36 protein-coding genes are annotated in these 43,803 nt (G+C 52.5%); 27 read left to right on the top strand and 9 right to left on the bottom strand.

All coding sequences use genetic code 11. The features are described from left to right. Window positions 1-443, bottom strand: a 443-nt coding sequence (locus JRI95_04620) for a hypothetical protein (protein MBW2060830.1), incomplete at its 3' end; no start/stop codon positions are given. A 418-nt stretch (window positions 444-861) separates the two neighbouring features. Between JRI95_04620 and JRI95_04615 the strand changes: the two genes are divergently transcribed. The 4 genes from JRI95_04615 (at window position 862) to JRI95_04600 (ending at window position 4,985) form a co-directional block, all read left to right on the top strand. Further along, entirely contained in the window at window positions 862-1,311 is a 450-nt protein-coding gene (locus tag JRI95_04615; protein ID MBW2060829.1) for a universal stress protein, read from the top strand. Between the two features lie 328 nt (window positions 1,312-1,639). Then, entirely contained in the window at window positions 1,640-1,864 is a 225-nt protein-coding gene (locus tag JRI95_04610; protein ID MBW2060828.1) for a cation transporter, read from the top strand. Further along, window positions 1,865-3,607 (top strand): PAS domain S-box protein, encoded by a 1,743-nt coding sequence (locus JRI95_04605; GenBank protein MBW2060827.1) that lies wholly within the window; start codon window positions 1,865-1,867, stop codon window positions 3,605-3,607. A 22-nt stretch (window positions 3,608-3,629) separates the two neighbouring features. Beyond that, entirely contained in the window at window positions 3,630-4,985 is a 1,356-nt protein-coding gene (locus JRI95_04600) for a sigma-54-dependent Fis family transcriptional regulator (GenBank protein MBW2060826.1), read from the top strand. Window positions 4,986-5,005: 20 nt separating this feature from the next. Here JRI95_04600 and JRI95_04595 read toward each other — a convergent pair whose 3' ends face one another. From JRI95_04595 to JRI95_04580, 4 genes are all read right to left on the bottom strand, one after another. Next, window positions 5,006-5,914: a hypothetical protein gene (locus tag JRI95_04595; GenBank protein MBW2060825.1), complete on the bottom strand. Its 909-nt coding sequence runs from the start codon at window positions 5,912-5,914 to the stop codon at window positions 5,006-5,008. Between the two features lie 116 nt (window positions 5,915-6,030). Then, window positions 6,031-7,179, bottom strand: a complete 1,149-nt coding sequence (locus tag JRI95_04590; GenBank protein ID MBW2060824.1) for an acyl-CoA dehydrogenase — start codon at window positions 7,177-7,179, stop codon at window positions 6,031-6,033. Between the two features lie 62 nt (window positions 7,180-7,241). Then, on the bottom strand, window positions 7,242-8,030 hold the full coding sequence (locus tag JRI95_04585; protein MBW2060823.1) for an enoyl-CoA hydratase/isomerase family protein: 789 nt from the start codon (window positions 8,028-8,030) through the stop codon (window positions 7,242-7,244). Window positions 8,031-8,040: 10 nt separating this feature from the next. Continuing rightward, window positions 8,041-9,219: an acetyl-CoA C-acetyltransferase gene (locus tag JRI95_04580; GenBank protein ID MBW2060822.1), complete on the bottom strand. Its 1,179-nt coding sequence runs from the start codon at window positions 9,217-9,219 to the stop codon at window positions 8,041-8,043. Between the two features lie 447 nt (window positions 9,220-9,666). On the opposite strand from JRI95_04580, the gene JRI95_04575 reads away from it, so the two are divergent. The 8 genes from JRI95_04575 to cysC all read left to right on the top strand — a co-directional run bounded on the left by JRI95_04575 (window position 9,667) and on the right by cysC (window position 19,982). Continuing rightward, window positions 9,667-10,446, top strand: coding sequence for an SAM-dependent chlorinase/fluorinase (locus JRI95_04575; GenBank protein ID MBW2060821.1), 780 nt, complete (start codon window positions 9,667-9,669; stop codon window positions 10,444-10,446). Between the two features lie 182 nt (window positions 10,447-10,628). After that, complete coding sequence (mfd, locus tag JRI95_04570) at window positions 10,629-14,114, top strand: transcription-repair coupling factor (GenBank protein ID MBW2060820.1); 3,486 nt, start codon at window positions 10,629-10,631, stop codon at window positions 14,112-14,114. Window positions 14,115-14,205: 91 nt separating this feature from the next. After that, entirely contained in the window at window positions 14,206-15,138 is a 933-nt protein-coding gene (locus JRI95_04565; protein MBW2060819.1) for a peptidylprolyl isomerase, read from the top strand. Between the two features lie 34 nt (window positions 15,139-15,172). Then, complete coding sequence (locus tag JRI95_04560) at window positions 15,173-16,132, top strand: SurA N-terminal domain-containing protein (protein MBW2060818.1); 960 nt, start codon at window positions 15,173-15,175, stop codon at window positions 16,130-16,132. A 13-nt stretch (window positions 16,133-16,145) separates the two neighbouring features. After that, the gene (asnS, locus tag JRI95_04555) at window positions 16,146-17,447 is read left to right on the top strand and encodes an asparagine--tRNA ligase (protein MBW2060817.1); all 1,302 of its coding nucleotides are present in this window, start codon (window positions 16,146-16,148) and stop codon (window positions 17,445-17,447) included. Between the two features lie 19 nt (window positions 17,448-17,466). Beyond that, on the top strand, window positions 17,467-18,390 hold the full coding sequence (locus tag JRI95_04550; GenBank protein ID MBW2060816.1) for a DUF4115 domain-containing protein: 924 nt from the start codon (window positions 17,467-17,469) through the stop codon (window positions 18,388-18,390). A gap of 173 nt (window positions 18,391-18,563) precedes the next feature. After that, window positions 18,564-19,349, top strand: coding sequence for a DNA repair protein RecO (gene recO / locus JRI95_04545; GenBank protein ID MBW2060815.1), 786 nt, complete (start codon window positions 18,564-18,566; stop codon window positions 19,347-19,349). A 30-nt stretch (window positions 19,350-19,379) separates the two neighbouring features. Further along, window positions 19,380-19,982, top strand: coding sequence for an adenylyl-sulfate kinase (cysC, locus tag JRI95_04540; GenBank protein MBW2060814.1), 603 nt, complete (start codon window positions 19,380-19,382; stop codon window positions 19,980-19,982). A 32-nt stretch (window positions 19,983-20,014) separates the two neighbouring features. On the opposite strand, the gene JRI95_04535 is transcribed toward cysC, so the two are convergent. The 4 genes from JRI95_04535 to JRI95_04520 form a co-directional block, all read right to left on the bottom strand. Next, entirely contained in the window at window positions 20,015-21,304 is a 1,290-nt protein-coding gene (locus tag JRI95_04535) for an IMP cyclohydrolase (protein MBW2060813.1), read from the bottom strand. A gap of 101 nt (window positions 21,305-21,405) precedes the next feature. Continuing rightward, window positions 21,406-22,176 carry a GTP cyclohydrolase I FolE2 gene (locus JRI95_04530; GenBank protein ID MBW2060812.1) on the bottom strand — a complete coding sequence of 257 codons (771 nt, stop codon included), beginning with the start codon at window positions 22,174-22,176 and terminating at the stop codon, window positions 21,406-21,408. 66 nt (window positions 22,177-22,242) lie between these two features. Beyond that, window positions 22,243-23,643 carry an NADPH-dependent glutamate synthase gene (gltA, locus tag JRI95_04525; protein MBW2060811.1) on the bottom strand — a complete coding sequence of 467 codons (1,401 nt, stop codon included), beginning with the start codon at window positions 23,641-23,643 and terminating at the stop codon, window positions 22,243-22,245. Window positions 23,644-23,674: 31 nt separating this feature from the next. Next, on the bottom strand, window positions 23,675-24,526 hold the full coding sequence (locus JRI95_04520; protein ID MBW2060810.1) for a sulfide/dihydroorotate dehydrogenase-like FAD/NAD-binding protein: 852 nt from the start codon (window positions 24,524-24,526) through the stop codon (window positions 23,675-23,677). 696 nt (window positions 24,527-25,222) lie between these two features. Between JRI95_04520 and JRI95_04515 the strand changes: the two genes are divergently transcribed. From JRI95_04515 to JRI95_04445, 15 genes are all read left to right on the top strand, one after another. Further along, a complete protein-coding gene (locus JRI95_04515) occupies window positions 25,223-26,989 on the top strand; it encodes a formate--tetrahydrofolate ligase (protein MBW2060809.1) in 1,767 nt (588 codons plus the stop codon). Between the two features lie 206 nt (window positions 26,990-27,195). Then, the gene (locus tag JRI95_04510; GenBank protein ID MBW2060808.1) at window positions 27,196-31,635 is read left to right on the top strand and encodes an FAD-dependent oxidoreductase; all 4,440 of its coding nucleotides are present in this window, start codon (window positions 27,196-27,198) and stop codon (window positions 31,633-31,635) included. A 24-nt stretch (window positions 31,636-31,659) separates the two neighbouring features. Further along, on the top strand, window positions 31,660-32,088 hold the full coding sequence (locus JRI95_04505) for a hydrogenase iron-sulfur subunit (protein MBW2060807.1): 429 nt from the start codon (window positions 31,660-31,662) through the stop codon (window positions 32,086-32,088). Between the two features lie 22 nt (window positions 32,089-32,110). Further along, window positions 32,111-32,779, top strand: coding sequence for a methylenetetrahydrofolate reductase C-terminal domain-containing protein (locus JRI95_04500; GenBank protein ID MBW2060806.1), 669 nt, complete (start codon window positions 32,111-32,113; stop codon window positions 32,777-32,779). Beyond that, entirely contained in the window at window positions 32,776-33,705 is a 930-nt protein-coding gene (locus JRI95_04495; protein MBW2060805.1) for a methylenetetrahydrofolate reductase, read from the top strand. Before JRI95_04500 ends, JRI95_04495 begins: the two co-directional genes overlap by 4 nt. Before the next feature lie 279 nt (window positions 33,706-33,984). Further along, a complete protein-coding gene (locus tag JRI95_04490) occupies window positions 33,985-34,791 on the top strand; it encodes a class I SAM-dependent methyltransferase (protein MBW2060804.1) in 807 nt (268 codons plus the stop codon). 42 nt (window positions 34,792-34,833) lie between these two features. Further along, window positions 34,834-35,049, top strand: coding sequence for a hypothetical protein (locus tag JRI95_04485; GenBank protein MBW2060803.1), 216 nt, complete (start codon window positions 34,834-34,836; stop codon window positions 35,047-35,049). Between the two features lie 13 nt (window positions 35,050-35,062). Continuing rightward, window positions 35,063-36,364: a glycosyltransferase family 4 protein gene (locus JRI95_04480; protein MBW2060802.1), complete on the top strand. Its 1,302-nt coding sequence runs from the start codon at window positions 35,063-35,065 to the stop codon at window positions 36,362-36,364. Next, entirely contained in the window at window positions 36,340-37,602 is a 1,263-nt protein-coding gene (locus JRI95_04475) for a glycosyltransferase family 4 protein (GenBank protein ID MBW2060801.1), read from the top strand. The genes JRI95_04480 and JRI95_04475 overlap by 25 nt, the downstream gene beginning before the upstream one ends. Next, on the top strand, window positions 37,589-38,290 hold the full coding sequence (locus JRI95_04470; GenBank protein ID MBW2060800.1) for a class I SAM-dependent methyltransferase: 702 nt from the start codon (window positions 37,589-37,591) through the stop codon (window positions 38,288-38,290). The genes JRI95_04475 and JRI95_04470 overlap by 14 nt, the downstream gene beginning before the upstream one ends. A 129-nt stretch (window positions 38,291-38,419) precedes the next feature. Then, window positions 38,420-38,917, top strand: coding sequence for an NAD(P)H-dependent oxidoreductase subunit E (locus JRI95_04465; GenBank protein ID MBW2060799.1), 498 nt, complete (start codon window positions 38,420-38,422; stop codon window positions 38,915-38,917). Between the two features lie 466 nt (window positions 38,918-39,383). After that, on the top strand, window positions 39,384-39,794 hold the full coding sequence (locus tag JRI95_04460) for a (2Fe-2S) ferredoxin domain-containing protein (protein ID MBW2060798.1): 411 nt from the start codon (window positions 39,384-39,386) through the stop codon (window positions 39,792-39,794). Then, entirely contained in the window at window positions 39,794-42,844 is a 3,051-nt protein-coding gene (locus JRI95_04455; protein MBW2060797.1) for an FAD-dependent oxidoreductase, read from the top strand. The genes JRI95_04460 and JRI95_04455 overlap by 1 nt, the downstream gene beginning before the upstream one ends. Before the next feature lie 197 nt (window positions 42,845-43,041). Continuing rightward, complete coding sequence (locus JRI95_04450; protein MBW2060796.1) at window positions 43,042-43,245, top strand: molybdopterin-dependent oxidoreductase; 204 nt, start codon at window positions 43,042-43,044, stop codon at window positions 43,243-43,245. Window positions 43,246-43,251: 6 nt separating this feature from the next. Continuing rightward, the coding region (locus tag JRI95_04445) for a hypothetical protein (protein ID MBW2060795.1) at window positions 43,252-43,803 on the top strand (552 nt) is incomplete at its 3' end.

Genomic DNA, 43,803 nt, shown 5'->3' with positions numbered 1-43,803 from the left:
TCGCTGGTTTGGCCGCCGCTCTTGATAAAAAAAACCGCTCCCGCGTCTTCAGGAGAGTCTTCAATCGCCACAAACAGATTCCTTCCCTGGTCCATCCTCCCGGTATTAAAGGTCACGGTATCCCCGCCTTCGAGGTCTATTTCGCCGGTTATCTCGCCTGCAGCGGTTATTAAGAGGGCTCCGCCTTCAAAATCTATAGGGAGGTCTTCTTCCGGGACGGTAACACTACCGCTTAGAATATTTCCCGATTCGTCAAGAGTTACACTCCCATAAACCCTACCATCAGAAAACTGCCAGATTCCCTGAAGATCGGGTTGGCTAAAACCGGTGGACCCCTTGATATTGTAAAGAAAAGCCCCTTGAGCATTGGCGAGTGAAGGCAAAACAAAAAATGCCATAAGGATTACACAAACAACACCCAACCTCATTATTAATTTATGCATACCTGTTCATCTCCTTTCAAAAAGATATAAAATTACTTAATTGTTTAATGGCAATCAGGCTTATTCATCCCCTTAATGTCCATGAAGCCTCTTTCTAACTGCTTCGAGGATCTCTATTTTAAAAACCAATGTTGTATCTGTCAATAATAATCGGGTGGTTTGGTAAATTGAAATTAATTCTTGTTATGGCAATTTTTTTTGTTAAAATATCAAGATAGTCTTATAATGCAAGATTAATTCAAGGAAACAGCAAGGCCTTTCGTATCCATCTCAGACTCCAGTACCGCCAGAAAGGCCAAACCTTAACTGACGTGATCTTGACCAATGACAGGGGTATGTCTCCATAGTTTAAGCTGCCAGTGTAATGCTTTGATTAATCAACGTTTTTCTGCCTTGTTCTGTCCGGGAGGTGCCAACTATGTTTAAAAGAATCCTTTTCCCAGTGGATTTTTCTGAGGTCCAGGAAGGCATGATAGAATATGTTCTTACGACCGCAGAAAAATTCCAATCCGAAATCTTCATCCTCTATGTTGCTCGCGACCTCACCTATTTCACCGAATTGGATGTGCCGCACCCTTCCATTTACAGCTTTCATCAGGACATTCAAAAGGGCGCGGAAAAGAAGATGAAGGAATTTTGTGACAAAAATTTTATGGAAAAGAGCTATTCCAGCCATATACTCGTGGGTGACCCAGCCACAGAGGTCGTTACTTTCATTGAGGAAAATGGCATAGACCTGGTAATAATGGGCACGCATGGCCGACAGGGGTTGAACCGGATTGTCTTTGGCAGCATGGCCGAGAAGATAGCTCGCCATAGCCCGGTTCCAATTTTAATCATCAAACCCCCCAGGCAGGCTTCGCCCTGACGATATCTTTACCTTCTTGATTCGCTTTCAGGGCAGCCTGGGCAGTGGTTTCAAGGCCCCGCGTCTAATTTTTTTACATTCTCCCTTCAGGTGTAAAAAAATCATCCAAGCAGCTCATATCCATAATCCAAATTTTCCTTACATCCCAGATAGTTAAATGCTGTTTTTTCAATATGTTAGACAGGCAAACCGACCTGCTGACTGGTTGTGGTCCACATTTTGCCTTATATTAAATAGACCCTGGGTGATCTAAATCTTGTTTCCCCTCTGGCCAAGTTTAGGATATTCTTTTATAATTACTATTCAACAGCCACCAAAGGCAGAGAATATGGGAATTTTTAGCAGAAGCGAAAAGATCGAGCTTAAAGTCACCGGGATGACCTGCGGCCATTGTGAAGCCCGTGTGAAGGAGGCCCTTCTCAATGTTGAGGGTGTTAAAAAGGCCATCGCTGATCACCAGGCTCAAAAGGCAGTTGTTAACCTAGAAAAAGACAAGGTTAATCGCGAGGATCTGGTGGCCGCGGTCAAGGCAGCCGGATATGAGGCCAGTTGATTGCCTCGGTTTGCTGCCAAGACCCTCTTTCTGCCGGTAATTGGCCTTCTGGCCGCCGCGATGGTGCTTTTAGCGGTCCTGGCCGTTACGACCTATCTCAATCTGGATCGGGCGGGAAAGCAAGCCGAGCGCATCCTGGCCGCTCAAGGCACAGCCGTTGTCTCCGGTCTGGCCGCCGGTCTCAGGACCGGGTGGCGCTTCTGGACCTGGCGGCCGGAATCCCTGCAGGGACTTATCCATGAGATGTCCCAGAGCAGTGATGTGGCCTTTATCACCCTCCTCAATAATCGGGGAGTCGTTCTGGCTCACTCCAACCCTGAGCTTACCGGGCGGGTTCTCGAAAATTATCATCAAATTACCAGTCCGCTCAGGACCGATCGCATCGTGAGCTGGTTTCAGGATGGGAACCTTTATCTTTCCGGACGGCGCCTCAAGCCGCTTGAGTTCAGAAGGCCGGGGATGACGCACAGGCCGGGGATGAGGGAGCATAAACCGGGCATCATGAGGAATCGGCCTGAAGGGCTGTTTGAGTTTTTGGAGCCTCGGGTTATTCTGATTGGCCTAAAAACCGACGCCTATATCTCGAGCCGGCAAGATCAGTTTCACCGCGCCTTGATCATGGGCGGACTGCTTTTTTTAGTTGGCTTCGGGGCTATTTATTTAATTTTTATTCTTCAGAACTATCGCACCATTGACCGGACACTGTCCAATCTGAGCACCTATACGGCCGGTATCGTGGATAACATGCCCAACGGTCTGATAACTTTTAACCCCCACGAAGAACTGGTCATGATCAATCGAGCTGCCCGCGAAATTTTTGCCTGGGGAGATGCAGATGAAAAGCGCTTGGCCGATCAGCCGGTGATTAAGGCCCTGGCCGAGGAGTTTCTGCCTCGCCTGGCCCAGGGCAGGTCAGTGCTCGACCAGGAGTTTGAAGTCTCCACTAAAGACGGCCGGTCCATACCTCTGGCTGTCAGTGTCGCGGCGGTGCCTTCGGGAGCTGAGGGTCGGCAAGGCTCGGGCGCTGTCTTCATTCTGCGTGATCTCAGCCAGATCAAAGACCTGGAGGAGCAGGTGCGTCAGAGCGAGAAACTGGCCGCGATGGGCCGTCTGGCCGCAGGCATGGCTCATGAGGTCCGGAATCCTTTGAGTTCCATGCGCGGGCTGGCTCGGTTTCTGGCCCGGGACCTGGACGAAACCAGCCGGGAGGCTGAATACCTCAAGGTGATGGTCTTTGAGATTGACCGGCTTAACCGGGTCATGAACAGTCTGCTCGATTTCGCGCGGCCTCGCGAACCTGACCTCAAGCCCACAGACCTCAACGAAGTGGTGAAATACACCCTGGGCCTGGTAAGCGACGATGCGAGACATCAAGGGGTGAGTATAGTAGAGAACCTGACTCAGGATCCTTTAATCGCTAATGCCGACCGGGATCAGGTTATTCAGGCCGTTCTCAATATACTGCTCAACGGGATCGAGGCCATGCCTCACGGCGGCCTGCTCAAGGTCACCAGCTATTTTGAAACAGGCTTTGCGCTAGTCAAGATTGAAGATACCGGGCCTGGCATTGACCTCGACGACCGCTCCCGGCTTTTTGATCCCTTTTACACTACCAAGGACCAGGGAACAGGGCTGGGCCTGGCTCAGGTGGCCCGAATCATGGAAATTCATGGCGGGCGGGTGGTCGTGGGCGGCCAGGCCGGTCATGGGGCCGTTTTTTCACTGCACTTTCCCCGGCCTTAAAAAAGAGAAGCATGGAGAAAGCATGAATCAAAAGCGTATCATGGTGGTGGATGACGAGCCAGCTCATCGGCTCATGCTCAAAGCCCACTTGGAGGAGGCTGGTTTTGCAATCCTTGAAGCAGGCACGGGCGAGGAGGCCCTGGATTTGGTTGCCTCCGAAGCCCTGGACCTGATCCTTCTTGATCTCCGAATGCCGGGCATGGATGGGCTAGAGGTGCTCGAAAACCTGTCCGATTCCGGTCTCCCCGCTCCGGTGATCATTATGACGGCCTACGGGTCCATTAATTCTGCGGTTAAGGCGCTCAAGATGGGGGCTGAGGACTACCTGACCAAGCCTCTGGACACGGATGAACTTTTGCTCAAAATCGAGAAGGTCCTCAAGCTTAAGGACCTGGATGAGATTCGGACGCGCCAGGAGGAAGATCTGGCCCGCAAGTATGACTTTGACGATCTCAAGGGTCGCAGCCCCCCAATGCTGGCTCTGAAGGAAACGCTGGCTCTGGTGGCCCCATCTGAGATAACAGTGCTTATTTTAGGAGAAAGCGGCTCAGGCAAGGAAGTGGTGGCCCGGGCGGTGCACAGAAACAGCCCTCGCCGAAACAAATCCTTTGTTGCCATCAACTGTGCCGCGGTGCCCGAAACACTGCTGGAAAGCGAACTCTTCGGACATGAGAAAGGGGCCTTCACCGGGGCGCATCAGCGCAAGATCGGTCGGTTCGAACTGGCTCATCAGGGTGTCCTTTTACTGGACGAGGTCGGCGAATTATCTCTGACCACCCAGGCCAAACTGCTCAGAATCCTGGAAGAAAAGACCTTTGAACGGCTGGGCGGGACAAAGACCCTCAAAGTGGACGTGCGCCTCCTGACCGCCTCTAACCGGGACCTGGAAGAGGAGATCGAAAAAGGCCGGTTTCGGGAAGACCTTTATTATCGTCTTAACGTGGTGCAAATTATTGTGCCGAGCCTCAGGGAGCGAGGCCCTGGCGAAGTCGGCTTTTTAGCGGAACATTTTCTCGTTGAGTCCGCGTCTCGAAACAGGAAATCCATTAAAGGCTTCCGGCCTCGGGCCCTCAAGGCCCTTATCTCCCACACCTGGCCGGGTAATGTGCGCGAACTGATTAATGCTATCGAACGGGCCGTGGTCCTGGCCCGGGGGGATTATATCGAATTCGAGGATCTGCCTCTGGCTATTCAGTCCGGACCTGACCGGGACAAGTCCGGCCGCAGCCTGACCGCTGGCATGACCCTTAAGGAGGTCGAGGCGGAACTGATTCAGAGAACGCTCGAAGAAACCGGCGGCAACCGGACTAAATCCGCGGCCATGCTGGGTATCACGCGTCAGACCCTTCTCAACAAGATCAAGGAGTATAATCTGTAAGGCTTAATTATCTGTTATAATTAATCATCAGCGCTGGGGACCAGGACCTTAAGCGCATCGGGCTTAATATCGCAGGTAACCGGCAGAAACCCCCCGACTTCGCCATCTATCTGCATGGGAACAGGTGTGGGGGCGGAAGTCATCCGCAGACTGCTCTTGACTGGCACGGACAGGTCCGCGGCGCGGGTGAGATCCGAACTTAAGCCCCGGACGAGGAAATTGTACAGGTCTTTGGGCTGGGGTTTGCGAAAGAGATAGGCCTGGAATCCAGCGCTGGGTCTTAGTTTAAAGAAAACGGCATATACCTGCACCGCACTGAGGATAACCTGGGCGTACCGGCCCTCAAGCAGCCGGTTATCCACTTCGACTTCAATCTCTGGCCAGTCGTAATGCCAGAAGGAGTTCCAAAACGCCTTAAGGTAATCCCCCATCCAGACACCGCCAACTCGAGCTTCACTGACCCGGGTTATTATGTCCGCGTCAAAGCCGGCGCCCAAGGTATAAACCACCGGCCGCTCCCGAACCCAGGCCAGGTCTAAAGTTCTGACGCACCCGCGCGCCACTACATCCACGGCAGCGTCCACATCCAGAGGCAGACCAAGTGACCGTGCCAGGCAGTTCCCAAAACCTAACGGAATCAGGCCCAGAGGCCAGTCCCCACCCGCAGACAGAATCGCCTTGGCCGCCAGGTTGGCCGTACCGTCTCCGCCCACAGCCACAACAGCCGACATCTCCCGGGCCTGTGTTTCAACGGCCTTGAGGGCCATGTCCGGATCGGAAAGAAGGACCATCTTAGCTTTCACCCCACAACGCTGGAAGGCGCGCTCCACATCACCCATGTTCATGTGTAACTGTCCGCGACCGGCAACTGGGTTGACCAGGACAAGCACGTTCTCAATGGGCTGCATGGTCATAGCGCACTCCTTCAACGATCCTAGCTCCTAAGTAAGGCCTCCCCGGAAGAAATTTTTTTAAAATCCTTTTCCACAATCTGATTGCCTGCGGAGCAGGCTTTTAATGACATCGGTCTAGATGTCTTCCGGGTTTATTTTCCTTTCAAGAGATTATTGGCAATGACCACACGCATGATCTCATTGGTGCCTTCATAAATCTGGCAGATTTTCGCGTCTCGCATATGCCGCTCCATGGGATATTCCTTGATATATCCATAACCGCCCAGAATCTGAACGCCCTCAATCGCGGAACGCATGGCCACGTCCGCGGCAAAACACTTGGCCATGGCCGCCTCCTTCTCAAAGGGAAGATTATTATCTTCATTATAAGCGGCTCTCAGGGTCAAGAGTTCGGCTGCGTCCAGCTCCATGGCCATATCGGCCAGCTTGAACTGGATGGCCTGAAGCTTGGAGATGGGTCTGCCGAACTGTTCCCGCTCCCTGGCATAATCCACAGCCTCCTCCAGAACGGCCCGTCCGATGCCCACGGCCTGGGCGGCGATACCGATGCGGCCGCTGTCCAGAGTGGTCAGCATTTGCTTGAAGCCTTCGCCCTCATTGCCCAGCAGGGCGTCGCCTGGCAAGCGGGCGTCCTCAAAGACCAGTTCGGCCGTGCCGCTGGCCAGGATGCCCAGTTTCTCTTCGATCACGCCCACGGAAAAGCCCGGGGTTTCCTTCAAATTAACCACAAAGGTGGAGATGCCTTTATAGCCCATATCCTTTTGCGTTTTCGCCGCCAGGACGCAGTAGTCAGCCACATTGCCATTGGTGATGAACTTTTTTTCACCGTTGAGAATCCAGTCGTCGCCATCCCGCACGGCGGTGCTTCTGACGGCGGCCGCATCCGAACCAGCCCCGGCTTCGGTCAGGCCGTAGCAGCCCAAATGTTCACCCGAAGCCACCGGCGTGAGGTATTTCTTTTTCTGCTCTTCAGTGCCAAAGGCCATGACCGGGTAGCAATAAAGCGAGCTGTTAGCGGCCATGATAACTCCAACCGAGGCGCATGCCTTGCAAATCTCTATCATAGCCAGGGCGTAAGAAAGGTTATCCATGCCGCCGCCCCCGTATTCTTCAGGCACAGCAATCCCCATGAGTCTAAGCTCGGCCATCTCCTCGATAATCTCGGCCGGATGCCTGTGAGTCCGATCCAGTTCGGCAGCTAAAGGTTTAATTCTCTCCGTGGCAAACCGCCGGGCCATGTCCCTGACCATCTGGTGTTCTTCTGAAAGCTGAAAGTCCATGTCTAACTCCTTCGGTTCGACCCGGGGCATTGAGCACACCCCTGGTCCTTAATCTTGTTGTATTAACTTTCGTATGTTCCCGTGAATTCTGGCTGACGCTTTTCGAGAAAGGCGGTTAATCCTTCTTTGGCGTCAGAACTGCTAAAAACCGCGGCAAAGGTCTCCACCTCCAGAGCGCAGGCGGCACGAAGGTCAATTTGAGTGCCGCGGTCAACAAGCTGTTTGACCGCGCGGACCGAAGACCGGCCGTGGGAGGCGATCAGTCTGGCCGTTTTCATGGTCTCTTCCATTAATTTATCCGGAGGAAAAATCTTATTGGCCAGCCCCACGGCCAGGGCGGTCTGCCCTCTAAGGAATTCACCGGTGAGGCAAAGTTCTTTTGCCAGGCCTTTGCCAACCAGGCGGGGAAGACGCTGCGTGCCGCCGAAACCAGGAATGATACCCAGCTTGATTTCAGGCTGGCCGAAACGGGCCTTTTCCGAGGCATAGACGAAGTCACAGGCCATGGCGATCTCATTGCCTCCGCCCAGGCAAAAACCATTGACCGCAGCAATGACCGGTTGGAGGAGACTCTCGATCTTAAAAAGGATCTCGTGGCCCCTGGCGAGGTAATTACGAATCTGCAGCGGGGTGAACTCACTCATGGCCTTGATATCCGCCCCGGAGACAAAGGCCTTGCCAGCCCCGGTCAGGACAACCACGGCGATACTTTCATGCGCGGCTATCTCGTCCAGTATATCCCCGAACTCCTGCATCAGTTCCGGATTCAAGGCATTAAGCGTCTCTGGCCGGTTGAACGTCACCAGAGCGATATCATCCTTAACCTCGAAAATCATATGTTGATAAGACATAAGCCCTCCTTTACATCCGTTCGACAATCATTGCAAAACCTTGGCCGCCTCCGATGCAGAGCGTAGCCAAGCCATACTTCGACTCCCTCTTCATCATTTCAAAAATCAGGGTAATCAGAATCCGGCAGCCGCTCGCGCCGATGGGATGCCCCAAAGCGATGGCCCCGCCGTTGACATTGACCTTTTCCATATCCCATCCAAAGTGGCGATTTACAGCAATGGCCTGGGAGGCAAAAGCCTCGTTGGCCTCAATAAGATCCAGATCGTCAACCGTCATACCGGCTCGGGCCAGGGCCTTTTCCGTGGCCGGGATAGGGCCGGTACCCATTATAGATGGGTCCACACCGGCAGCCGCGTATGAGACAATTCTGGCTAAAGGTTTAATACCTCGCTTGGCCGCCGTCTCCTTGGACATAACCACAACACAGGCCCCGCTGTCGTTAATACCTGAGGCGTTACCCGCGGTGACGGTCCCGCCTTTCTTGAAAGCAGGAGACAGTTTCGACAAGGCCTCAACCGAGGTGGAACGCGGGTGTTCTTCTGTGTCAAAAACACTGGGCTCCCCTTTTCTTTGCGGGACCATGACCGGTACGGTCTCATCCTTAAACTGGCCGGATTTTATAGCCGCCAGGGCCTTCTCCTGGCTGGAAAAGGCCAAGGCATCCTGGTCGGCGCGGCTGATCCCGAACTGCTCTGCGACATTCTCCGCAGTTATGCCCATATGATAGCGGTTGAAAATATCCATCAGTCCATCGTAAAGCATGCCGTCAATCATCTGGACATCACCCATACGGACTCCCCAGCGCGCCTTGTTTACATAAAACGGGGCCTGGCTCATACTCTCAATGCCTCCGGCCAGGATTATGTCCGCATCATCCGCGTTGATGGACTGAGCAGCCATGGCGACCGATTTGAGCCCTGAAGCGCAAACCTTATTGATCGTCGCAGCGATGGTGGTCACAGGGCACCCGCCTTTTAAAGCTACCTGCCGGGCGGGATTCTGGCCTTGAGCGGCCTGCAGGACATTACCCAAGACGACCTCGTCCACCTCTTCAGGCTTTACATCGGCCCTTATCAGAGCTTCTTTCATGGCTACCACTCCAAGTTCCACGGCAGTAATATCCCTCAAAGCGCCGCCAAAGCGTCCGGTTGGTGTTCGAGCTCCGCTGGCAATAACAATATCTTTCATGTATTCCTCCTATGATGGTTTGTCTACTCCAAACTTTTTGTGTAATTTAGTAAGTATCTGTTTTTAAAGGAATCGTGTTCAAGTATCCTTTTCCGTCGGAGCCACCCGTCGCTTCTTTGCCTTGCCTAATCACAGCCTGGCTGATCTTACGTCAAGCCGACTCAGCCATACCTCTTATCTTTAGGAATCCACGTCTGGAAGCAGCCTGAAGCGGCGTCATCAGAACCCTCTGCGGCCTCAAGCAATGCATATATTTCATCAAGAAAGGGTTGTCAAACATTTTCCTCTCGTTTGTAAGGCTTTCAAACTAACCCTGTAAAGGAATCGCCAGGCATAAAAATGATCAGAGTATCCTTACGCCCTGTTTAGGCAGGCAGAGTGATTATTTTTTTGGTATGATCTCAAGGCTGTATATTTTATATTTGGGTTTAAAAGGAGATTAAAGGGGTGTCGGTAATTACTTTAACCACAGACTTCGGCCTGCAGGACCATTTTGTCGGGGTTATGAAAGGAGTTATCTTCAGAATCAATCCTTCCGTGAAGCTGGTGGACCTGGTTCACGAACTCCCACCACAGGGCCTGACTCAGGCTGCCTTTATTCTCTTGAGCGCCTTTCCCTATTTCCCAGCGGGAACTATTCATCTCGGGGTGGTTGATCCAGGTGTGGGCACGAATCGAGCTGTCATCGCTATTCAGGCCGAAAACCAAACCTTTGTCGGCCCTGACAATGGCCTGTTTAGCTACGTCCTGGATGAGGCCGCTTCCTTTGAAGCCCGTTACATTGAAAACCCGGTTCTGACCCTTCCTGAGATCAGCCGAACCTTCCACGGCAGGGATTATATGGCCCCGGCCGCTGCTCACCTCTCCCTGGGGTTCGCCTTTAAAGAGGTTGGACCCCTGGCAACCGGCCCGGTTAGATTGGCGCCCCTTAAGCCTGAAATCAAACCGGATTTCATCGAGGGCCGGGTGGTTTATATTGATCGTTTTGGCAACCTCATCACCAATATTCCAGTAAAAGAATGCAATGGTTGGAATCTGGACATTTCCGCCGGATCGGTGACTCTCAAGGGATTGGCCCCCTCCTACCGCGCGGTCAAGCCGGGAGAATACATGGCCATTGCTGGCAGCAGCGGTTTTTTGGAGATTGCCAGGAGCATGGGCTCAGCAGAAAATTCTCCTGATTTAACTCTAGAAACGCCGGTTCTTATCAGACGGTCACCAAAGTAAGGAGCATTTATGAGGCGGTCACTATTGCCCCTGAAAATTCCACAATCTTGTTAGCAGATATCTTGAGTTCAATATTCATCGGAACGGACATGCAACCAGGGCTTGCCTTCTTAAAGGATTTGAGTATAATCAATTAGTTAATGATGTAAAGGGTCTGTTGGCCCTTAGTGTGAGGCTGCGAGATGAAACCGCTTTCTCAAGATGCGGCCGAACTGATACCTGCCTCGGGGCAGCAGGTGGAATTTACCGGACTCAGTTCTTCCGCCACGGCCTTTATTTTAGCCGAGATGCTTAATCGTCAGGCCGGGACTTACCTGGTTTTTCTGCCAACTCCTCTCGAGGCCGAAGATTTTGTGCGTGACATGGAATTCTTCTGGCCTGAAGGTGCGGCGGATGAAGCAATCCTCCTGTTGCCTTCCAATGACGTCAAGCCTTTTACCGGCCAATCGCCAGCGCCGGAGTTGGTTTTCGAACGGCTGTGGGCTCTTTACGCTCTGATAACCGGCCGGCGTCCGTTGGTAGTAGTGACGTCTGCCTCAGCTGCCCTTCAATTTTCCCTGCCCGGGTCGGTTCTTTCTAACTCGGTGGATTTTTTAGAAACCAACCAGGAAGTGGATCGGGAGAACCTTTTAGCCAGCCTGGTCCGCACTGGATACTACTCCAGCCCCATGGTTCAGGGGCCGGGCGACTTTTCGGTTCGGGGCGGCATCCTGGACCTATATCCTCCTGGAGTCAGGCGGCCGGTGCGAGCCGAATTTTTCGGGGACTACATCGAGTCTCTCCGAACCTTCAGAACCCTTGACCAGCGCACAGTAAAGGAGATCGAAGAACTGGTGCTCCTCCCGGCCAATGAGATTATTTTCGAGCCGGACCGGGCTGAACAGGCCCTGGCGGCTTTCAGAACGATGGCTGACGAAGCGGGCTGGCCGGGAGCCATATGCGCTCCCCTGGAAGAAAAAATATCTCAGGCTGAATACTTTCCCGGCCTGGAGTCTTTCCTGCCTCTGTTTTATGACCGGCTTTACGCGCCAAATGACTATGCCGACCCGCAGACCATCCGGCTGATCCTCGATCCGGAACGCTTTATCCAGGTCGGCGCCGAACATCTTGACCGACTCGAAGCTCATCTGGAGCGGCTGCAGCAGGAAAACCAGCCTCACCTGAAATTGGAGCGGCTGTACCAGACCCCTGAACGGTTTACAGAGTCCCTTGAGGGAAAGCCAGTCATCCGGATCAAGGAATTAAGTGTCCTGGATCGTTCTGCCTCATCCCCTTCTTTCCACTTCCGCATCGAAACGAACCAGGACCTCAGGACTCAGATGGAGCGACCTGACATATCGGGCGGGCTTCTGGCTCCCCTGGTGGCCCGGGTCAGGGCCTGGCTTGATCGAGGCCTGGAGGTTGTCCTGGTCTGCCATACCGAGGAACAAGCCCGGCGCATGGCCGGGCTGCTGGAGGGTTACAGCCTATATCCAGCCTTAGACTTCGGGAGCCGAAAAGACCTGACCAAGTCCACGGCCCAATTTCGATTGAAGGTAGGTTTTTTATCAGCCGGTTTCGTTTTGGATTCGTTCGCCCGTGCTTTTGTCTCCGAAGAGGAACTCTTTGGCCCGAAGCGCCGGGTTGTCAGGCGGGCGATCGAGGAGATTAAAGGGGTCCATCTTTCCAGTTTTCAAGACCTGTCTCTTGGAGATTTCGTGGTCCATGTAGATCATGGGGTCGGCCAGTACCAGGGCCTGGTAAAACTGGATGTGGGCGGGCTGTCCAACGATTATCTCCATCTCGTTTACCGGGACGGTGACAGGCTTTATGTGCCTGTGGACCGCTTTAGCGCCGTTCAAAAATATATTGGGGCAGATGGCAGCCCACCGCGCCTGGATAAACTGGGAAGTGAATCCTGGGAGAGAGTTAAGAGTAAAATCAAGACCTCCATCCGGGAAATGGCTGAAGACCTCATTCGCCTTTACGCCGCCCGGGAAGCCAGAAAAGGTCATGCTTTCTCACCCACGGATGGATACTACCGGGAGTTCGAAGCTGCTTTCGAGTATGAGGAGACGCCCGATCAGCTGGCGGCCATTACTGAGGTCGTATCCGATATGGAGTCGGAAAAACCCATGGATCGGCTGGTCTGCGGCGATGTGGGCTTTGGCAAGACGGAAGTGGCCATGCGCGCCGCCTTCAGGGCCGTCCTGGACGGTAAGCAGGCGGCTGTTCTTGTTCCGACCACCGTTCTGGCGGAACAGCATTACCAGACCTTTAAAGAACGGCTTCAAAAATACCCGGTCGAGATAGAAGTTTTATCCCGTTTCAAGGGACGCAGCCAGCAGCGTGAGATCCTTTCCCGGCTGGCCGCTGGCCAGGTGGATGTCATTATCGGAACCCATCGCCTCCTTCAACGTGATGTCGCTTTCAAGGACCTGGGATTGCTCGTCGTTGACGAGGAACACCGTTTTGGAGTCAAACAGAAGGAGAAACTGAAAAAGCTCAAGCTCATGGTAGACGTGCTGGCCTTGAGCGCCACCCCGATTCCCCGCACCTTACAGATGTCACTGACAAGTATCAGGGATCTTTCGACCATTGAAACGCCGCCTCAAGACCGGCAGGCCATCAAGACCTACTTTCTCAGATACGATGAGACGACTGTCTGCGAGGCCATCGCCCAGGAACTGAATCGAGGAGGGCAGGTCTTTTTTGTGCACAATCGAGTCAAGGATATCGAGGTTCTGGCCTTCCGGCTCAGGAAGCTCATGCCTCTGGTTCGTTTCGGTGTGGCTCATGGCCAACAGAAGGAAAGAGACCTGGAGAGGGTCATGCTCAAATTCCTTCGCCGGGAAATAGATGTTATGGTGACCACAACCATCATCGAATCAGGCCTGGACATCCCGACCGCCAACACCATTATCATCAATAACGCCGATCATTTCGGCATGGCCCAGATTTATCAGCTTCGCGGCCGGGTCGGCCGTTCTGACGTTCAGGCTTACGCCTATCTTCTGGTGACCAGTGAAGACAACCTGACCAGGGTGGCCCGCAAAAGGCTGAAGGCGCTGATGGACTTTTCCGAGCTCGGGGCGGGTTTCAAGATTGCCTTGCACGATCTTCAAAATCGTGGTGCGGGAAACCTCCTCGGAGTGGCTCAGTCCGGGCATATTGCTGCTGTGGGCTATGAGATGTACGTTCAACTCATGGAACAGACCATTCGGGAACTCAAGGGTGAACAACCAGTCCAAGAGGTGGACCCGGAGATGGTCCTGAATCTATCGGCCTTTATTCCTGAAATCTATGTCCCGGATACAGAACAGCGTTTGATTCACTACCGCCGATTTTCCTCGCTTAAGAATGCGGATGAGCTGACCGATCTTTGTGATGAGCTGATTGACCGTTACGGTCCACTGCCTCCCGAAGTGCGGCGCCTCGTAAAAGTGATAGAATTAAAGCAATTGCTTGTAAAAGCCGGTATTAAAAAAATGGAGATGGGCCAGGGAGGGTTGACCTTGTCTTTCATCGAAAATGGCCGGACCGACCCGGAAAAGGTCCTGGACTTGATCAACAACTATCCTGAGCAGGCCCGGCTCTACCCGGACGGTCGTCTTTATTTGGCTTTGGGTGGCCTTTCCGACCTTAAAGGCCTCAAAAAGGCAAGAAACATCTTGCAAGAGATCACTTGAAGGACTACATTCGGGAATCAAAGGCCTCTCTTTTTTACTCAACCCTTTGGGGTTCAAGGAGGGAAACTCAGGTTAGTCCGGAGGAGCACAAATGACTAGGCGCGGCCGTCTGAAAATCCTCCTGATAGCAGTTTCTTCTGTCATCTGTTTAACTGGATGCGCAACGGACGTGGGGGAGGACGTGGCGGCTCTGGTGAACGGCCGCCCTATTAAAATGGAGCACCTGAGCCATGCCCTTCATTCATCCTCCGGACTTCAGGACACTACAGAACATGAAGGCAAGGTGATCGAGAAAATCCTCGAGCAGCTTATTGAGGAAGAGCTGATCTTACAGGAGGCCGAAAAACTAAAGGTAAACATCACCCAGGCAGAATTGGCGCGCAAGGTCAGTGAGATCAAGGCCGACTACCCCGGTCAATCATTCGAGGAGATGCTCATCAAGGAGTACCTCCTCATGGATGAATGGCTGGAGAGCTTGAAGCGAAGCCTGCTCATAACAAAGATTATAGAGACTGAAGTCAAGTCCAGGGTCAATATAAACCCGCAGGAATGGCAGGCATTGTATGAGACTCACCGATCCGAACTAATACATCCCCCTTTAGTCAGGGTGGAGCATATTACCTGCCTTACCAAGGCAGAGGCTGAAAAGGCCCTCCGCAGAATTCGTTCGGGCCAGGATTTTGGGACTATAGCTCAAAATTATAAAGACAGGGATGCCGGTTCCTTAAAAGAAGTGATCGGCTGGATCAACCCGAACAACCTTCCTTCCGAATTAGGGCAGGCCATCTTAGAGACCAAGCCTGGCCTGGTCAGTGAGGTGGTGGAGAGCAGGTATGGATTCACCATCTTCAAGGTTCTCGAGGTCAAACCGGCCAGGCCCATGAGCCTTAAGGAAGTAGAAGCATATTTACACCGGCTAATAATAGCCCGTCAGGAGGCCGAGATTTTAACTGAGTGGATTAAAGAACTCAGGGCCAATGCGAAAATAAAGATTAACCCTCTTCTAACTTCATTGAAACGTTAGGCACGGGAAACGAAACATCAATAAGGAACATCAAATGCGTAAAGCATTAATAATCGGGTTGTTGGCGCTAGTCCTCACACTGAGTATTAACATCGCTTCAACTGAAGCGGAGATAGTGGATCGAATCGTGGCGGTGGTCAATGGGGACATTATCACCTTACAGGAAGTTGACCTCCGCCTGAAAGCCTTTTTGAAACAGAAACCGACCCAAGACCGGACCCAGATTAACCAGATACGCAGACAGATTCTGGAAATGCTGATCGAGCGCAAACTGCTGCAACAAGAGAACAAAAAGCTTGGTATTACTGTCAGCGATAATGAAGTGGATCGGGCCCTGGAACGGTTCAAGAAATTAAACTCAGTCACGCAGGAAGAATTCGAGGCCAATTTGGATCGGCTAAGCATGACCCTAGCCATGTTTAAAAGCGATCTTTACGGGCAGTTAAACAAGATGAAACTGATCAACCAGGAGATGCGCCCTCGAATTATCATCTCAAATGAACAGATCGAGACCTATTACCAGGCCCATTCCAAAGATTTCATTCACGAGGATAAGGTCCATATCCGCAATATCCTGCTCAAATTGCCTTTAGGCGCTTCGGAAAGCGCGGTCCAGGAAAAAATAACCCGGGCTCAAGAGATCTCTGCTAAAATCAAGGCCGGCCAGGATTTTACCGATGCGGCTCGTGAATACTCTGAAGGCAGCAACGCCGCTGCGGGTGGAGACATGGGGCTGGTTGCATGGAACGAGATGGCACCCGCAATCAAAGAAGCTCTCAAAAATTTAAAGGACGGTCAGGTTACTCATCCGATAAGGTTAGGCCAAACCATTCAAATCCTGCAGGTTGTGACAAGGTATGGTTCGGATGAGAAGGCCGTTATACAGGCCAAGAGAAGAATCCAAGAGATTTTAATCACCCTGGAGCTCGAAAAAAAGTATAATGAATGGTTGAGAGAAACGCGAACTAAATCTATCATCAAGATCAAGCTTTAACCTGAGGCAACTGATGCTGCACCCCTGGATGAGAGTTGAGACACTGGGCGACCACGTTGGCCAGGCAGTGACCTTAAACGGCTGGCTATATAACAAACGCACCAGTGGCAAGGTTCACTTCCTGCTGCTCCGCGACGGAACCGGGATCGTTCAAACGGTCATGAGCCAGGCTGATGTGCCAGCCGAGGTTTTTAATCTTTACCATGATCTGACTCAGGAATCTTCGATTGAAATAACCGGCCTGGTGAAGGCGGACAAACGGGCTCCGGGCGGATATGAAATCAATCTTACCAATCTGAAGATCATCAAGCTAGCAGAGGAATACCCTATCACTCCGAAGGAACACGGCTCGGATTTCTTGCTCAAAAGGCGGCATCTCTGGCTCCGGTCCAGGCGTCAGCAGGCCGTCATGCGTATCAGGGCGGAATTGATTCGCGTTATCCAGGAATACTTCGATCAGCAGGGCTTTATACGCCTGGACGCTCCGATTTTTAGTCCGTCCAACTGCGAAGGCGCCTCGACCCTTTTTACAGTTCCATACTTTGGCCACAGCGAAGCATACCTGACCCAGAGCGGGCAGCTGTATGCCGAGGCAGGGGCCATGGCCCTGGGCCGGGTTTACACCTTCGGCCCCACCTTTCGGGCTGAAAAGTCCAAGACCCGACGGCACCTGACCGAGTTCTGGATGGTCGAGCCAGAATTGGCCTTTGCCGATCTTGACGACATTATGGACCTGGCCGAGGACCTTATCTCTTTTCTCATGGATAGAATTCTTCAAAAACGGAGTGCGGAATTGGAGACCCTTGAACGGGATACACAGGCGCTTCAAAAAGTCACACCTCCCTTTATCCGACTGACCTACGATGAGGCGCTGGAAGAATTAAAACGCCTGGGGAGCGGACTTGAGTGGGGTCAGGACCTGGGTGGAACGGATGAGACACTTCTATCCAGCCGATTCGACCGCCCGCTTTTAATCCACCGCTACCCTGTTCAAACCAAGGCCTTTTACATGAAATCCGACCCTTCCGATCCGCGGCTGTCCCTTTGTGTTGACATGCTGGCCCCGGAGGGTTATGGCGAAATTATCGGAGGCTCACAAAGAGAAGACGACCTTGATGCCCTTGTAAACCGTATGGAGAAAGAAGGTATTCCCCGAGAGCCTTTGGAATGGTACCTGGACCTGAGGCGTTACGGTTCTGTTCCCCACTCCGGCTTTGGGCTGGGTTTGGAGCGGACCGTGGCCTGGCTTTGCGGGCTCAAGCATGTCCGTGAGGCTATTCCATTTCCGCGATTAATGGATAGATTTTATCCCTGAACAGGGAAAGGCTATGACCATGGAAGTTACATCAGAGACCTTTGGGCAGCACCTCAAGAAAGAACGAGAGAACAAAGGGTTAACCCTTGAGGAGGTGTCCAAGGCGATCCGGGTTCCTGTGCATAATTTGGAGGCCTTGGAGTCTGGTGATGACACTCGTCTGCCAGCCTCAGTCTATGTCAAGGGTTTCATTCGAGCTTATGCCCGGGAGCTGGAGCTGGACGAGCAAGAACTCCTTGAGGAGTATAATAATATTTACGACGTGGCGCCGGAAAGTGTTCAGCCGCCAATTACCGCTGTTCAGACGCAGAATAATTATATCTTGCCCATCGTTGTCATCGCCCTGTTTGTGGCAGCGGTCCTTGCACTGGGGGGGTATTATTTATTCAGCCGCCAAAAAAAACCCGCCTCGCTAGCCCCTACACCCCAAGTCTCTATGCCCGCGCCGGTGGAGCAAAAACCGACCGCAGAGATGTTTGCTTCCTTAGCTGAAATACCGGTACCCGATGAAGCAATGGAGCAGACCGCTGAACCAGGACCTCCATTAACTGAGGCGCCAGGAACCGCGGACAAAGAAACCGCCAGGGAACATAGCACGGCTCAGCCTGAGGCTCCTGAAGAAATCCAGGCCGCGGCTGAGGAACCCGGGGGCGCGCCTCTTGTCCAGGATGCAACCCCAACATTTGAGGGCGGTCAGCATACCTTGAGAGTAGATGTTATTGAAGAAACCTGGATTCGAATCTTCATTGACGGACAGAGGACTAAACAGTACCTCCTGAGCGCCGGTGAAACCATGTCGTGGCAGGCTGAGAAATTGTTCAAACTCAAGATAGGTAATGCTGGAGGAATCAAGCTTTTTCTGGATGGCGAGGCCTTGCCTCCCATTGGGGAGCGCGGGCAGGTAAAAGAAATCACCCTGCCTCAACCCCGGGAAAATCCCTGACCAGCAATTCAGCCAAATCTTTTTGATAAGACGCGCCAGACCCTGGCGTTTCCTAGAATCTTTCCTGACAGGCACAGAGTCCCACGAGCGAAAAATCCTGGGCTGAAGTTTTTGAAGTAAGTGAAGCGGAAGCGTTCCCTTGAAAACGCCTGCCAGAGATAAAAAAAAATAGTATGGAAAAAGGCCAGTACAGACTCCCGGCCATGGTGCTGGGTCGGACCAACTACGGTGAAGCCGATCTGATCGTAACTTTTTTTACCCGGGAGCAAGGTAAGATAGGTGGTTTGGCCAAACACGGCCGCAAGAGCCGCAAGCGTTTCGGAAACATCCTGTCCTCCCTGGCCCTTGTAAAGTTGGAATTCACCGCTTCCCCAGGGCGGGATCTGGTGAGGCTGGATAGAGGCGAGTTGGTCAGGAGTTTTGAAGCCGTGGCTCAGGATTTGAACCGGCTAGCCCTGGCCAGCTACGCCCTGGAACTTGTGGATGCTTTCTGCGCTCCTCTTGATCCGGCTCCAATGGTCTTTGATCTTCTAATTTGGTTCCTGGATCGCCTTGATGCGGGAGTGCGGCCGCAAGAAGATGCCTTCATTTTTAAGCTTCGATTCCTCAACCAGACAGGCTTTGGGCCCAATGTTTCAGCCTGCCCGCTCTGCGGCCGATCAACCCATGAGGGACAGCCCCTGGCCATGAAACCTGAGCATGGAGGGGTCGTCTGCCAGGACTGCAGCCCATCTGGATTTCCCGTCTCCATGGGGACTCTTAAACTCATGGACCTGGCCCTGATACTGGAACTGGAAAAAATCAACCGGGTCAGGGTGTCCGCCCGGGTTCTGGAGGAAACCGAACTCTTTTTACGCGCTTATATTACCTATACCCTTGGCCGGGAGCTTAAATCGGTTCAGTTCATGGACCAGCTGGAAAAAAATCGCCCGTTATTCAAGCCAGCTTCCAGCAAATAGCAAAAATGAAAGACAGTGAAGGAGCGTTAGATGGGTAAGGGTTTCTGTGTCTGGTTTACCGGATTGAGCGCCTCAGGCAAGACCACCCTGAGCAAGCTTCTTCAGGAGACTCTCCTGGAGCGGGGCTTGCTTGTGGAAATCTTAGATGGCGATATCATTCGAAAAAATTTAAGCAAGGGTCTGGGTTTCTCCAGGGAGGACCGGGACACCAACATTCGGCGCATCGGCTTTGTCGCCCATCTCCTGGCCCGCAATGGCGTGGCTGTTATTGTAGCCGCCATATCCCCCTATCAAAGCGTCCGGGATGAGGTTCGGGCGGAGATTGGTAATTTTATCGAGGTCTTTCTTGATTGTCCGTTAGAAATCTGTGTGGAAAGGGACCCCAAAGGCCTGTACCGTAAGGCCCTGGCCGGTGAAATCAAGCATTTCACCGGCATAGACGACCCGTATGAAGTCCCTGAAAACCCTGAAGTGGTGGTTCGCACGCACGAGGAAAGCCCTGAGGATGGCCTGGCGCGGATCATCCGCACCTTGGAAATTCTGGGTCGCATCCCGGCCATCCCCGGTGAAGACTACTCAGAAGCGGAAGCCGAGGTCATTAAAAAACGACTCACTGAATTGGGATATTTATAGTCCTGCGTTATGGTGCGGCGTTTTTTCTGCCTTTAATGCTTGAAGGCCCGCTGGCCGGTAAAGACCATGGCCACGGGCGGGTCGGCCTGGTTGGCGGCCTCGATTGATTCCCAGTCTCTGACAGAGCCGCCCGGGTGAGCGATGCCTGAAATGCCTTCTTTAATGGCCACGTCCACACCGTCTCTAAAGGGGAAGAAGGCGTCTGAGATCATGACGGCGCCGGGTAATCCGGCTTTATTGGCCTTGGTTTCATTATCAATCTGATCCTGCAATTCTTTATCGGCCTTGCCTTCAGCCACGTCCAGAGTCAGTTCTTTATAAGACCGGCCGTGAAGTTTGAAGCAAAGAGCGTCAGCGTATTTGGAGTAAGCCTTGAAAATGGCGATCTCCGCCACCCCGACCCGGTCCTGCTCACCCGTGCCGATGCCCACGGTAACCTGGTCCTTGATGTAAAGTACGGAGTTAGAAGTCACGCCCTGTTCCACGGCCCAGCCGAAAACGAGGTCATCGTATTCACGGTCGGTCGGCTCGCGCACCGGCTTATAGGTCCGGCCCTGGTATTCGGCCACCGCAGGCTGGAAGTCTTCTTTGGACAGAATGGTATTGACAGCCGATTGCTGGACGATCAGACCGCCGTCCATAAGACTCTTGAAGTCCAGAAAACGAGTCAAGGTGTAATCCTCAAGGCGGTCTAAAGCCTTGATCCGGATGATGCGCAGGTCCTTTTTTTTAGTTAGAATGTCAAGAACCCCTTCTTCATATTCCGGGGCGACCACCACCTCCAGGTAGTTATTCTGAAGCAGTTTAGCGGTCTCCTTGTCTATGGCCCGGTTAAAGCTGGCGGCTCCTCCAAAGGCGGCTACTCGGTCGGCCGTGTTGGCCTTAGCATAAGCCTCAGCCAGACTGGCGGCACTGGCCACACCGCAAGGGTTGTTATGCTTGACAATTACTGCTGTGGGCCGTTTGGTCAGATAGCGAAGGATGCCCAAGGCGCTATCCACGTCGGTCAGGTTGATCTTGCCAGGATGTTTGCCAAACTGGAGCATGGCGTCCGCGTCCAGGCCGCTGACCAGTTCCCTGCCCGGGCCAATGAACTCAATTTCTCCAAGGGTCAGGTTGCCATTGACCAGCCGGTACAGAGCGGCCTCCTGGCCGGGATTTTCGCCGTAGCGCAAGCCTTTTTCCACCAAATTCCCTTGCTCATCCTCAATTTTCCACGTCTGTTTCCTGTAAATAAGGGTCGTTTCGCCCAAGGTGATCTTCATCTCATCAGGGAAGTGGTCATCCATCAGGCGCCGGTACGCGGTCTTAAGGTCACTCATTTGGTCTGCTCCTAATTTAAGAAAATGTCGTGCTTTCAGAGGGGGACTTTTTTTAAAAAGCTCCTTCTGTTAATTGAAGACAGCCTTATCTTTTAAAAAGCTTATTTCCGACGTTCGATAAAGGCGTAAGCGTTATGATTGTGAATGGACTCGAAGGTTTCCGCCCCGACCGAAAACCAGGTGATATTCCTATCGTTGTTCAATTTTTGGGCAATCTCGCGCACCACATCTTCCACGAACATGGGGTTTCTGTAGGCCGTTTCAGTGAGCAGCTTTTCATCATTTCGTTTAAGTAAGGAAAAGACCTCGGCAGAGGCAGAGGTTTCCACCAGGCGAATGATATCCTCAATCCATAAAAACTTATTAAAGCGAACGGCCACCCGCACTTCACCCCGCTGATTATGAGCCCCCACCTCACTGATTTCCTTGGAGCACGGGCAGAGCGTGGTGATGGGCACTCCAAGTTCGATAATGATATCCAGGCTCTCATGATTCAGGGACCCGTTGAAAGAACACTGATACTCCATCAGGCTGGCCGTGCCGCTCACCGGGGCCTTTTTTTCAATGAAGTAGGGGAAGGTCAGCTTCAGGTGTGCTGATTTGGCGTTCAAACGCCGATTCATCTCCTCAAGGATAATCCTCAAACTCCTCAAGGAGATCTCGTCGCAGTACTCGGACAAAATCTCAATGAAGCGGGACATGTGAGTGCCTTTGTACTGGCGAGGCAGGTTGACGTACATATCTATGCTCGCCACGGTCCGCTGTTTGCCTTTGGCCTTATCGAGGACGGTAATAGGGTAGCGGATATTCTTTACACCGACCTTGTCAACCTCGATGTTTCGGTGATCTCTCTGGTTTTGTACGTCTACTATTTCTTCGCGCATTCTTAAATCCGTAAAGGAAGGGGCAGGCCCCTCCCTTTCCCTTATAAATCGGGATCACCAACCCCAGGTAAGATATTGATGAATGGAGTTGGACGCTATTCTTCCGGCGCCCATGGCTAAAATAACCGTGGCCTGCCCGGTAACGATATCGCCGCCCGCCCAGACCCTGGATTTCTTGGTCTTGCCTGTCTCCGGTTCAGCCAGGATATAGCCCCATTTGTTGACTTCCAGGCCTGGAGTTGCGGACGTGATCAATGGGTTGGCGCCAGCACCCACGGCAATAACCACCAGATCGGTCTCCAGGATAAAGTTGGAGCCTTTAATCGGAATAGGACGCCGCCGGCCGGATTCATCCGGCTCACCCAGTTCCATCTTAATGCAATCCATGGCCTTGACCCGGCCGTTTTCGTTACCAATAAACTCGACCGGGTTCGACAGGAGATAGAACTCCACGCCCTCCTCTTCTCCATGGTGAATCTCTTCAGCCCGGGCAGGCATTTCCTCACGCGACCGACGGTAAACGATCCTTACTCTTTCCGCGCCCAGTCTCAGTGCTGTGCGGGCCGAGTCCATGGCCACGTTGCCCGCTCCGAGTACGCAAACGTCTTTACCTCGAACAATAGGTGTATCGTATTCTGGAAAGAGATAGGCCTTCATGAGATTGGAACGGGTCAGATACTCATTGGCCGAATAAATACCGATGAGATTTTCGCCCGGGACGCCCAAGAAACGGGGTAACCCGGCGCCCACGCTAATGAAAACCGCATCGTATTCTTCTAAAAGCTCGTCCACTGTGATGGTACGGCCCACGACCTGATTCAGTTCAAACTTGACGCCTAACTCGGCCAAAGAGTCCATCTCATCCTGAACAATGGCCTTGGGCAGCCTGAATTCGGGAATACCATAAACAAGCACTCCACCGGCTTTGTGGAAAGCCTCAAAAATAGTTACATCGTGGCCTTTGAGGATCAAATCTCCGGCCACCGTCACCCCGGCCGGTCCAGAACCTACCACCACCGCCTTCTTTCCGGTCTTGTCGGCAACCGGAGGCAACGTCTTGTCGCCTTTCTCCCGAGCCATGTCAGCGGCAAACCTCTCCAAACGACCAATAGCCACGGGCTCTTCCTTTTTGCCCAGGACGCACACAAGCTCGCATTGGACTTCCTGAGGGCAGACTCGTCCGCAAACCGCTGGCAAAGCCGTCTTCTCCTTGAGCTTGGCGATAGCGCCGCTGAAGTCGCCTTCCTTGATTAAACGGATAAAACCGGGAATATCAATCTCGACCGGACAACCGCTTATACAGGATGGTCTCTTGCACTGAAGGCACCGGCTGGCCTCAAGCTGGGCCGTCTCAGGCGAATATCCAAGGGGAACCTCGTCAAAATTACTACGCCTAACCTGGGGCTCTTGTTCCGGCATATGCTGCCGGGGAATCTTTTCTTTTTTTTCTGCCATCTTTTCTATCTCCGCATCCGGATGAAAACTATTACCTTTTCAGACCAATTTTGCAATCGTGTTCAAATTTTTCCATGGCCACTTTTTCCATTTCCTGGTAAGCGGACAGGCGCTGCATCAGTTCGTCGAAGTCAACCTGGTGCCCGTCAAACTCCGGGCCTTCGACGCAGGTGAAACGTGTTTTCCCATCAACTGAAACGCGACAGCCGCCGCACATACCGGTGCCATCAATCATTATGGAATTAAGACTGACCATGGTCTGGACATCGTATTCCTTGGTCATCTTTGAAACGAACTTCATCATCGGCACCGGGCCGGCGGCGACGACCAGACTTATTTTTCTATCTCCTTTAAGGTACTCCTCAAGCACTTCGGTCACAAAACCGTGGTGGCCGTAAGACCCATCGTCGGTGCAGACTCTGATCTCACTGGAGGCCGCAGTCATCTCGTCTTCCAGAATGAGCAAATCCTTGGTGCGCGAACCGATGATGGCCACGACTTCATTACCTCTTTCCTTGAAAGCCTTGGTTATGGGATGCACTACGGCCGTCCCGGTTCCGCCACCGATGCAGATGACCAGGCCGTCGCGCTTCTCGATGTGGGTTGGCCGACCGAGAGGTCCGAGCAAGTCCTGATAGCCTTCACCGACCTGCATCGTTTTGAACAAAGCAGTGGACTTACCCACGACCTGATAAATAATGGTGATGGTGCCTTTTTCCAGGTCCGTGTCAGCCATAGTCAGCGGTATACGCTCTCCGGTCTCGTTGGCCTTAAGAATGACAAATTGACCCGGTTTGGCCCTGGCCGCCACCTTAGGCGCCTCAACAACGTTTTTAACCACAGTGCCCTGGGCCATTTCTTCTCTTTCCAGTATTTTGAACATAAAGTCCTCTACATTCTGATCAAGTTGGATCTGAGCTTCAACTCGGTCAAGGATAATTCTGTAAGAATAGGTTTAATAGCAGAAAAAAATGACGGAGTCAAAGGGAAATACCTCACTGGTTATATATCCCGGAATCCTTTTTAAAACAAGGGGAGTGCTCTCTATAGAGTAAAATATGGAGCTTGGTTATAGCTGGTAAAAATAATAGCTAATAATGTGTTCGGACCAAATAAGACGCAGATGTCTGACCAAGGCCCAGCGCCCAATGACATGGTCTGTACAACCTTAACGCAGTCGTTTCATCTTCTCTAGCTCTGATCAGGAAACTGCGGCCACATAGGCTTCAAGTCCAGGGCGACCACAAGACAAGGCGGGCTAATTTCGACCCCCGATTCTGGCCCCTTATCATTTTTTATTTAATCTTATGCTTTGTTTTTTCGAAAAAGTTTATTTTTCTGAGTTAAATCGCTTGACTGGCTATACTTTTCTGTGGTAATGACATTTTTCACAAGTGTTGGCCTGCTGAGGTTTGTTCGAAAATTTATTTTCACAAATCACCTCGGTCAAGGTTGAAATCTCATAACATAGCAAAAGGAATTTCCAACCTGATTAAGCTGCCGCAGCCTCTGTCTTCAGAAGGCTAGCTTAAAAAGGTTATATTGTAAAAAAAAAGCATGACTTTAAGGAGGAGACGGTATGGCTCTAGATCCCACCAAAATGGAAGATTGGCAGATAGCGGAAGCGATTGAAGAAACAATGAAAACTGTTTACCAGCTCGGGGAAGAGATGGGTCTCGAAAAGGAGGAGTTGCTCCCCCATGGCCATTACGTGGCCAAGGTTGATTTTGCTAAGGTCCTGGAAAGGCTGAAGGATAAGCCGGATGGAAAATACATTGATGTCACGGCCATCACTCCAACGCCCTTGGGAGAAGGTAAGTCCACTTCAACCATGGGCCTGGTTCAGGGTATGGGCAAACGCGGCCAAAACGTCATGGCCGCCATTCGTCAGCCTTCCGGCGGTCCGACTATGAACATCAAGGGCTCGGCGGCCGGTGGCGGTATGGCCCAGTGTATCCCTCTCACACCATTCTCCCTGGGACTCACCGGCGATATCAACGCCATCATGAACACCCACAACCTCGCCATGGTCGCGGTGACATCGCGCATTCAGCACGAGTTCAACTATGATGACGAGACCATGGCGAGACGAAACATGGGCTCACGGCTCAACATAGACCCTAAAAATGTGGAGATGGGCTGGATTATGGATTTCTGCGCCCAGGCCTTGCGCAACATTGTAATCGGTATTGGCGGGAGGATGGATGGTTTTCTGATGCCTTCCAAATTCGGTATCGCGGTCAGTTCGGAAGTTATGGCCATCCTGGCTGTAGCCACGGACCTGAAGGACATGCGCGAACGCATGGGCCGGATCGTGGTGGCCTATGATAAGAGCGGCAAACCAATCACCACAGAAGACCTTCAGGTTGCCGGCGCCATGACCGCCTGGATGGTCGAAGCTATCAACCCGAACCTGCTTCAAAGCCTTGAAGGTCAACCGGTCTTTGTTCATGCCGGGCCCTTCGCCAATATCGCTATTGGACAGAGCTCGATTATTGCTGACCGGGTCGCATTGAAGCTGGCCGACTACCATATCACTGAATCCGGTTTTGGTGCGGACATTGGATTTGAGAAATTCTGGAACTTGAAATGCCGTTTTTCAGGCCTCAAGCCTCACTGCGCCGTTATTGTAGCCACCATTCGCGCCCTCAAGTGCCACGGCGGTGCGCCTATTCCCATTCCGGGCCGGCCTATGCCAAAAGAGTACGAGGATGAAAACGTGGAATGGGTTGAAAAGGGATGCGAAAACCTGGTTCACCATGTTAAGACCGTTAAGAAGGCCGGGATCAATCCTGTGGTTTGCATCAACTCCTTTTACACTGACACTGAAGCCGAGATTGCCATGGTACGCCGTCTGGCTGAACAGGCCGGGGCCCGGGCGCCCGTTTCCAGCCACTGGCTTAAAGGCAGTGACGGGGCTCTGGAGTTTGCCGATGCCGTCGTTGACGCCTGCGAGGAAGAAAATGAATTCAAGCTGCTCTATGAGCTTGATATGCCTCTGCGTCAGCGCATCGAGAAGATCGCGGTCGAGGTCTACGGCGCGGACGGTGTAGAATATACGCCTGAAGCGCTGCAGAAGGCGGAGCGGATAGAAAAGGATTCCGAGCTCTCCGGGCTTGGGACCTGCATGGTCAAGACTCACCTCTCCCTGACGGACAACCCGTCTGTGAAGGGAGTGCCCAAGGGATGGAACCTCAGAATCCGAGACATCCTGATATACGGCGGAGCCGGTTTTATCGTACCGGTGGCCGGTGCGATCAGCCTCATGCCTGGCACGGCCTCGGATCCGGCTTTTAAACGTGTTGACGTTGACACCGTGAGCGGAAAAGTCAAAGGGCTCTTCTAGTTATCAAAGCGGACAGTGCATGATGGAAATCTAACTCCGGAGGGTGCCTAACGGTCCCTCCGGATTTTCTTATGGACACCCTGGTTTTAACGGCTTCCCATATTAAGAATCTTGAAGATTACTCTCTAAACCTTTGACATGGTCCTTTTATTCCGATATATAAATAGGGTTTTTTGCGTAACTTGTTACAGATAAAGGTCAGAACTATGTCAGATATAAATATAGACAAAATAGGCACGGTGATGGTTGTTGGCGGCGGTATCGCCGGGATTCAGGCCTCCCTGGACCTGGCGGAGATGGGCTATTACGTTCACCTGGTTGAAAAAACACCGGCTATCGGCGGACGTATGGCCCAGTTGGACAAGACCTTTCCAACCAACGATTGTTCCATGTGTATCATCTCGCCCAAACTCAACGAAGTCGGCGGGCACATCAATATAGAGGTTCATACCTGTGCGGAGTTGCTTGATGTGAAGGGCGCATCTGGGAACATGAAGGCCAAGGTTCTGAAAAAGGCCCGGTATATTGACCTGGAAAAATGCACCGGGTGCGGAGAATGCGCCTCGGCCTGTCCGATCGAGGTGCCCAGCCTGTTTAACATGGGGCTTGACATGGACAGAGCCACTTTTAAGCCTTATGCTCAAGCCTATCCGAATGCTTTTGCCATTCAGAAGCTTGACCCCTCGCCGTGTACCATAACCTGCCCTGCGAACGTCAACGCTCACGGGTATGTCTCTCTGGTGAAGGAAGGGCGCTTCAAGGAAGCCCTGGAAGTCATCATGGAGGTTTTACCTCTGCCAGGGGTCCTGGGGCGTATTTGTTTTCATCCTTGCGAGGAGGTCTGTCGGCGCTCTGAAGTTGACCGGCCTGTGGCCATCCGGGCTCTCAAGCGTCTGGCGGCCGATCAGGCCGATATTATGGAGGTCGAGACTTCCTGTGAGGAAGAAAAATCGGAGAAGGTGGCCATCATCGGAGCCGGCCCGGCTGGACTCGCTGCGGCCTTTCATCTGGCCAAAAAAGGTTACAAATCAACCATTTTTGAGGCCAATTCGGTGCCTGGCGGGATGCTGCGCGTCGGTATTCCTGATTATCGGCTGCCGCCGGAGGTCCTGGACCGGGAGGTTGAGGCTATCACCCGGCTGGGGGTTGAGATCAGGTACGACACGCCGCTTGGACCTGACCTGAGTCTCGAGAATCTGGAGGCTCAAGGCTATAAGGCCTTCTTTCTTGCCATGGGCGCTCATGGAAGCCGGAGTCTAAACGTCGAAGGCGAGGATGCCGAAGGCATCCATCCGGCCATGTCTTTTCTGAAGGACGTCAATCTGGGTCAGGCGCCGCCGCTTGGCAAAAAAGTGGCGGTCATCGGCGGAGGCAACGTGGCCGTGGATGCGGCTCGATGCGCCCTTCGTCTGGGAGATAAAGAGGTGACCATGGTTTCCCTGGAATCGGCCGATGAAATGCCTTCCTGGGAGTGGGAGCTTGAAGAGGCTGCGGAAGAAGGGATCAGCTTCCTCCATTCCTGGGGTCCCCGTCGTTTTCTGGTGGAAGACGGCCGCGTCACCGGGATAGAGCTCAAGGCCGTGACCCAGGTATTTGACGCTGAAGGCCGATTTGCCCCGGAGTATGACGAGACCAGGATCGAGACCATTGACGCAGACACGGTTATCGTGGCTATTGGTCAGGCGCCGATTGTTGACGCCTTGACCAATGTTGACGGACTGACCTTCACCCGGGGAGGAACTGTGGAGGTTGACCCTGTCAGCCTGGCCACCGGTCGGAGCGGTGTCTTTGCAGCCGGTGACATGCAGACCGGCCCTGCTTCGGCCATTGAAGCCGTCGCCGGTGGCAAGGAGGCGGCCATATCTATTGATCGTTACCTCAGGGGTGAAGATTTAACCGCCGGGCGTAAACCCATTGACCGAAGCCTGGACGATAAAAACTGGCGGGACATACCAACGGATAACGAGAAAAGGTCCCGCCTTGAAATGCCTAAGATTTCACTTAAGCAACGGAAAACAACCTTTGATGAGATCGAGCTTGGCTTTGATCCTGAGCAGGGTCAGCTTGAGGCGGGGCGATGTCTGGCCTGCGGGATATGCTGTGAGTGTCATCAATGTATTGCGGCCTGCGAAGCCGATGCGGTGACTCTTGAAACGCACCTGATGCAGGATGAAGTCATCGAAATGGATATCGGTTCCGTGATTCTGGCCGCCGGGTTTGACGCCTTTGACCCCGCTCGCTTTCAAACCTACCAGTATGCCGCCAGCCCGAACGTACTTTCTTCGATGGAGTTTGAACGGATCCTGTCCGCTTCGGGGCCGTATCAGGGGCATCTAATCAGGCCGTCGGACAACAAGGAGCCGAAGAAAATTGCCTGGCTCCAGTGTATCGGCTCACGGGATATCAATACATGTGATCGGCCATACTGCTCAGCCGTTTGCTGTATGTACGCCATCAAAGAGGCCATGATCGCCAAGGAGCACTCGGTCCAAGAATTGGACACCACCATTTTTTTCATGGATATGCGCACCTATGGCAAAGATTTTGAAAAATATTACGAACGGGCCAAGGAGGAAGGCATCCATTTCGTTCGCTGCCGAGTCCATACCGTGGAGCAGACACCCGAGGAAAACCTCGTTATTCGCTATGTGGACGAAAGCGGGGCGGGTAAGACCGAAGAGTTTGACATGGTTGTCCTCTCAGTTGGCCTGGAGCCTACCGCCGAATTCACCGCACTGGCCGAGCGGCTTGGGGTTGATTTAACCGAAGACGGTTTCGTCATGACTTCCTCCTTTGAGCCGGTGGCGACCTCCAGGCCGGGAATATACGTCTGCGGCGCCATCAGCGAACCGAAGGACATTCCCATCTCGGTCATGGAAGCGTCGGCCGCGGCCAGCGCCGCCACATCAGAACTGTCCGAAATTCGTTTCACCCAAACCAAGACGATCGAGTACCCCCCGGAGCAGGACGTATCTGGCCAAGCTCCCCGGATCGGTGTCTTCGTCTGCCATTGCGGCATTAATATCGGCGGGGTAGTGGACGTGCCTGCTGTGACTGAATATGCCAGCACGCTGCCTTTTGTCGAGCTGGCGGATCATAACCTTTTCACCTGTTCCCAGGACACCCAAGGCAAAATTCAACAGGCCGTGGTCGAACACAACCTCAACCGCGTCGTCGTGGCCTCCTGCTCGACCCGTACCCATGAACCGATGTTTAGGGAGACTCTGGCCCAGGCGGGTCTGAATAAATACCTCTTTGAAATGGCCAACATCAGGGATCAAGACTCCTGGGTGCATCGTGACGATCCGGAAAAGGCCACTCAGAAGGCCAAAGACCTGGTCCGCGGCGCGGTGGCCAAGGTCGCCTTACTCGAGCCCCTGCACCAGACCGAACTAGGTCTGACCAAAGAAGCCGTCATCGTTGGCGGGGGTGTAGCCGGGATGACCGCGGCCATGGCCATGGCTGAGCAAGGATTTCCGGTCCATCTGGTTGAGAAAAGCGACCACCTGGGCGGCAACGCCCTCAAACTCAACCAAACCTGGCGCGGCGAAGACATCAAGTCCTACACCCTCAGCTTGATTGACAAGGTTGAGTCGTCTGAATTGATAAACATTTACTTTAACTCAGAGATTACCAAGTGTGACGGATTCCTGGGTAACTTTGTCTCCGAAATCAAGACCCCGGAAAAAACGGTCAGCATTCCCCACGGGACGGTCATCGTCTCAACCGGCGGAACACCGCTGAAACCCGATGAATATCTATACGGTCGGCATGACCGCGTTTTGACGGCTCTGGAGATGGATGAACTCATGGCAGCAGGGTCCGAAATCATCAAAGAGGCCGAGACCGTGGCCTTTATCCAGTGCGTCGGTTCACGGGAGCCGGAACGGCCTTACTGTTCCAAGGTCTGCTGCAGTCACTCCGTGCAGAGCGCCATCAAAATCAAAGAGACAAACCCTGAAACCTCAGTTTACATCCTTTACCGCGACATCAGGACCTATGGTTTCCGGGAGTCGCTTTACCGCGAGGCCCGCAAACTGGGTGTCGTTTTCATCCGTTACGATCTCGAGGACAAACCCAAGGTCGAGGCCGTCAGTCCGGACAAACTCAAGGTTTTGGTGGCCGACCCCATTTTAGGCCGACCGCTTGAGATCAGCTGCGATATCTTATGCCTGGCCACGGCCATCCTGCCCAACGAAGGTGAGGCGATTTCCGAGGTTTATAAAATTTCCCTGAATGCCGAGGGCTTTTTTCTGGAGGCTCATATGAAGCTCCGGCCGGTGGACCTTACCAATGAAGGTATGTTCCTGGCCGGTCTGGCCCATTATCCCAAGCCAATCGAGGAGTCCATTGCGCAGGCTCGGGCCGCGGCCGCCAGGGCCACAACGATTTTAGCCAAGGATTCGATAAGCGTTGGCGGTGTTGTGGCTGTGGTTGATCCGGACAAATGCGCCGTCTGCCTGACCTGTGTTCGGACCTGTCCTTTTGGCGTTCCCCATATTGGCGAAGAAGGCCATGCCGTTATTGAGCCGGCAATCTGTCAGGGCTGCGGCGCCTGTGTCTCCGAGTGCCCGGGTAAAGCCATCAGCCTTCAGCACTTCACGGACGAGCAACTGCTGGCCAAGACGAAGGCTTTAATCGCTTAAGACTATTGAGATGAGGTAAGAAGTATGGCTGCGTTTGAACCGAAAATAATCGCTTACTGCTGTCAGTACTGAGCTTATGCTGCTGCGGACCTGGCAGGTTCGATGAGACTGCAGTATTCGCCCAATGTCAAGATCATCCTCGTGCCCTGTACGGGTCGGGTGGACATCCTGCACCTGCTTAAGGCTCTTGAAGACGGAGCTGATGGGGTGTACGTGGCTGGCTGCATAGAAGGCGACTGTCACTATATCAACGGGAATATCAAAGCTCGTAAGAGAGTGGAATACGTACAGACGGTGTTGGAAAGCATGGGTGTGGAACCGGAGCGGGTTGCGATGTATAACATGTCTACGGCCGACGGACCACGTTTCGCGCAGGTAGCTGAAGAATTCACCGCCAAAATTAAAGAGCTGGGACCTAGTCCGTTTGCAAGAACCAAGGCCCAGGCAGCCTGAGAGTTATACATAGAGGAAGGCCATGATTGTAGGAGAGAGAAAACCGCTTGATGAAATTATTGAAATGATCAAGGATGCGAAAAAGATTCTCATCGTGGGTTGCAAAGGCTGCGTCACGGTCTGTAACGCCGGTGGGAGCAAAGAAGTTGGCATTCTGGCTTCTACCCTCCGCCTTGCCAGGTTAAAGGACAATAACCCTCTTGAGGTGGACGAATTGACGTTGGAGCGTCAATGTGATCCGGAGTACATCGAGGCACTCGATGAACAGGTGCCAAATTACGACCTCATTTTATCTATGGCTTGCAGTATTGGCCCGCAGTTTATTTCCGAACGTTTTCCTGAGGCCCAGGTCTATCCGGCCCTTAATACTTGTTTCATGGGCGGATCCATGGAGCATGGTATATGGGCCGAATACTGCCAGGCCTGTGGAGATTGCAAGGTTCACCTTTTCGGCGGTTACTGCCCTATCGCCCGCTGTTCCAAGAGCCTTCTCAACGGCCCCTGCGGAGGATCGGCAGATGGCAAGTGTGAGGTTGATAAGGAGATTGACTGCGTCTGGCACCTGATCGTGACCAAGCTCATGAAGCAGGGCAAGCTGAATCAACTTACACAAGTTAAGCCCCTCAAGAATTGGACCACAAGCCGTGACGGCGGTCCTCGCAAAATCGTGAGGGAGGACTTGAAATTATGAAATCAGACAGTAACCTGGAAAAGCTTCTTAACGCCGGCCAGTTTGTCATAACCGGGGAATGCGGTCCGCCGCGCAGTTCGAATGCTGAGGTCGTTCGGGAGAAAGCGAAGTATCTTAAAAATCATGTGGACGCGGTAAACGTGACCGACAATCAGACCAGTGTGGTCAGGATGTCCAGTCTGGCCGGATGCCTGATCTTACAGCAGGAAGGCATTGAGGCCAACATGCAAATGGTCTGTCGGGACCGCAATCGCATTGCCATCCAGTCCGACATTTTGGGCGCAACCTCTCTGGGTATCCGGAATATGCTCTGTCTGTCCGGCGACCACCAGAAATTCGGCGACCATCCTGAATCCAAAAATGTCTTTGACCTGGATTCCATCCAGCTCATCCAGACGGTGAAGATGATGAGGGATGAGCGAAAGTTGATTTCCGGCCAGGAGATGGAGGAAGGAACCGAGCCGAGGCTGTTTATCGGGGCGGCGGTAAACCCTTTTGCCGACCCATTTGAGTTCAGGGTTCACCGTCTAGCCATGAAGATTGCGGCAGGTGTTGATTTCGTCCAGACCCAGTGTATTTACAACATGGATAAATTCAGGGAGTACATGAAGCAGGCCTATGACATGGGTCTAACGGAAAAGGTTTATATCCTGGCTGGAATCACGCCCATGAAGTCAGTTGGTATGGCTCGATACATGCAAAGGTCCGTTCCTGGCATGGACGTTCCGGAAGAGGTCATCAGCCGCCTTCGAGGTGCAGAAAAGGGGAGCCAGGCCCAAGAAGGCATAAAGATCGCCTTGGATCAGATTCAAGAGCTCAAAGAAATTCCCGGCGTGGCCGGTGTGCATCTGATGGCCATTGAATGGGAAGAAAAGGTTCCTGAGATCGTGGAAGCGGCCGGGTTACTGCCTCGGCCGACGGTTTAATAAGGAATAGGGGCCCATCGGGATGAAAGGGCGACTTTTCTACGCCCAGGAGATTGGCGACATCCGAGTTCCCTTTTCGTCTCAATGGCTGGAAAAATTAAGGCCATAGATTAAAATCCCGAATTCTGTTTTAAGGGGTCTTGAATTTTGGGAGTAGGTTGTATTATGGTGAGATAGTTTATACAATCCCAAAAGAGGAAGTATATGCCTTCGGCCTTATTTAATACGTTCAACATCCCTTTTTTTTGATAACCATGTCTTGTAATGGAAAACATTTCCATGGTCACACAGGAACAGATAGACCAGCAATGGGACGATGAAGGGGTTATTCCTGACACAATAAATCCAGACACGGATTATCTTATTGACCGGATGACCTGTGAGACTCTGGAGACAGTTGACCCCCGCCCTGGCGAATGGATCCTGGACATCGGATGCGGCCGCGCCTTGGACCTGCTTTCTTTAGAACCCAAAGGGGCAACCCTCTTCGGATTCGATGGCTCACATATTATGATAGGCAGGGCTGCAACAAATTTCTCGAAAAGAGGCGTTCCTCTCAGACTGGTTTGTGGCAGCGCGGAAAACCTTCCCTATGCTGACCAGAGCTTTGATAAAATTTTCTGCAAGGGAGCCATTGATCACTTTTACGATCCTGGCCAAGCCTTGCGTGAGATGATCAGGGTCCTCAAGCCAGACGGACGAGTAATTATCGCCGTCGCCAACTTCAATAACCTGGGGTTTAGAATCGCGAAGTTATATGATCGAATCTACAAGGTTATCAGAGATAAAAGAATTTCAGGCTCTCACATGTGGGACAAACCTGAGGATCACACCTATAAGTTCAACCGTTCTTTCCTCCTGAATATACTCCCGCGGGATGTCCGAATTGATCGGGATTTTGGGATCTCTTTGTTTTGGGGTTTCCCCAAATGGGGAAGATTCTTAAAGTCCCTGCCCGAGAAGACGGCCAAGAGGATCTTGCAAACCATGGACCGGATAGCCCACAAATGTCCCAACCTGGCTGACGTGCTGGTGGTTCGTATTGAGCGAGTCTCTATGGGTGGTGAAAAATCCTTTGAGACTTAGTCCAAATCCGAAAGAAATGCTTAGACGATTGGAGTGAAGATAATGAATAAGTACTCGCGTATTCAAGGATTGGCCCTTTGTTTAGGCACATTCTTTGCCGCTCTTTTATTTCTCATTGGTGTTTTCGCCAGAAATTGGTGGGCCCTCGCTATACCCGTGGCCATCGGATTTTTGTGGCTCCTCGGGCTTGGTTTTTGGATCGGCTGGACGTTGCTCACCATTCAGGTTGAACCCCAAGCAGACCTTCAGGAAGAATAATCCGGCGCCGGCCATGAACATTTGTTTGCAATGTTATCGCGGAAATCCTTACTGTGGCGGGCAGGGAATTTATCTGTACAATTTAAGCCAGGCTCTGGTAAAACAGGGACATGAGGTGACAATGCTCGTCGGCCCTCCGTACCCGAACCCCATGCCTGGGGTGCGAGTAATCAAGCTGCCCAATAAGCATGTCTGGGGCATCAAGATAAAGAAATTACTTCTTTTACACGACCTGAAAGATTTATTAACTCCACTGAACCTCTTTGAATATGTGGCCAGCCGAACGGGTTACTGCCCAGAGCCTTTGGCCTTCAGTCTCAGGGCGGCTTTGAAATTCAAAGAACTCCACCGGGCCAGGTCTTTTGATGTGATTCATGATGTCGAAACACTGGGATTTGGACTCCTGTTAGCCCGAGCACACGGGGTTCCTGCCGTTTCAACGATACACCATCCGCTCATCCGCGACCTGGCTGCATTTTTACCACGAGCGTCTTCCTGGCGGGAACAATATCACAACACGGTTTTTTACCCTCTCTTGATGCAAGGGATGGTGGCCCGCCGGATTGACGGCATGATCACCTCTTCTCATGTTGGTCTGAAAAAGCTGAAAGAAGCTTTCCGTGTGAAACCCAAAAAGGTTCACCTCGTTTACACGGGCGTAAATGCGCATACATTTTCACCAGACCCCTCGGTGGAGCGGAATCCTGATGACATCCTCTTCGTAGGCAACGCTGAGGACCCGCGAAAGGGATTCCGTTATCTTTTAGAGGCGATGCCTGAACTGCCATCTAGAGTGAGCCTGACAGTGGTAGATAAGGGCGAACCGGACAAGCATTATGCTCCCGGTCTGGTCAGGTCCATGAGCCTTGAAGGCCGGGTCACATTTACAGGAAGATTGACTGAAGCCGAGCTGATCGAGCGGTATCGCCGGACTCAGGTGCTGGTGATGCCTTCTCTGTTTGAAGGCTTCGGGCTTCCTGTGGCAGAGGCGATGGCCTGCGGGACATCGGTTGTCACCACCCGAACCGGGTCCCTGCCAGAGGTGGTTGGAGATGACCAGGAAGGAGGGTTGTTGGTTCCTCCAAAGGACTCGCGAGCTTTGGCCGAGGCGATTCACAAAGTCATCTCTGAACCGGATTTTTCCAAGGCGCTTGGTCAGCGCGCCCGCAAACGCGTCGAGCGCCTATTTAGCTGGGAACGAACCGCTAAAAATACGGTTCAGGTCTATCAGAATCTGATCCATCATCAAACGGCTCGACGAACCGCGGCTTTTCCGAAAGGAACATCACGATGCATGACCACAAAGATAAATTGAAAATTTGCCTTTTGAGTTATCGTGGCAACCCTTACTGCGGGGGACAGGGAATCTACATCCAGTATCTGGCTCAGGAATTGAGGAAGCTAGGTCACGAGGTTCACGCGCTTATCGGTCCTCCTTACCCGATATCCATGGATGGGGCCCGGGTGGATCAGATCGCAAACAACATCTACTTTGGGTCCAAGTCCTCGGAAATATTGAAGCGATCCTCGCTCCGGGACCTTTTAAATCCTCTTCACCTGTATGAGTATACCGCTTCCAGAATAGGTGTCTTCCCTGAGATCCGGGCTTTTAGTTTTAGAGCCTACTTCCGCCTTCGGGAAATACTGAAACGGGAAAGGTATGATATCATCCACGATAACCAGTGCCTGGGCTATGGCTTCCTTTTGATGAAAAATTTTGGTATCCCTATAATTTCCACAATCCATCATCCCCTGTCCATTGACCGCAAAATCTGGTTCGAACAACCGCACTCTTTGAGGACGATGATCAAGCGTATGCTTTACTACCCCTTGGTCATGCAGCGGATTGTGGCCAATCGCCTCGATGGCATCATTACGGTCTCCAGAGATTCAGCCGTCCAGATTCAAAAGGATTTCGGGGTTGACGAGAAAAAGATTCGAGTGGTTTACAACGGTCTTGACGCTTCAATATTTCGTCCTATCCCTGAGGTCGAGAAGTTTCCCAACCGGATAATATTCGTAGGCAATTTGGCCGACCCGAAGAAGGGCCTGGAGTATGTGCTCAAAGCCATGCCTCTCCTGGACCGGAACGTCCATCTGATCGTCGTTAATGGCGGGACTCCGCCTCGAGTTTCGAGTCAGGACCTGATCCAGCGCTATGAACTCGGGGATCGTATCCACATTACCGGTCAGGTTGACCAGGAAGAGCTGGTTAGATGGTATTCTTCCGCACAGGTGGCGGTCGTGCCTTCTCTCTATGAGGGCTTTGGATTTCCTGCTGCCGAGGCCATGGCCTGTGAGCTGCCGGTCGTGGCCACCACTGCTGGAGCCCTGCCTGAAGTAGTTGGGACCAATAAAAAGAGCGGCTACCTGGTTCCGCCCAGAAACTCGGAGCGCCTGGCCGAGGCCATCGGTGACCTGCTCAAGGATCCGGCTAAGTGCCAGGAAATGGGCAAGGCAGCGCGGCAGAGGATTCTGAACGACTTCAGCTGGGAAAAGTCAACCAAGCAATTGGTGCAGGTCTATCAAGAGGTTGCGAGTGCTTACCGTTGACTTTAAACAATTGAAGCCTTCGGAGGGTGATCTTATCCTGGACGCCGGATGCGGAGAAGGTCGGCACAGCTTCGCCCTGAACAAAGCCGGCTGTAAAGTTTTTGGCCTGGATTTTGATCATCAATGCGTGAGTAAGGCCCAATATGTATTTCGGGAAATGGTTAAAAACGGCGAGGCGAACGGCCCGGCCCTGTTCATCCAGGGAGACACTCTTCAGCTCCCTTTCCCCAACGCTACTTTTGACAGGATCATCTGCGCCGAGGTCATGGAGCATATTCCCGATGATCGGCATGTGGTCTCTGAACTGTTTCGGGTGCTGAAACCAGGAGGCGTGATGGCGGTGACCGTGCCAACGCCGTTTACGGAACATGTATACAAGCGGCTTTCCTGGAAGTATTTTCGCACGCCGGGAGGGCATATCAGGATCTACCGTCCCCAACAGCTCTTCCGTCTTCTCACCTCCAGCGGGCTAAAAATTTACGCCATTACCTTTGCCCATGCTTTTCACAGTTTTTACTGGGTCCTGAGGTGCCTCTCCGGATTGGACAATGAAGAGGCCAAGATTCCCAAGCTATACCATCGCTTCCTTCACCAGGTCGTTCTGAACGATCAGCTCAAGCACTGGGAGAAATCCTGCAACCACTTTTTCCCCAAAAGCATGGTTGTTTACACGCAAAAGCCTTTTTAGGCTTTTATTTTGCTTAATCCAATTCGGCCTCTCAAGGGCCTTGCCTTCTATCCTAAAAAGCCTTGCCCCGCCGCGGGTTTTATGTTATCAGCATATACGATTGATTGTCATTCTCAGGGAGTTACGAGCATGGACCGAACAATTTTTAATACAAGGCCGGACGACATCACGGATGAAATGTTGAATAAGGTTGACGAGATAATCGCCCGGCTTAAAGGTTCTCGGGGTTCGCTTATTCCTGCCCTTCAGGCCACCCAGGAAGTCTGTGGTTATCTGCCAGCCTATATTCAGGATTATCTGGCCAAAGGACTCGGAATTGCCGGGAGCGACGTCTTTGGCGTGGTGACTTTTTACTCCTTTTTTACGATGGTGCCTCGGGGACGCCATATCATCCGTGTCTGTTTAGGGACGGCCTGTTTTGTCAAAGGGGCCAACCAGACACTGAACCGCCTGGAGCATAAACTTAATATCAAGGTCGGGGAAACAACTGAGGACAGAAGGTTTACTTTAGAGGCTGTTCGCTGCTTGGGGGCGTGTAGTCTTGCTCCAGTGACCATGATCGATGGCGAAAGCCACCGCGGCATGACCTCGAACAAAATCATGGATGTTGTTAACCGATATGAATAAATCTTAATTCGGGGGACGATACTAGCCTGTATGCATGAGTCTAATCCGGAAGGCGGTGTGAACCTCCGCCAGGTTGTTGAGATTCTGGATGCCGAAGTCCTGGCCAGTGAGGATCATCTCGATCAGACGGTAGAACATATTGAATGCACAGACCTCATGAGCTAGGTTCTGACCTTTGTCAAATCAGGCAACCTCCTTCTGACCGATCTAATCAATATCCAGGTAGTCAACACAGCCAATATATCTGGTCTGATTGTGGGGCATGCGGAGGTTGATTTTTTGTATACGCAGAAGGTCGGCTCGAACGTTTTTATTCTTTATACTCGGGAGATTAAGGCCGCCTTGGAAGGCGTGCTTCTGAGTCATCCTGAAGTGATTAGATTTTTACGTGAAAACCTCTAGGAAGGATTGGCCAAGTTAGGGCCGATCTGAACGGAGCTTTGAGATCTATGGAGGAGTGCTTAACATGGCCAAGTTAAAATTGGAAGATTTAAAAAAAATTAAAGATCAGGTCCTTAAAGACACCGCTTTACGTGAAGGAGGGGCCACGGCTAAGATCACGGTTCATATGGGCACCTGTGGCATCGCCTCCGGTGCGCGCCAGGTAATGGAAGCATTGATGGACGAGGTCAGTCAGTGCGATCGTAAGGACATTACGGTCACTACCTCGGGCTGTATAGGTTTGTGCAGTGAAGAACCTATCGTCACGGTTGAGCTGTTGAATCAGGAGCCCATCCGTTATCACTTTGTGGAGCCAAACAAGATGCGTCAGATTTTTAGACGCCATATTCTGGAAGGAGAGGTCCAAGACGAATTTGTAATGGCCAAAGGCAGTGAGCACTCAAACCGATCGGAGAAAGAATTAGGAGATAGTTGATGAAGACTTTTCGTTCCCATGCTTTGATATGCACAGGCACTGGATGTATTTCCTCAGGGAGTTTGGAGGTTAAAGCGGCGCTGGAGGCTGAACTGAAAAACAAGGGGCTGGCTGATGTAGTCGAGGTTGGAGAAACCGGCTGTATTGGTTATTGCGCCGCCGGGCCGTTCATGAGCGTTTACCCTGAAAAGGTGCTTTACCAAAATTTGACAGTTGATGATGTCCCTGAATTAGTCAGCGAACATTTCCAAAAAGGCCGGCCGGTTGAAAGGCTGTTTTACCGGGAACCCGATAAAAAAGAAAAAATCCCCGAGATGCTGGAGCTTCCCTTCTTCGCCAACCAGCGTATTGTGGTCCTGCGTAACAAGGGCCTGATCAACGCAGAGAAAATAGATGAGTATATTGCCCGGGACGGTTATCTGGGCGCGGCCAAGGCGCTTTTAGAAATGGCGCCTCAAGAAATTATTGAAGAAGTAAAGGCTTCAGGCCTCCGGGGCCGTGGCGGAGCTGGTTTCCCTACCGGCCGGAAACTAGAACTTGGGGCAGGGTCCAATGGCCGGCTCAAGTATATGATCTGTAACGCAGACGAAGGGGACCCCGGGGCTTTCATGGACCGCTCGGTCCTGGAGTCTGATCCCCATGTCATCCTGGAAGGCATGATCATTGCCGCCAAGGCCATTAACGCCCATTATGGATATATTTACTGCCGGGCAGAATACCCCCTGGCTGTGAGAAACCTTAATATCGCCATCGAACAGGCAACCGAGTACGGGCTCCTGGGCAAAGATATATTGGGCTCCGGCTTTGAGTTTGGCCTGGAGGTTTACCAGGGCGCCGGGGCCTTTGTCTGCGGCGAAGAAACAGCCTTGATAGCCTCCATCGAAGGTAAACGAGGCATGCCGCGGCCGAGGCCGCCCTTTCCGGCGGAATCAGGTATATTTGGCCATCCTACCATCAATAGCAACGTCGAAACATACGCCAACATCCCCAGGATTATCCTTCAAGGTTCAGCATGGTATGCCTCTATTGGGACGGAAACGAGCAAGGGAACCAAGGTATTTGCCTTGACTGGTGATGTTAATAATAATGGCCTGGTGGAGGTGCCTATGGGGACCACCGTCGGGACCATTATTTATGATATTGGCGGCGGGATTCCCAATGGGAAACGATTCAAGGCGGTCCAGCTAGGCGGTCCTTCCGGGGGGTGCATTCCGATCCAGCATCTTAATGCCCCTGTGGACTATGAATCAATAACTAAACTGGGGGCCATCATGGGTTCAGGCGGGATGATCGTCATGGACGAGGACACCTGTATGGTGGATATGGCCCGCTTCTTCATGGAATTCGTTCAGGACGAATCCTGTGGAAAATGTCCACCCTGCCGCGAGGGAACCAAGCGCATGCTTGAAATTTTGGAAAAAATCTGTGAGGGTCGCGGCGAGCCGGAAGACCTGACCACCCTGGAGGAGCTTAGCGCACAGATTTTAAACTCCGCCCTTTGCGGCCTTGGCCAGACAGCGCCCAATCCAGTCCTTTCCACGCTCAGGTATTTCCGGAATGAGTACGAAGCCCATATTTATGAAAAACGATGTCCGGCCGTGGTGTGTTCCAGCCTTTTCAAGACGCCCTGTCAACACGCCTGCCCTGTGGAGATGGATATCTCCAGTTACGTAGCCCTGGTGCGCGCCGAGAGGTTAAATGACGCCTATAAAGTCCTTTTGAAAACCAACCCCTTCCCCTCCGTATGCGGCCGGGTCTGCAACCACCGATGCGAATCCAAATGCAGGCGAGGCGCGCTGGATCAAGCGATCAGCATCAAGTACCTCAAACGCTTCATTACAGACAATGGCCAGAAACCCACGCTAGAGAAGGTACCGGTGACGCGACAGCAAAAGATCGCCGTCATCGGCGGGGGCCCGTCGGGTCTGACGGCCGCCCGGGAGCTGGCCCTGAGAGGATATGCCGTAACAGTTTTTGAAGAACTTTCCCAAGCCGGCGGGATGCTTCGCTGGGGAATTCCAGAATACCGGCTTCCCAGAGATATCCTTCAGGAAGAGATTGACGACATCCTGAGCCTGGGTGTCGAACTCCGATGCAAGACCAAAGTTGGCCAGGACATCTCCTGGAATAACCTCCGAAAGGATTTCGATGTTATTTACCTGGCGACAGGCGCCCCTCAGAGCACCAGTCTGGGAGTGGAAGGAGAGGAGCTTAAAGGCGTGGACGGAGCCGTGGAATTCCTGCGCGAACTTAACATGGGAGAGAAGCCCACAGTGGGGAAGCGGGTCGCGGTCATCGGAGGCGGCAATTCGGCTGTTGACGCCTCACGCTCCGCCTTAAGACTTGGGGCCGAGGAAGTTACTATTCTTTATCGAAGACTAAGGCCGGATATGCCTGCTCAGGAAGAGGAGATCAAGGCGGCTGAGGATGAAGGCGTGAACATCGAGTTCCTGGTAAATCCCCTGCGCTTTACAGGTGACAATAGTCATGTGGGGAAGGTCGTTTGCCAGAGAATGTCACTTGGTGAATTCGACGCCAGCGGAAGAAGAAGGCCTGTGCCTCTGGAGGATGATTTCCTAACGGTGGATGCGGATCAGGTGATCGTGGCCATTGGGCAGGCCACTGATCTGGCCTTTGCCACTCAGAATGGGGACATCAATGTCTCAAAGAGAAGCTTCGTGAAAATCGAAGCAGGCATGCGGGCACGAGCGAGTGAAGCCATGATATTCGCCGGAGGAGACGTGGTCACCGGTCCTGACACGGTAATTGGAGCGATTGCCGCGGGACAAAAGGCAGCGGTTGAGATCGATACAGCCATTCGGGAAAACAATGGCGAGCCGGCCTACATCCCGCCTCCTCAGGAAGAGATTGAAATCCCAAAAGTCCTTGAAGAGATTCCAGACAGGCTTCGAGAGATCATGCCCGAAACCTCTGCAGCCGAGAGAGTCCGAGATTTCAGCGAGGTGGAACTCGGTTTCTCTAAAGAGGCAGCTCTGGCTGAGGCCTGTCGCTGCCTCAGGTGTGATCTTTCAGAGGAAGAAGAAGCTTAATACATTCAACTTTGACTGTTAAATATCGAGTCTTAATAACCTTCCCTAATGTCCGGGAGAGATCATTTGAGTCTTTCCGCCCTTAGCGCGGATTGATGCGCCCAACCGGCATGACCGTTCATAATAAAGCCATCGTCAAGATAGAAGGGAAGCTTCGGACGGACCCATCAAGGCCGGATCGCGGATAACTCTGCTATATGCGCAGATTCAAACCCCTGAAAAGTAACGGCATCCGGCTGGTCAAGCCCTTGATCCGAGGAACCGATGGTAAATGGGCGAAAGAAACCTGGGAAACCACCCTGGACTTTCTGGCCGAAAAAATGAATTCCCTGGTAAAAGACACCAGGGGCGAGGGCATTTTTGGTCTGGTCTCAAGCCGATGTTCCAATGCTGATCCCTGATTGTGATTGTCTCATTGTCGTCAGCGGAGATCCATACAAGAGCCAGCCGGTCGTTTCATCCCTTATGCGCAGGTCTGTCCTGGAAAATGGAACAAAATTAATGGTGATTGGCCCGGAAAATCCATTGCAACCGTGGAGTTCCTTCTATCTGCCTGTCAAAAACGGGCAGGAAGTTCAACTGATCAAAGCCCTCTGGGCCGAGAGGGTCGCGGCGAGCCGGAAGACCTCTCTGCCCTTGAAGAACTGAGCGGGCAAATTAAAGACGCCGCCCTCTGCGGTCTGGGCCAGACCGGCCCCAAGCCTGTCCTCTCCACGCTCAGATACTTTCGGGATGAATATGAGGCTCACATCCTCGAAAAACGCTGTCCGGCCAAGCGCTGCGTGAGCTTGCTTAAATTTGCGGAAATCGCCGAACTTGACGGCTGCTATGTCATCAAGACCGACCTGCCTGATGAGGCCGCGGATATGGACACCATACACGACCGTTACAAGGACCTGGCCCAAGTCGAGCGCGCCTTTCGGAATATGAAAACCGGGCATTTAGAAGTGCGGCCGGTC

The sequence above is a fragment of the Deltaproteobacteria bacterium genome (assembly GCA_019308995.1).
In the GTDB taxonomy this organism is placed as follows: domain Bacteria; phylum Desulfobacterota; class Desulfarculia; order Adiutricales; family JAFDHD01; genus JAFDHD01.
This window is presented reverse-complemented; position numbering and strand designations above follow the sequence as displayed.

Bases quoted from the DNA above. Each gene is read 5' to 3' on its own strand.
- JRI95_04615 (MBW2060829.1), top strand. From the start codon at position 862: ATGTTTAAAAGAATCCTTTTCCCAGTGGATTTTTCTGAGGTCCAGGAA.
- JRI95_04610 (MBW2060828.1), top strand. From the start codon at position 1,640: ATGGGAATTTTTAGCAGAAGCGAAAAGATCGAGCTTAAAGTCACCGGG.
- JRI95_04600 (MBW2060826.1), top strand. From the start codon at position 3,630: ATGAATCAAAAGCGTATCATGGTGGTGGATGACGAGCCAGCTCATCGG.
- JRI95_04590 (MBW2060824.1), bottom strand. From the start codon at position 7,179: ATGGACTTTCAGCTTTCAGAAGAACACCAGATGGTCAGGGACATGGCC.
- JRI95_04585 (MBW2060823.1), bottom strand. From the start codon at position 8,030: ATGTCTTATCAACATATGATTTTCGAGGTTAAGGATGATATCGCTCTG.
- JRI95_04580 (MBW2060822.1), bottom strand. From the start codon at position 9,219: ATGAAAGATATTGTTATTGCCAGCGGAGCTCGAACACCAACCGGACGC.
- mfd (MBW2060820.1), top strand. From the start codon at position 10,629: ATGAAACCGCTTTCTCAAGATGCGGCCGAACTGATACCTGCCTCGGGG.
- JRI95_04565 (MBW2060819.1), top strand. From the start codon at position 14,206: ATGACTAGGCGCGGCCGTCTGAAAATCCTCCTGATAGCAGTTTCTTCT.
- JRI95_04560 (MBW2060818.1), top strand. From the start codon at position 15,173: ATGCGTAAAGCATTAATAATCGGGTTGTTGGCGCTAGTCCTCACACTG.
- asnS (MBW2060817.1), top strand. From the start codon at position 16,146: ATGCTGCACCCCTGGATGAGAGTTGAGACACTGGGCGACCACGTTGGC.
- JRI95_04550 (MBW2060816.1), top strand. From the start codon at position 17,467: ATGGAAGTTACATCAGAGACCTTTGGGCAGCACCTCAAGAAAGAACGA.
- recO (MBW2060815.1), top strand. From the start codon at position 18,564: ATGGAAAAAGGCCAGTACAGACTCCCGGCCATGGTGCTGGGTCGGACC.
- cysC (MBW2060814.1), top strand. From the start codon at position 19,380: ATGGGTAAGGGTTTCTGTGTCTGGTTTACCGGATTGAGCGCCTCAGGC.
- JRI95_04535 (MBW2060813.1), bottom strand. From the start codon at position 21,304: ATGAGTGACCTTAAGACCGCGTACCGGCGCCTGATGGATGACCACTTC.
- gltA (MBW2060811.1), bottom strand. From the start codon at position 23,643: ATGGCAGAAAAAAAAGAAAAGATTCCCCGGCAGCATATGCCGGAACAA.
- JRI95_04520 (MBW2060810.1), bottom strand. From the start codon at position 24,526: ATGTTCAAAATACTGGAAAGAGAAGAAATGGCCCAGGGCACTGTGGTT.
- JRI95_04515 (MBW2060809.1), top strand. From the start codon at position 25,223: ATGGCTCTAGATCCCACCAAAATGGAAGATTGGCAGATAGCGGAAGCG.
- JRI95_04510 (MBW2060808.1), top strand. From the start codon at position 27,196: ATGTCAGATATAAATATAGACAAAATAGGCACGGTGATGGTTGTTGGC.
- JRI95_04500 (MBW2060806.1), top strand. From the start codon at position 32,111: ATGATTGTAGGAGAGAGAAAACCGCTTGATGAAATTATTGAAATGATC.
- JRI95_04495 (MBW2060805.1), top strand. From the start codon at position 32,776: ATGAAATCAGACAGTAACCTGGAAAAGCTTCTTAACGCCGGCCAGTTT.
- JRI95_04490 (MBW2060804.1), top strand. From the start codon at position 33,985: ATGGTCACACAGGAACAGATAGACCAGCAATGGGACGATGAAGGGGTT.
- JRI95_04485 (MBW2060803.1), top strand. From the start codon at position 34,834: ATGAATAAGTACTCGCGTATTCAAGGATTGGCCCTTTGTTTAGGCACA.
- JRI95_04480 (MBW2060802.1), top strand. From the start codon at position 35,063: ATGAACATTTGTTTGCAATGTTATCGCGGAAATCCTTACTGTGGCGGG.
- JRI95_04475 (MBW2060801.1), top strand. From the start codon at position 36,340: ATGCATGACCACAAAGATAAATTGAAAATTTGCCTTTTGAGTTATCGT.
- JRI95_04465 (MBW2060799.1), top strand. From the start codon at position 38,420: ATGGACCGAACAATTTTTAATACAAGGCCGGACGACATCACGGATGAA.
- JRI95_04460 (MBW2060798.1), top strand. From the start codon at position 39,384: ATGGCCAAGTTAAAATTGGAAGATTTAAAAAAAATTAAAGATCAGGTC.
- JRI95_04455 (MBW2060797.1), top strand. From the start codon at position 39,794: ATGAAGACTTTTCGTTCCCATGCTTTGATATGCACAGGCACTGGATGT.
- JRI95_04450 (MBW2060796.1), top strand. From the start codon at position 43,042: ATGCGCAGATTCAAACCCCTGAAAAGTAACGGCATCCGGCTGGTCAAG.